This is a genomic window from Pseudomonas sp. PDM18 (assembly GCF_014852585.1).
GTDB lineage: Bacteria > Pseudomonadota > Gammaproteobacteria > Pseudomonadales > Pseudomonadaceae > Pseudomonas.
The window spans coordinates 1-55,991 of record NZ_JACVBX010000007.1; the positions used below are offsets into that span (position 1 = coordinate 1).

The window sequence follows — 55,991 nt, forward strand, 5'->3', positions numbered from 1 at the left end:
TGCTGATCGCCTTCTTGCTGCCGCTGTTCCTGGGGCTTGCTATAGCGCCTGATCCAGACATAGAGGCTATGCACCGACACACCCAAACGCTCCGCCACATCCGCTACACGCAGGCCGCGCTCGGTAATTTGTCTGACCGCTTCGATTTTGAATTCTTCGGGGTAACGCTGGTTGCTCATGGCACCTCCTGATGGGCCTCATTATGAGGCTTGGAGGTGTCTACGAAACTAGGGGCGATTCAGACATCACCATCGATATGCCGGCTGGGGCGACCCTCACTCGCTTCGAATTCGATGCCGGGACGGACTGGATTGTGATGGACAACCTGCGCCTGAAAATGACGACACTGGCTCCGCCCTCGCTGAATGTTGTGGCCGGTTCAAGCGCCTATTACGGCGATGCGTCGGACAATACCTTCACGCTGAAGGATGTCTCGGTGTTGAGTTCCGCCTCCATCGCCGTCCACGGCAATAGCGGCATCGACACCCTCAAACTGACGGGCGCCGGCCAGACCCTCGATGTCTCGACGTTGACCGCAGCGGGCAAGCTGAGTGGGGTAGAGGTGCTTGACATCACCGGCACCGGCAACAACACGCTCAAGCTGTCCCTGGGCGATGTGCTGGAGCTGGGCGGCAAGGATCTGTTCCGAACAAATAGCGATGTGCAGATGTAGGTGAAGGGCAATGCCGGCGATGTGGTCAAGCTGGACGACATTCTGCTCAACGGAATTGACCCGGGCAATTGGGCCAGTGCCGGCACTGTGAATATCAGTGGCGTAACGTACGTCAGCTATCAGTATTCGACGATGGACGCCGAGTTGCTGGTTCAGCAGGGCGTGACTGTCAACCTGGTCTGACGTTGACCGCTGCGATGGCCGGTGCGCCGGCCATCGCTGCGTTTCCCTTTCTCTTCTTTCTTAGCGCCCCTCTGTCGCCGAGGGGCCTGGCGATATCCCCCTCCATTCGGCGATCCGTAATACCCCCCGCATCCAGAGGTACCAGCTGTGCTTCTGGCCCTTTCAAACGGGCCGACGAAGGTGTTTCCCCTTTCCTCGGTGCCGGTCCCACTCTCTGTGTTCATGCGCCTGATGGCACTGCTAGGTTGTGGGCAGACGTCTGGCAGGTCGCATGTTGTTGTGCATAACGACGTGGAAGTTTTCTCTCCTTGCATGCACGCCCGGGCAACTTAGGCTAGAAGGAGATAAAAAGTCATGCCAAGAGAGAACCATGAGCAAGATTCTGATCGTCGATGAGCAACCCCTGACGCGGGAAGCGCTGCGCCTGTTATTGGAGAACGATCGACACGAGGTGGTGGGCGAGGCCGACAATGGTTTCGCGGCGCTCCAGCAAGTACGTCACTGCGAGCCAGACATCATGATCCTGGAGTTGTCCATCCCGCGCCTGGGTGGGCTGGAGGTTATCCAGCGCCTGGCCATACAGCGCTCCCCGGTCAAGACGCTGGTGCTCACCTCGCAGGATTCCGAATACTTTGCCAGCCGTTGCCTGGCCGCCGGGGCGACGGGCTTCGTCAGTAAGCAGGTCGATTCCGAGGAGGTGCTGCAGGCGGTGCGTGCCCTGGTCAAGGGCATGAGTTACTTCCCTTCTGGCCGGCTGGGGTCGGTCAATGCGGCGGAGCAGGTCCGGCTGGACAAGTTGTCGGTGCGCGAGCTCAGCGTGCTGCAATTGCTGGCCAAGGGAATGAGCAACATTGCCATCGCCGATCAGTTGGCGATCAGCGACAAGACCGTCAGTACCTACAAGACCCGCCTGATGGAGAAGATGCAGGCCAAGTCGTTGGTGGAACTGGTTGATATTGCGCGGCAGCATGGCTTGATCGAAGGAGAGAGCAGCAAGGCTGAAGCGGCACAGATCGAGTTCGACGAGGAGCAGCAGAAGGAGTTGGCGCAGCTCCGATCCATCATTGATGGCGTGCCTTATCCGATTCTCCTTCGTGCGCCCGATACTCGTATTCTCTTCTGTAATCAGGCCGCGCTGGATTTCGTAGCTTTGCCCATGGAGGAACTTGTCGGCAAGAAGATCGGGGAGTTGGGAGAGGTGCTGGACCCGCATGAGGCGGAGTTACTGAGGAATACTGTGATCGCAGCCATCCAGGGGGAGGAGCCGTACGAACTGGATTTGGAGGTGCGTTTGAAGCGTGGGCGGCGCGTGTTCCGCCACTGGGGCAAACCCTATCGGGACAAGAACGGTTTTTTGATTGGCGCGGTCTGCGGATCAATCGACATCACCGATCAAGATGACGCAGTGCGAAGTTTGCGCAGCACCAATGCGCGAATTGAAGTCATTAGCCGAGGCAAGACGGAATACCTGCGGGGCATCGCGGAGGAAATCCAGGGGCCGCTCCAGAGTATTCTTGCCATGATCAACTTGCAGGTGAGCCAGTCCGAGTCACCCACCAAGCCGTTGCTGGTGGCGCGCTCGGTAAGCGCGAACCTACTGCGCGTGCTGGAGGATGTGCAACTGCTGTGCCGCGTCAAGGAGGGCCGTGTTCAGCTCATCAAGCAGGAGGTGGATTTGCGGGAGTTGGTCGCCCAGCAATTGGAGGCCTTCGGCGAGCAGGCCCGATCGGAAGGGCTGGAGTTGAAATCCGACTTGAACCTGGCGCTCCAGCCGATAGTGTGGTGCGACCCGCTGCGTCTGCAGCAGGTACTGCAGATGCTGCTGGACAATGCGATCAAGTACACCGATGAAGGCTCGGTTCTGGTCCGGCTCAGTGCCATTGGGAAGGGCAAGGGGCTGGTGGGGGTGCAGTTCGAGGTGGCGGATACGGGCGTCGGCATAGCCGAGTCGGATCAACGCAATCTGTTCGAGCCCTTTGCCTATGACCTGGACGGCAGGCGCATCGGTGAAGGCAGGTCGAGTCTGGGGCTGGCCCTGTGTAAGAGCCTGGTGACGTTGATGGGGGGGACCGTCTCGGCAGACAGTGACTTGGGAGTTGGAACGGTCATTCGCGTGAACCTGGTCTTCCCGGATGCGGCATGCTGAGTCGGGGTCTTCTGCCTGCAGGGCATGGCCTGTGCGGTGTCACTCAAGACGGCTGGCGTCGGTGCCGCAGATCAATGGCGTGGTTTGTTGATAACAACAACGCCAACGCCCGATAGCGCAGGCGAAGCTGCATGGATTGCTGAGACGAAATGGCGTTCGGCAGGCACGGGGTTCATCGTTGGATCAGGATGGGTAAGGCGCCTTTTAATGGCATGGAAGCTGCTTTGCCAGTCCGAGTGCCGGTTTTTCGTCGCCGGCTCCGGAGACTTTGCATGCGCCAACTGATACTGATCCTTGCCTTCGCCGCCCTGGGCGGCTGCATGAGCCCCAACGACCTGGCCGACGGCACCGATTACTACCTGCGCGACGCGGGCTTCCTCGATCACAGCCAGACCCGCCGCACCTCGAACTGGCGCCTGCAGCAGGACTCCTTCATCTATATCGCCCAAGGGCCGTTCGTGCCGCCAGGCCATCCTTATGCACGGCCCAATGTGGTGGCGGAGGAAGCGTTCAAGGGCTTCGTCCAATACTTCCCGCTGGTGCGCCGAGCCAAGAGCCCGCTGGGACTTGAGGGCGCCATGCAGGAGGCGCGCGCGGCGGGCGCCAATTATCTGCTGTATACGCGCTTCGCCCGTGGGGAGGACAATACCGGGACCTACGAGCAGTACGAAGACACCGATAACGCTGTGGGCCGCGACCGCAGCGTGATCCAGGTGATGCTGATCGAGACCGACAACCGCTACCTGGTAGATAGCGCGACTATCCGCAGCCGCGGCGGTTTTCTGACATTCTATGACGCCAGCCCCGAGGACCTGATCGGGCGACCGCTGGAAGACTATGCCCGCAGCCTGCTGGGGGTGAAGACGCGAGAGGAGTACCAATGACAGATCCACAGACTCAATCGGACCGGGCCGGCAACCTGCTGGCGCAGATTCCCGCCAGCAAGGACAAGGGGCTGCCGCCGGTACATCTGTGGAACCCCGAATGCTGCGGCGATATCGACATGCGCATCGCCCGCGACGGCACCTGGTACTACCTGGGCACGCCGATCGGCCGCAAACCGATGGTGCGGCTGTTCTCCACCATCATCCGCCGCGATGGCGACGACTATTTCCTCGTCACTCCGGTGGAGAAGTGCGGGATCACCGTCGATGACGCGCCTTTCGTCGCGGTCACCCTGGCGGTTGAGGGGGAGGGCGAGCAGCAGGTGCTGCGCTTCACCACTAACGTCGAGGACGAAGTGGTAGCCGACGCGGCTCACCCGATCCGTGTCGAGCTGGATCCGCAGACTCAGGAGCCGTCGCCCTACGTGCTGGTGCGGGTGAACCTGGAAGCGCTGATCCACCGCAACGTGTTCTACCAGTTGGTGGAACTGGCTGTTCCCCGTGAGATCGACGGCGTTGATTGGCTGGGTGTCTGGAGTTGCGGGGAGTTCTTCCCCATTGCGCCGCAGCCGTGACCTGGTGGTCTGAACGCGGCCGGTAGTTAGATTCCAGCTTCGCTACAACTTTTTCGAACTTGCAAAAAAGGCTCCCGAGGGAGCCTTTTTCGTTACCGCCAACGCAATTACATGTTGGGGTAGTTCGGACCACCGGTGCCCTCGGGGGCAACCCAGGTGATGTTCTGGGCCGGGTCCTTGATATCGCAGGTCTTGCAGTGCACGCAGTTCTGGGCGTTGATCTGGAAGCGCTTGCTGCCGTCGTCGTTGCTCACCACTTCGTACACGCCGGCCGGGCAGTAACGCTGCGCAGGCTCGTCGTAGAGCGGCAGGTTCTTCGCGATCGGGGTGCTCGGGTCGGTCAGCTTCAGGTGGATCGGCTGGTCTTCCTCGTGGTTGGTGTTGGACAGGAACACCGAGGAGAGCTTGTCGAAGCTGAGTTTGCCGTCCGGCTTCGGATAGTCGATCTTCGGTGCTTCGCTGGCCTTCTTCAGGGTCGCGTAGTCCGGCGTCGTATCGTGCAGGGTGAACGGAAGCTTGCCGCCGAAGATGTTCTGGTCGATGAAGTTGAACGCACCGCCACCGATGGCGCCGAACTTGTGCATCGCCGCGCCGAAGTTACGGCTTCGGAACAGTTCGTCGTACAGCCAGCTGCCCTTGAAGGCATCGACGTAGTTGTTCAGCACGTCGCCGCCTTCGCGGCCGGCGAACAGGGCTTCGGCCACGGAGTCGGCGGCCAGCATGCCGGACTTCATGGCGGTGTGGCTGCCCTTGATCTTGGCGAAGTTCAGGGTGCCCAGGTCGCAACCGATCAGCGCGCCGCCCGGGAAGACCATCTTCGGCAGCGAGTTCAAGCCGCCCTTGCAGATGGCGCGAGCGCCGTAAGCCACGCGCTTGCCGCCTTCCAGGTACTGCTTGATCACCGGGTGGTGCTTGTAGCGCTGGAATTCGTCGAACGGCGACAGGTGCGGGTTGGTGTAGGACAGGTCGATGATCAGGCCGACTACCACCTGGTTGTTCTCCAGGTGATAAAGGAAGGAGCCGCCCGGGTTGTCGTCGTTCAGCGGCCAGCCGGCAGTGTGTACCACCAGGCCCTGCTCGTGCTTGGACGGGTCGATGTCCCAGATTTCCTTGATGCCGATGCCGTAGTGCTGGGCGTCGGCTTCGCTGTCGAGCTTGTACTTCTTGATCAGTTGTTTGCCGATGTGGCCACGGCAGCCTTCGGCGAACAGGGTGTATTTGGCGCGCAGTTCCATGCCCGGGGTGTAGTAACCCTCTTTCGGATTGCCTTCGCGGTCGACGCCCAGGTCACCGGTGACAATGCCGCGCACCACGCCATTTTCGTCGATCAGCGCTTCCTGGGCGGCGAAGCCCGGGTAGATCTCGACGCCCAGGCCTTCGGCCTGCTGGGCCAGCCAGCGGCACAGGTTGCCCAGGGAGATGATGTAGTTGCCTTCGTTGTGCATGGTCTTGGGCACGAAGAAGTTCGGCACCTTGGCCGCTGCTTCCGGGCTCTTCAGCACATAGATGTCGTCGCGCTTGACGGGGGTGTTGAGCGGCGCTTCGAGTTCTTTCCAGTTGGGGAACAGCTCGTTCAGCGCGCGGGGCTCGAACACGGCGCCCGAGAGGATGTGGGCGCCCACTTCGGAACCCTTCTCGACCACACAGACGCTGATTTCCTGACCGGCGTCGGCGGCCTTCTGTTTCAGTCGGCATGCGGCGGACAGACCGGCAGGGCCGGCGCCGACGATGACGACGTCGAATTCCATAAATTCGCGTTCCACTATCGATCTCTCCTGAATCAAGGCTCTGGGCATTTTGTAGGTATTGGGATGGGCGTGCCCCCACCCAGTAAGAGCGGGGCGCATTATAGCTAGACCTGTTGCTATATCTAAACCCTTTATCGAACGCAATACAAACGTTTGTTTGAATCGCGTGTAACCCTGGTAGAATCGGGGTCCGCGGCTTATGAAGGGGTATTTTCGTGTATTGACCCGCCCGGTCGATGCGGTCAAGATACCTGCGGTTTTGCGGTCGCGTTGCGCTGGATGTAGTCGCAGATGGCGTGCACTACCGGCCAGGCCTGTCTGGCGACATTCCTATTCACCGGAGAAAAACGAGGAATCCATGAAGGTTCTTGTAGCTGTCAAACGAGTGGTTGACTATAACGTCAAGGTCCGCGTCAAGGCGGACAACTCCGGCGTCGATCTCGCCAACGTCAAAATGTCCATGAACCCCTTCTGCGAAATCGCCGTGGAAGAGGCCGTTCGCCTGAAAGAGAAAGGCGTCGTCACCGAGATCGTTGCGGTCTCCGTCGGCCCGACCGCTGCCCAGGAGCAACTGCGTACCGCGCTGGCTCTGGGTGCTGATCGCGCCATCCTCGTTGAAACCAACGAAGAACTGAGCTCCCTGGCCATCGCCAAGTCGCTCAAAGCCCTCGTCGACAAAGAGCAGCCGCAGCTGGTCATCCTCGGCAAGCAGGCCATCGACAGCGACAACAACCAGACCGGCCAGATGCTGGCTGCGCTGACCGGCTACGCCCAGGGCACCTTCGCCTCCAAGGTCGAAGTCGCTGGCGACAAGGTCAACGTCACCCGTGAAATCGACGGCGGCCTGCAGACCGTTGCCCTGAACCTGCCGGCAATCGTCACCACCGACCTGCGCCTGAACGAGCCGCGCTATGCGTCGCTGCCGAACATCATGAAGGCGAAGAAGAAACCGCTGGACGTGGTGACCCCGGACGCCCTGGGCGTTTCCACCGCTTCCACCGTGAAGACCGTGAAAGTCGAAGCTCCGGCTGCCCGTAGCGCTGGCATCAAGGTCAAGTCCGTTGCCGAACTGGTCGAGAAACTGAAGAACGAGGCGAAAGTAATCTGATGGCTATCCTGGTAATCGCTGAGCACAACAACGGCGCACTGGGCGCTGCCACTCTGAACACTGTCGCTGCCGCGCAGAAGATCGGTGGTGACATCGCTGTCCTGGTCGCTGGCCAGAACGTCGGTGGCGTGGCCGAAGCCGCTGCCAAGATCGCCGGTGTTTCCAAGGTGCTGGTCGCCGACAACGCCGCCTACGCTCACCAGCTGCCGGAGAACGTCGCTCCGCTGATCGCTGAACTCGGCAAGGGTTACAGCCACGTGCTGGCCGCCGCCACCACCAACGGCAAGAACTTCTTGCCGCGCGTTGCCGCCCTGCTGGACGTCGACCAGATCTCCGAAATCATCGAAGTGGTCAGCGCCGATACCTTCAAGCGTCCGATCTATGCCGGTAACGCCATCGCTACCGTGCAGTCCTCGGCTGCCGTCAAGGTCATCACCGTGCGTGGCACCGGCTTCGATGCCGTCGCTGCCGAAGGTGGCTCCGCCGCTGTTGAAGCCGTTTCCGGCCCGGCCGATGCTGGCAAGTCCGCCTTCGTGGGCGAAGAACTGGCCAAGTCCGACCGTCCGGAACTGACCGCTGCCAAGATCGTCGTTTCCGGCGGCCGTGGCATGGGCAATGGCGACAACTTCAGCATCCTCTACTCCCTGGCCGACAAGCTGGGCGCTGCCGTCGGCGCTTCCCGCGCTGCCGTTGACGCCGGCTTCGTGCCGAACGACATGCAGGTCGGCCAGACCGGCAAGATCGTCGCTCCGCAGCTGTACGTGGCCGTCGGCATCTCCGGCGCCATCCAGCACCTGGCGGGCATGAAGGATTCGAAAGTGATCGTTGCGATCAACAAGGACGAAGAGGCGCCGATCTTCCAGGTTGCCGACTACGGCCTGGTCGCCGATCTGTTCGAAGCTGTACCGGAGCTGGAAAAGGCCGTCTGAGCCCGATCCGCTTGTTGAAGGAACCCGCCCTCGTGGCGGGTTCTTTCATTTCAGGTCCCTGAATTTCCTCGGGAAATGGCAACTTCTGTGCGCCCATGACCCATTGGTCACGAATCTTTGCCGAGAAGTCCACCGGCGAAGGTGTCTCATCTACAATGCGCGACGTCTCCAGTTCCTGAATGTGTTCAATCGACACCTGGCTACCGAGGTTTTCATGATCATCAAACCGCGCGTGCGTGGCTTCATCTGCGTCACTACCCACCCGACCGGCTGTGAAGCCAACGTCAAGGAACAGATCGAGTACGTCGAGGCGCACGGCCCCATCGCCAACGGTCCGAAGAAGGTCCTGGTCATCGGCTCCTCCACCGGCTACGGTCTGGCCGCGCGCATCAGTGCCGCCTTTGGCGCCGGCGCCGACACCCTGGGCGTGTTCTTCGAGCGCCCCGGCAGCGAGACCAAGGCGGGCACCGCCGGCTGGTACAACTCCGCTGCCTTCGAGAAGTTTGCCAAGGCCAAGGGCCTGTACGCGCGCAGCATCAACGGCGATGCCTTCTCCGATGAAGTGAAGAAAGTCACCATCGAAACCATCAAGCAGGACCTGGGCAAGGTCGACCTGGTGGTCTACAGCCTGGCCGCTCCGCGCCGTACCCACCCGAAGACCGGCGAGGTCTTCAACTCCGTGCTCAAGCCGGTCGGCAAGGCCGTCAACTTCCGTGGTCTGGACACCGACAAGGAAGTGATCAAGGAAAGCGTGATGGAGCCGGCGACGCCCGAGGAAATCGCCAACACCGTCGCGGTCATGGGCGGTGAAGACTGGCAGATGTGGATCGACGCCCTGCAGGACGCCGGTGTGCTGGCCGACGGCGCCAAGACCACCGCCTTCACCTACCTGGGCGAAGAGATCACCCACGACCTGTACTGGAACGGCTCCATCGGCGCCGCCAAGAAGGACCTGGACCAGAAGGTCCTGGGTATTCGCGAGAAGCTGGCTGCCACCGGTGGCGACGCTCGCGTTTCCGTGCTGAAGGCCGTGGTCACCCAGGCCAGCTCGGCCATCCCAATGATGCCGCTGTACCTGTCGCTGCTGTTCAAGGTGATGAAGGAGAAGGGCACCCACGAAGGTTGCATCGAGCAGGTCGACGGCCTGTTCCGTGAAAGCCTGTACGGCGCCGAGCCGCACCTGGACGCCGATGGTCGCTTGCGCGCCGACTACAAGGAACTGCAGCCGGATGTGCAGGACACCGTGAAGGATCTGTGGAACAAGGTGACTAACGAGAACCTGTACCAGTTGACCGACTTCACCGGCTACAAGTCCGAGTTCCTGCGACTCTTCGGCTTCGAGATCGCTGGCGTGGACTACGAGCAGGACGTCAATCCGGACGTGCAGATTCCGAATCTGATCCAGCTCTGAGTTTGCCCCAACAGAAACGGCGCCTTCGGGCGCCGTTTCTGTTTTCCGGGCAGGTTCAGTTCGACGCGGTTACGGGGGCGTGATTGCGCTGGAGGAAGTCCAGGTAGAGACGGGCACTTTCCTCCGGGCGCTCGATCATTGGTACGTGGCCGCAATCGCGCAGGATGGCCACACTGGGCTTTTTCAGCAGCGGCTTCATCACGTCGATGCTGGAAACGTCCAGCACGCGGTCGCGGTCGCCCCACAGCAGCAGGGTCGGTGCGGTGATCTTCGGCAGCTCGGGCTCCAGCGGGATGTAGCGTTCACGTAGCTGCTGGAAGACCATGGCGTTGAACGCGCTGCGCTCCAGCGAGCGTTCCGCCAGGTAATCCCGCAGCCGTGACGGCAGCGGCGGCTTCTGCACGAAGACGAAGTCGAGCAGGGCCGGGAAGTCGTCCACCGAGCGCAGCACCAGCGGATTTTCTCCGGCCTTGAGGCGCTCGAACAGCTCGCTCGGGTGCGGCGCCGTAACTCCGGCATTGTCGAATAGGCCGACCGACAGCACTTCCTGCGGATGCCGCGCGGCGAGCAATGCGGCGATGTGCCCGCCCATGGAATTGCCGACCACATGGAAGCGGCCGATGCCCTGTTCGTGCATGAAATCCGCCAGGCGCTCGGCCTGAGTGCCGACGTCGTAGCTGACATTCTGCGGTTTGCTGCTGTCGCCGAAGCCCGGCAGGTCTACGGCGATGACGTGGTAATCCTTGGTCAGGAAGCGGGCGAAGCGCGGCCAGTTGCTCTTGTCGGCGCCGAAGCCGTGGATCAGCAGGATGGTCTGGGCCTTTTCCGGGCCGCCCTCGTAGTAGGTGATGTCGAGGTTGTCGACCTGCAGGCTGTTGGTGGACAGCCGGGCGCGGGCGCTTTCGACGTACTGCGCGGTCGCCAGCAAGGTGGAGGGGAAGGCGTAGAGCACGCCGGCGGCGACGGCTATCGCCAGGAGAAGGGCCAGAAGGGCTTTCTTCATGAGAAGTCCTTATTACCAAATCGGGTCGGTGTGCTTTACGCTAGCATTTTGCGGCTCTAAGCATGGCCGTTCTTTCTTCTGGTGAGCGAGACTACCGATGCCTGATTGCTCCACGCTGATCCGTGCGGCGCTGTTGCTGGTGACTTTCTCCATTCCCCTGGCCGGTTCTGCTGCCGGCAAGTGCGAGCGCCTGGTGGCCACCGGCAACCCGGAGTACCCGCCTTACCTGTGGCGCGACCAGGCGCAGCCGGAACGCCTGATCGGCGCCAATGCCGACCTGCTGGAGCAGATCGGCAAGGCAGTCGGGGTGAATATCCGGGTCATCTACACCGGTTCCTGGGCGCGCGCGCAAGAAGAGGCGCGGTTGGGTCGGGTCGACCTGATCGCCGGCGCCTTCCTCACACCGCCGCGCCTGGAGACCATGGACTACATCCATCCGGCCTTCCTCACCACCGACAACGTGGTGTGGATGCGCAAGGACGCCACCACGCACTACACCGGGCGCGACGACCTGCGTGGCCTGAAGGGCGGCACTCTGGTGAACAACAGCTTCGGCCCGGACTTCGACACCTTCGCCAAGCAGGAGCTGACCCTGGAAGAGGTGCCCAGCCTGACCCAGGCCTTCCAGAAACTCCTGCTCAAGCGCTCGGATTATGTGATCTACGAGCACTACCCCGGCCTGGCGGTCGCCGATACCCTCGGCATGGCCGACGACCTGCAGCCACTGGAACCGCCGATCTCCAGCGAAGGTCTTTACCTGACCGTGGCGCACAACTCGGCCTGCAACGACCCGTGGCTGCGCGGACAACTGGCGAAAAAAATGACAGAATTGACGGCCGCCGGAGTCCCGCAGCGCCTGCTGCAGGACAACCTGGCCCGCTGGAAGGCCCAGCAGCTTCAGCCTGCCAGCACTCCCACCGAGTAGGACAATAGATTTCGTGATTAATCGACGGATGATGGTCGCCGGCCTGGCTTTGTTTGCGTTGGCCGGCTGTGCGACGAACGACCCGGCACCCAACGAACAGATGCGCCTCACCGAGCAGGCGCTGGAACAGGCCAAGGCCGTGGGTGCGACCGATGACGTGGCCGAACTCAAGCTCGCCGAGGACAAGTACCAGGCCGCCAAGGGCGCCCTGGCAGTCGGTTCGAACAAGAAGGCGCGGCAACTCGCCGAGCAGGCCGAGCTCGACGCCCGCCTGGCCGAGGCCAAGGAGCTCACTCGCAAGAGCGCCGAGCAACTGGCTGAGCAAAGCAAAAGCATCAATCGTCTGCGCAAACAGTTGGGAGAAGTGCAATGACTCCCTCGCAACTGTTGCGTCGTGGCGTCTCGTGGGTGAGCGCAATGGGCGCCATAGCGCTGCTGGCCGGCTGCGCCAACAGCCAGCTCAGCGAGAAATCCCTGGAGCAGGCCCGCCTGCAGTTCCAGGCCGTTAAGGAAGACTCCTCGGTGCTGCGCAGTGCGCCCAAGGACGTGATCCGCGCCGGCGAGTCGCTGGCCCGTGCCGAGCGCCTGTCCAACTACTGGGGCAGCAATGACGACGTACTGCAGTACTCCTACCTCAGTCAGCGCTACAGCGAGATTGCTCGCGAGCACAGCAACCTGGCGCTGAATCAGGAGCGCCTGGCCAAGCAGCAGATGGAGCGTGAACGTCTGCAACTGGCTATGCGCGAAGCGCGCCTGCTCAACGTGCAGGAGCAGAGCAAGTGGCTGGAGCAGCAGATGGTCAGCCTCGCCACCAACGAAACCGAACGCGGCCTGGTGCTGACACTCGGCGACGTGCTGTTCGACAGCGGCGAAGCGGACCTCAAGCCCGCCGCCAATCGCACCGTGCTCAAGCTGGTGCAGTTCCTCCAGCTCAATCCGCGTCGGGTGGTCCGCATCGAGGGCTACACCGACGGTGAAGGCGACCGCGAGCAGAATCTGCAGTTGTCCAAGGACCGTGCGCAGGCCGTAGCTGACGCGCTGACCGACCTGGGTGTGGACGAGAAGCGCGTGCAGGTGCAGGGCTATGGCGAGGCCTATCCGATCTCGGACAACGCCTCGTCACTGGGGCGTGCGCAGAACCGTCGGGTGGAGATCGTCTTCTCCGATGAGAAGGGCCAACTCGGCGCCGAGCGCTGATCCCTTCGCAATATCCCGTCACAGGAAAACCCCGGAAGCCTCGGCTCCGGGGTTTTTTGTCAGGGGGATCTCGAAATCTTTCGAGTGGCAGCTTGGCGAAAATAGCCGAGTGCGACTAATCCCCTCAGGGGAGCTTTAGACGAGAGAACGAGATGTCATCGGAAAAGAAGCTTTTCAACGTAATCGTGGCGGACCCGCAACCGATGATCGGTTGGGGCCTGGAGCGCTATCTGCTGGAGCGCGAACTGGCGCAGGTGAAAGCCTTCGTCAGCGATACCGACAGCTTGCTAGATGTGCTCAATGCCCATCCCGAGGTCGACCTGGCCATCGTCGAGTTGGCGCTGCCCGGCGCCCGTGGGCGTGACGGCGTGCACCTGATCGAGTGGCTGCAGCGCCACCATCCGGAAGTGCCTGTATTGGTCTACTCGGTCATGGGCGCGCCGCTGTTGGCGACCGCGGCGGTCAAGTGCGGCGCCGTAGGCTATGTCTGCAAGCGCAACCCGTTGAGCCTGCTGGACGACGCCATCACCCGCATCCGCAAGGGCGAAACCTACATCGACCCGATGCTGCGGCCGCCGCGCCACACCGGCAAGCCGCTGAGCCCGACCGAGATCGATATCATCCGTCGCCTGGCCCATGGCGCCACGGTGGGTGAGATCGCCGAGCGGACCAACCGCAGCGTCTCCACTATCAGCACCCACAAGCGAAACGCCATGCAGAAGCTCGGCCTGACCACCGACGCGCAACTGGTGGTGGCGGGCCTGCTGGACTGGCTCGGGGAGATCTGAGCGGGCAGGGCGGTGCAACTGTATCGGACGGAATGCTTTCGACTGTTCTGGAACAGTTTGCACTTTTTGGCTACTGTTTCGGTTCAATGACCGAGGGATGGCCGTCATGTCCAATCTGCTGCTGTACCAGCGCATCGCCCAGCAACTGGCGGAAGACATCCGTCGTGGTGTCTACCAGCCGGGTGAGCGCGTTCCGTCCGTGCGCAAGTTGAGTACCCAGCTCAATGTCAGCCACGCCACGGTGCTCCAGGCCTATGCCACCCTCGAAGACCAGGGGCTGATCCGCGCGCGCCCGCAGTCCGGCTTCTACGTGCACCGCACGCCGGCGCTGACCGCATCCACACCGGATATCGCCCGAGTCGAGCGGCCCGGCCTGGTCACCCGCAGCAGCATCATCAACCAGGTGCTCGCCGAGGCGCGCCGCGAAGGCGTGTTCCCGCTGGGCGCTGCCGTGCCGCACGTGGATTACCTCCCGGTTCGCGCGCTGCACCAGCAATTGGCCAAGGTCACGCGCTTTTCCAGCCCGCGCGCCTTCAGCTACATGTTCAGCCCCGGCTACGAGCCGCTGCGCCGCCAGGTGGCGATCCGCATGCGCGATGCTGGCGTGGTGGTCGACCCGACCCAGGTGACCATCACCCATGGCTGCGTGGACGCCATCCATATGGCCTTGCGCGTGATGACCCGTCCGGGCGATCTGATCGCCACCGAGTCGCCTAGCTACTACGGGCTGCTGCAGTTGGCCGACATCCTCGGCCTCAAGGTCATCGAGATCCCCAGCGACCCGCTCACCGGCATCAGCCTGGAGGCCCTGCAACTGGCGGCCAACCAATGGCCGATCAAGGCGCTGGTGCTGACCGCGCGTCTGAGCAACCCGTTGGGCGGCACTATTCCGGAAGACCGCCAGAAGGCGCTGCTCAAGCTCACCGCCGAACACAACATCGGCGTGATCGAGGACGACATCTATGGCGAGCTGATGTTCGACCAGGGCCAGACCAAGGCGCTCAAGGCACACGATCGTGATGGTCGGGTGGTGTACTGCTCGAGCTTTTCCAAGACCATTTCTCCGGGCGTGCGCATCGGCTGGATCATCACCGAGCGCTATCAGGAGGAAATCCGCCGTCTGCAAACCTTCACCACGCACTCGGCGTGCACCGTCACCCAGATGGGCGTGGCGGCGTACCTGGAGAACGGTGGCTACGACCGGCACCTGCGCTACATCCGCCAGGAGTACCGCAAGAACATGACCGCGTACCAACTCGCGGTGCAGCAGTACTTCCCCGAAGGTACGCAGATGACCCGGCCCAAGGGTGGCTTCATCCTCTGGGTCAGTCTGCCGGCCAAGGTGAACACCAAGGAGCTGCACGTGCGAGCGCTGGAGCAGGGCATCAGCATCGCGCCGGGACTGATCTTCAGTAATACCGAGCAATTCAACAACTGCCTGCGCCTGACCTGCGGCATCCCGTGGGACCGCGAGGCGGAGCGGGCGATCATGACCCTCGGCATGCTGGCCTGCCAGCTCTGCCAGGAAGAGCTGATCGCCGCGTAATTGCCTGGATTGCGTAGGTGCGGAGTCCGTCCGCGATAGGTCCGCAGCGCGCCGTATCCCATCGGGGCGGAGTCCACTCCTACCGGAATGCTTATCGACGGTTAACCCGTTTATCTGCGCCGTCCCGTCCAAGGAAGATGATCCTTCGACGGGGCCGCCACCGTGCCGCTTGCCACGCCAAACCTTCTGCCCGATAGCCTCGGCGCTACACCGGGTACCGCGCCATCGGCGCTACTCGGCCGTTGGCGAGACGCCAGCCAAAACCTGCCCTGTTACGGATCGAGAGAGTTGAAGATATCCCCCAAGGACGAAAGTGACGCGGCACTGCTGCGACGCTACCGACAAGGCGACGCCGAGGCCTTCGCCGAGCTCTACGCTCGCCATCGCCTCGGCCTGTTCCGCTTCCTCTGCGGCCTTTGTGGCGATCACGGCCAGGCTGAGGAAGTGTTCCAGGAAACCTGGATGAGCCTGATCCGTAGCGACAGCCAGCCGCTGGGCGCGGCCAGCTTCAAGACCTGGCTGTACCAGATCGGTCGCAACCGCCTGATCGACCATTGGCGCAAGCTGGGCCGTCACCAAGGCCGCCAGGAAAGCTTCGACGAGCAACTGCACGGCGACGCACTGGCCGGCGAAAGCATCGATCCCGAGCGCGAGCTAAGCCTGAGCCGCGACCAACGGCGCCTGCAGGGAGCGCTGGAGTCGCTGCCGGAGGAACAGCGCGAAGTATTCCTGCTGCGCACCCATGGCGACCTTGAGCTGAACGAAATTGCCGAACTGACGAAAACTCCGGCCGAAACGGTGAAGAGCCGGCTTCGCTATGCCATGCAGAAATTGCGTCGGTTGCTGTCCGACCCGTCGGTGACCGAGGAGGTGAACCCATGAACCGCGATCCGCACGAGCAGGACATGCTCGAGCACTACCGCCGGCACAGCGATGAACAGCCGTCGGCACAGCTGGACGCGCGCATTCTGGCCGCCGCTCGAGCTGCCGTTCAGGAGAAAAAGCCGAGTCTCGGCCAGCGCCTGCACCACTGGCTGTTGGGCTCCGGCAGCCGGCAGCGCTGGAGCGTCGCCGTTGCGGGACTGGCGACGCTGGGCATCGGCCTGAGCCTGACCTTGCGCACCTATGAGGAGTCGCCGAACCGCTACGACGCGCCGGTCGCGCCGGCAATGATGCGCGCGCCGGCTCCTGCTCCGGCCATGGCGCCGCCAGCGGCTCCGGCCGCTGCGCCCTATATGGCGGAGCCGAGCATGGCTGCGCCGCAGAGGGATAGCGTGGCTGCCGGTGCTTCTATGGACGCGCTCGCCAAGCCTGCGCCAATGAGTAAGAAAATGGCTGTGGACAGCGCGAAAGCGAAAGCTCAGGCAGAAGCTCGCGAACTGTCTGATGCCCAGGCGCGCCCAAGCGTGCAAGTAGAGGGAGGGTTGCAGACGCTCGCGGAGGAGGCCGACGAGCCGCGCAGTAGTCTGCTGCATCTGCGCGACTTGCAGGGCAAGGGGCAGAAGGAGGAGGCTGGTCGTGTGCGCGAAAGCTTGCGACAACGCTTTCCGGGCCTCGATATCGATCGAGCCCTGAAGGATTTGCCTGACAACCCTTGATCAATGACAGGCAGGGTTCAGACCACGTCTGTCAGACTGATCCTAGTAACGCTTTGTCTTGGTAAGGTTCTTGCTCTGCCTCGCAACTCGCGCCAGCATTGCGCGGTTTTTCTGACGGTCCGCTCCATGAAGAAGTCCCGAATTCTTATTTTCGCCAGTTTGTCCCTGCTCCTCGCTGCCTGTGGCGATGAGCACAAGGACAAGGCTGTCGCTCCGGTCCCAGCGCCTGCACCGGCCACTGCCCCTGCGGCCAACGCGCCCGTGCCTGCCCCCGAACCGGCCGCCGAGCAACCGCGGGAATCGGAAGCCAAGCCCGCCGCGGCCAAGGCTGTGGCCTCGCCCAAGGCGCCGGCGGTCGAAGCGGCTATCAAGCCCGAGGCCAAGGCGCCGTCAAAAACTCCTGCACAGGTGAAGAAGCCGGTCGACCCTGTCGTCAAGCATCCGCTGCCGCCGGTGAAGCTCGACCTACGCCTGCCCAAGGACATGATCCACGAGCTCGACCCCGACAAGCCGGTGGTCGAGTTGGAGGACAAGCCGCTACTACCGCAGATGTTCGGCGAGAAAACCGGGCAAAGCCCGTTCCAGGTGGGGGGCCGGCTGATCTCGCGTGAGCCGAATGAGCGCGAAACCAACGATGACAGTTGGCACTCGGATATCCGCGGCGCCGAGTTGCAGTTCAAGTTCCGCAACTGATTTCCTGGTTTCCCTATAGGAGCGAGCTTGCTCGCGAACATCGCCGCGCCTGGAGCTCCGGGCAAAGCTTCGCGAGCAAGAACTGGGGGTTCCCTCGGTCCTACCAAGAACCGCTTAGAAGCGGTGCACGCCGCTGCGAATCGCTTCGAACATCGCCCCATCCAGCGCGCGGTAGGCCGCCTCGCCAGGTAGCCGCACGAACAGCGCCTCGGTCACGGCTGAAGGGTCGTAGGCGTTGCGCTTGAGGTCGGTCTTCTTGTACTTGAAGGTCCCGGTGGTCTCCACCTGGGCCAGCAGGCGCAAGAACAGCGGGACGGCATAGGCCGGCAGCTCACGGTCCAGGTGTGCCGCCAACTGAGCGGTGTCCAGGCTTGCGCCATCGGCCAGGCGCAGCGCGGCCATGCCGCAGCGGCCATTGGTACCGGGAATCTCCACGCCGTAGACCACCGCATCCTCCACGCCGGGGAAGGCGCCCAGGGCGTTTTCCACTTCGGTGGTGGAGACGTTCTCGCCCTTCCAGCGGAAGGTGTCGCCCAGGCGATCGACGAACTGCGTGTGCTTGAAACCGATGTCGCGCATCAGGTCGCCGGTATTGAACCAGGTATCGCCTTCCTTGAACACGTTGCGGTAGATCACTGCCTCGCTCTTGGCCGGGTCGGTGTAGCCGTCGAAGGGCCATTTGTCGCTGATCTCGCTGATCAGCAGGCCAGCTTCGCCCTTGTCGACCTTTTCCATGAACCCCTTGGCGCCGCGAACGGGCTGGTCGTTCTCCAGGTCATACCGCACGATCGCGTAGGTTGCCGGCGAGAAACCTACCGTATTGTCGAAGTTGAACACGTTGGTGAAGCCGATATTGCCCTCGCTGGAGGCATAGAACTCGGTGATCCGCTCAATGCCAAAGCGCTCCTTGAACTCGTTCCAGATCGACGGGCGCAGGCCGTTGCCGATCATGGAGGTCAGCGTGTTGCCGCGCTCTTCCGCGCACTGCGGCTGGTTGAGCAGGTAGCGGCAGAGTTCGCCGATGTAGCCGAAACAGGTTGCCTGGTAGGTCTGCACGTCCTTCCAGAAGGCGCTGGCGGAGAACTTGCGGCGCAGGGCGATGGCCGCGCCACCGGCGAGCACGGCGCTCCAGCACACGGTCACGGCGTTGTTGTGGTAGCAGGGCAGGGTCAGGTAGAGCACGTCGCTGTTAGTCAGCCCGAGCCCGGAGTGGCCGAAGCCGCCGTAGGCCTTGATCCACTTGCCGTGGCTCATGATCGAAGCCTTCGGTAGACCGGTGGTGCCGGAGGTGTAGATGTAGAAACAGGCGTCCTTCAGACGCACCCGCGCAGTCTCGGCAAGGTTGTTCGAATCCTGCTCCTGGGCCAGGCGCATCAGGCTCTGCCAGCCGGTCGGTGCCTGTGCCGCGTCTTCACCGTCGGCGATCCAGTAGCAGCGACCACCGCTGTTCTCCAGGGCCGGGCGGACGTCCTCGAAAGCCTCGCGCAGTTCTTCGCCGACCACGAAGTGGCTGGGCTTGACCAGGTTAAGGCTGTGGCTGAGCACCTGGCCGCGCTGGGTGGTATTCACCAGTGCGCCGATGGCGCCGAGCTTGGCCAGAGCGGCGAGCACCACCATGAGTTCGGCACGGTTCTCCAGCATCACCGCCACCACGCTGGCATGGCCCACACCCTCGGCCTGGAAGGCCCGCGCCAGGCGGTTGGCCCAGCCGTTGAAAAGGGCGTAGGACAGGCGCCGGCGTTCGTCGATCAGCGCCGGACTGTCCGGGTAGAGGCGCGCAGCGCGCTCCAACGCCCAGCCCAGGGAGAGGTTCTTCTCGCGGTTGCGGATGCCGGTGTAGTACAGCCCGCGCAGCATGCGTGGCACGCGGCCCAGGGTGGCCGGCAGATGGGCGAGGAAGCGAGTCGGGGTGATGATGTCGGCTTGGCTCATTGACGCGTGCCCTTATTGTCATTGTTGTCTGGCGTGCAGACGCTCCAGCGCGACTCTAGGTCGGCCCCTGGCGGGAGGCTATGGCCCAGGCGCGCGCGCGGCCGGGCAGATCGGCAAACCGGCCGGCAGAGCGTTCATCGCAGTCTAGGAGGGCATGGCTGGACGGCCAGGGCGGGTTTGTGTCGATTGGTAAACGCCACGGGGCGGACTGTTTGACGGCTATTGGGTGAAGAGGACGTATTGGGTTATCCACCGTTGGCCGCGGTGCGATGGACGGCGGATAACGCGTGCCGCGTTATGCGCCCTACGGGGGCAGTGCGTGGGGGGCGTAGGGCGAATAACCGCTTGCGGTTATCCGCCGTTGGCCGTGTTGCGACGGAAGGCAGATATGGCGCGGCGGTCAGTCGAGGAACAGGTCGGGTACCAGGCTGCCGCCGTTCGGGTCGAAGCGGTACTGCTCGAAGTCGCTCTGGCCCTGTTCGCGGAGGATGTCCTCGTCGATCAGCAGGCGTCCACTGATGGCGCGTTCGCTGCTGGAGAGGATGGCGTAGGCGGCGTCGGCCATGATCGCTGGGGTACGCGCGCGCTTGAAGGCGTCGCGACTGCCCAGTTCGAACTCGATGGCGGCGGTAGCGATCATGGTCTTCGGCCACAGGGCGTTGACGCTGATGCCGTACTTCTTGAACTCCTCGTGCATCCCCAGGGTGAGCATGCTCATGCCGTATTTGGTGACGGTGTAGGGACCGTGCTGGGCGAACCACTTGCCGGCCAGGTTGATCGGCGGCGACAGGCTGAGGATGTGGCCCTTGCTCTGCTTGAGGTAGGGCAGCGCGGCCTGGCTGCAAACCATCACGGCGCGGGTGTTGATCTGGTACATCAGGTCGAAGCGCTTAGGCTCCAGGCGCTCCACGCCGACCAGCTTGATGGCACCGGCGTTGTTCACCACCGCGTCGATCCCGCCGAAGTGTTCGGCGGCCTTGGCCATGGCGTCGCGCACGGCATTCTCGTCGCGCACGTCCAGTTGCAGGGCCAGCGCCTTGCCGCCGGCGGCCTCGACTTCCTCGGCGACGCTGAAGATGGTGCCTTCGAGTTTCGGGTGGGGCTCGGCGCTCTTGGCGGCGATGACGATGTTGGCGCCATCGCGGGCGGCGCGCAGGGCGATCTCGCGGCCGATGCCACGGCTGGCGCCGGTGATGAAGAGGGTTTTGCCGGAAAGGGACATTTGGGTGCTCCGTGTTCTTGTTGTCTTGTTCTGACGGAAAGGGTGATCGCTCCTACGAAAAGCGGTTCAGGCAGACTCCAGCGCCTCGACCTCCACCAGCAATTGCCGGGATTTCACCTGTTCGCCCTTGATCACCTGCACGCGGCGGATCACGCCGTCGACGCCGGCCTTGAGCGGGTGCTCCATCTTCATCGCTTCGAGCACCAGCAGCAGTTGGCCCTTGCTGACCCGCGTGCCCTCGGCCACCAGCACGTCGACGATGGCGCCATCCATCGGCGCCTTCACTGTGCCGGAGCCCGCGCCTGCGGAAGCGCCGGCTGGTTCATGGGTGACGTCCTGCAGTTCCAGGTTGCCGTCCGCGCCATACAGCCACAGGCGTGCCCCATCGCGGTGGAAAGGCAGGAGGCGGCGCACGCCGTCGGCTTCAAGTATGGCGTCGCCGTTCTCTTCGCCGAGCAGGCGCAGGTTGATCTCGCTGTCACCGATGCGCGCCAGCAGCGTCGGCTGGGGACCGTGCTCGCGCACCTCCAGCTCGACGACGAATTTTTCCTCGCCATGCTTGAGCGCAAAGCGCCACGGCGCGCTGCCCGCACTGCGCCAGCCGGAAAGGCCGGGCTGGTGCGCGCGATCGCTGGCCGAGGCCTGGTAGAGCAGGGCGGCGGCGCAGGCCAGTTCCAGTACCTGCGGCTGGCGCGGGGCCAGGCTCGGATCGCCGGCAAACTGCTCGCCGATGAACGCGGTGGTGGCCTTGCCGGCGGCGAACTCCGGGTGCTTGAGCAGGTTGGCGAGGAAGCGCTGGTTGCCGGTCACGCCCAGCAGCACGCAATCCTCGACGGCGCGCACCAACTTGCGCCGGGCCTCGTCTCGGGTGGCGCCGTGGGCGATGACCTTGGCCAGCATCGGGTCATAGAACGGCGTCACTGGCTGGCCTTCGCGCAGGCCGTGGTCGATGCGGATGCCGCCCAGCTGCGGCGGCGTCCAGCGCAGTATCTGGCCGGTCTGCGGGAGGAAACCGTGGCCAGCGTCTTCGGCATACAGACGCACTTCGATGGCGTGGCCCTTGAGCTGGATCTGCTCCTGCGTCAGCGGCAGCGGATGGCCTTCGGCGACGCGGATCTGCCAGGCCACCAGGTCCTGGCCGGTGACCAACTCGGTGACCGGGTGCTCCACCTGCAGGCGGGTGTTCATTTCCAGGAAGTAGAAGGCGCCGCTGGGGTCCAGCAGGAACTCCACGGTGCCGGCGCCCAGATAGTTGACCGACGCGGCGGCCTTTACCGCGGCCTCGCCCATGGCCGCGCGCAGTTCCTCGCTGAGTACGGGGCAGGGCGCTTCCTCGATGACTTTCTGGTGGCGGCGCTGCACCGAGCAGTCGCGCTCGCCCAGATAAACGATGTGGCCGTGGCTGTCGCCGAATACCTGGATTTCCACGTGGCGCGGCTGCACCACAGCCTTTTCCAGGATCAGCTCGCCGCTACCGAAGGCGTTCTGCGCTTCCGAGCGCGCGGTGCGCAGCTGTTCGGCGAGGTCTTCGCTGCGGGTCACCAGACGCATGCCGCGTCCGCCACCGCCGGCGCTGGCCTTGATCATCAGCGGGTAACCGATGCGCTGCGCTTCGCGGGTGAGGGTGGCGTCGTCCTGTTCCGCGCCTTCGTAGCCGGGGATGCAGGGCACGCCGGCTTCGAGCATGGCGATCTTCGACAGGCGCTTGCTGCCCATCAGGTGGATGGCTTCCACGCCAGGGCCGATGAAGACGATGCCAGCGGCCTCGCAGGCGCGGGCGAAGTCGGCGTTCTCCGAGAGGAAGCCGTAGCCGGGGTGGACGGCGCCGGCGCCGGTGCGCTGCGCCGCGTCGAGAATCGCTTCCGGCTTCAGGTAGGACTGGCCCACGGGCGCCGGGCCGATGCACACGGCTTCGTCGGCCAGTTGCACATGGCGGGCGTTGGCGTCGGCCTCGCTGTACACGGCCACGGTGCGGTAGCCCAGGTCGTGGGCGGTGCGGATCACCCGGCAGGCGATCTCGCCACGGTTGGCGATGAGGATCTTGTCGAAGCTGGGCATGACGGTTTCCTCGGGGCTACTGCGCCCAGTTCGGTTTGCGTTTCTGCACGAAGGCCAGGGTGCCTTCGGCGCCTTCCGCACCGGTCACCGCAGCGGCGAACTGGCGGGCGGCATCGTCCAGCAGCGGGCCGAGGGCCTGGGTCTCGGTGGCCAGCAGCAGCGCCTTGGTGGCGGCGTTGGCACCGGGGGCACAGCGGCGGATCTGGTCGAGCGTCTGGGCAAGCTGTTCGCCGAGGCTTTCGGCGCTGTCCGCGCAGGCATGCACCAGGCCCAGGCGCAGCGCCTCGCGGCCGTCGAAGCGGGCGGCGGTGAGCGCCAGGCGGCGCGCCTGGGTCAAGCCGATGCGCTTCACCACGAAGGGCGCGATCTGCGCCGGCAGGATGCCGAGGCTGGTTTCCGGCAGGCCGAACTGCGCGTCCGCCGCCGCCAGGGCGATGTCCGAGACGCAGGCGAGGCCGAAGCCGCCGCCGAGCACCGCGCCTTCCAGCACCGCGACCAGCACCTGGGGTTGCGCCTGGGCTTCCTCCAGCAGGCCGCCGAAGGCACGGTTCAGTGCTGCATAGGCGTCTGGCCCGGCAGCGCGGGCGCCAGCCATGTCCTTGATGTCGCCACCGGCGCAGAAGTGCCCGCCAGCGCCGCGCAGGACGATGGCGCGCATCGCGCGGTCGTCGCGCACGGCGGCGAGCACCGCGCGCAGTTCGCTGACCATCGCCAGGCTCATGGCGTTGCGGCTGTCCGGGCGATTCAGGGTGACGTGCAGCACGCCGCCGTCACGTTCCAGCAGCAGGGTTTCGCAGTTCGGCAGGGTCATGGCGTCAGCCCTTCTTCTTGCCCGGAAGGGTGCCCATCATCTTGCAGATGATGCCCAGCATGATTTCGTCCGCGCCGCCGCCAATGGATACCAGGCGGGTGTCGCGGTAGGCGCGGGAGACGGGGTTTTCCCACATGAAGCCCTGGCCGCCCCAGTACTGCAGGCAGGCGTCGGTGACTTCGCGGGCCAGGCGGCCGACCTTGAGCTTGGCCATGGAGGCCAGGCGGGTCACATCCTTGCCGCGGATGTACTGTTCGGTGGCCTGGTAGGTGAGGGCGCGCAGGCACTCGATCTCGGTCATCAGCTCGGCCATGCGGAAGTGGATGACCTGGTTGTCGATCAGCGCCTGGCCGAAGGTCTTGCGCTCCTTGCAGTAGTCGATGGTTGCGTTGACGCAGTACTCCAGTCCCTTGATCCCGCTGGCGGCGCCGAACAGGCGTTCCTCCTGGAACTGCAGCATCTGCATCATGAAGCCCGCGCCCTCGGCGCCGATGCGGTTGCGCTGCGGCACGCGCACGTCGTCGAAGAACACCTGGGCGGTCTCCGAGCTGCGCATGCCGAGTTTGTCCAGGTGCGGGCTGACGCTGATGCCCTTGGACTTCATCGGCACCATGATCAGCGACTTGTTGACGTGGGGCTTGTCGTCGGAGGTGTTGGCCAGCAGGCAGATGAAGTCGGCCGATGGCGAGTTGGTGATCCACATTTTGCTGCCGTTGATGACATAGTCGTCGCCATCCTTGCGCGCGGTGGTCTTCAGGCCTGCCACGTCGGAGCCGGCGCCGACTTCCGAGACGCCGATGCAGCCGACCATCTCGCCGGCGATTGCCGGGCGCAGGAATTCCTCGCGCAGCTCGTCCGAGCCGAAGCGCGCCAACGCCGGTGTGCACATGTCAGTCTGCACGCCCAGGGCCATCGGCACGCCGCCGCAATGGATGGTGCCGAACTCTTCGGCGGCGACCACCGAGTAGCTGTAGTCCAGGCCCATGCCGCCGAATTTCTCCGGCTTGGAGATACCCAGCAGGCCCAGGTCGCCGGCCTTCTTGAAGACTTCATGGATCGGGAAGCGTCCGGCCTTTTCCCACTCGTCGACGTAGGGGTTGATCTCGCGCTCGACGAAGTTGCGGACGGTGCGGCGGAGTTCTTCGTGTTCCTGGGTGAAGATCATTTCTTGTTCTCCGTGGGATCTTTCAAGTCAGGTAGGGCGAATAAAGCGGAACGCTTTATCCGCCGGCATGGCGGATGACGCCGGCGGCGTCATGCGCCCTACGGTCAAAATCGTGCGACGCCGAAACGGTTGTTCTTCAGCGGCCGTACTGCCGCCTCCGCGCAGATGTCCAGCAGGTAGCCGAGCAACGCGCGGGTGTCGCGCGGGTCGATCAGCCCGTCGTCCCACAGGCTCGCCGTGCCGTAGAGCGCGGTGGACTGGGCGTCGAGCTTTTGCGCGGTCATCTGTTCGAGCATGTCGAGCATCTTCGGGTCGGGCTCCTTGCCCTCCTTGGTGTGCTTTTCCTCGGTGACGATGCGCAGCACCTTGCCGGCCTGGGCGCCGCCCATCACGGCGGTGCGGCTGTTGGGCCAGGCGAAGATGAAGCGCGGGTCCAGCCCGCGGCCGCACATGGCGTAGTTGCCGGCGCCGTAGGAACCTCCGACGACCAGCGTGAGCTTGGGCACCGTGGCGTTGGCCACCGCCTGGATCATCTTCGAGCCGTGCTTGATCACGCCCAGGCGCTCGGACTCGGTGCCGACCATGAAGCCGGTGGTGTTGTGCAGGAACAGGATCGGCGTGTTGCTCTGCTCGCACAGCTGAATGAACTGCGCCGCCTTGGCCGCGCCCTGCGGGGTGATCGGGCCGTTGTTGCCGATCAGGCCGCAGGCGTGACCTTCGATGTGCAGGTGGCCGCAGACGGTCTGGCTGTCGAACTCGTTCTTGAAGTCGAGGAAGCGCGAGCCGTCGGCGATGCGCGCAATGATCTCGCGCACGTCATAGGGCTTCTTGGCGTCCGCCGGGACCACGCCGAGCAGTTCCTCGGCTGGATACAACGGCGCGTTCCACTCCTGTTTCGGGCGCGCCGGCAACTGCGCATTCCACGGCAATGCGGCGAGGATTTCGCGGGCCAGGCGCACGCCGTCGGCGTCGTTCTCCGCCAGGTATTCGGCGGTGCCGGCGACCTGGGCGTGCAGTTCCGCGCCCCCCAGTTCCTCATCAGTGGCGATCTCACCGGTGGCGGCCTTGAGCAGTGGCGGCCCGGCGAGGAACATCTTGGCCTTGCCGCGCACCACCACAACGTAGTCTGACAGTCCCGGCTGGTACGCGCCGCCGGCGGTGGACGAGCCGTGGACCACGGTGATTTGCGGAATGCCCATCGCCGACATGCGTGCCTGGTTGGCGAAACCGCGCGCACCCTCTACGAAGATGTCCGCCGCGTAGTTCAGGTTGGCGCCGCCGCTCTCGGTCAGCGCCACCACTGGCAGCTTGTTCTCGAAGGCGATCTGCTGCAGGCGCAGGGTCTTCTTCAGCCCGGTGGGGGAGATGGTGCCGCCCTTGATTGCGCTGTTGCTGGCGGTCACCAGGCAGCGCACCCCGGCGATGTAGCCGATGCCGGAGATGATGCCGCCGCCGGCCTGGGTGCCGTCCTTGTCGTCATGCAGCTTGTAGCCTGCCAGCGAGGAGATTTCGAGGAACGGCGCGCCAGGGTCCAGCAGCAGGTTCAGGCGTTCGCGGGGCAGCAATTGGCCGCGCTTGTCGAACTTGGGCTTGGCCTCGGCGGCCTTGTCCAGCACCTTCTGTTCGACCTCGCGGAAGCTCGCCACGGCGGCCAGCATGGCCTCGCGGTTGCGGGCGAATTCTTCGCCCTGAGGGTCGAGTTCGGATTGGATGACGGGCATCGCTTACTCCTGATCCTTCAGCACGTCGGGCAGGTAGGCGCGGTGGAAACCGTTGTAGGAACGGCTCTGCCCCGGCTTGCCCTTCGCCAACGGGAAGGCGCGGCTGCCCTGGCTGGCGGCGCCGTCGATGCGAATGGTGTTGCCGCTGATGAAGGCGGCGCCGGGAGAGAGCAGGAAGACGATGGCGGCGGAGACTTCCGACTCGGTACCGATGCGCTTGAGCGGCACGTGCTCGCGCAGGGTCGGGATCACCGCCTTGAACGCTCCCTCGTAGGTGTCCATGCCGCTGGAAGCGACCCAACCGGGCGCCACGGCGTTGACCCGCACCCCGGCGTGGCCCCACTCGATGGCAGCGGTCTTGGTGAAGTTCTCCATGCCGGCGCGGGCGGCGCCGGAGTGGCCCATGCCAGGCATGCCGCCCCACATGTCGGCGAGCATGTTGACGATGCTGCCGCCAGTCTTGCTCAGGCTCTGGTTGAACACTTCGCGGGCCATCAGGAAGCCGCCCACCAGGTTGGTGCGCACCACGGCCTCGAAGCCCTTCAGGTTGATCGAGGCCAGCGGCGCGGGGTACTGGCCGCCGGCGTTGTTGACCAGGTGATGGATCGGCCCGCGCTCGGCGAGGACCTGCGCCACCAGCGCCTTCACCGCTTCTTCGTCGCGGATGTCGCAGCTGTGCCAGCTGGCGCTGCCGCCGTCCTCGATGATTTCACCAGCGGTCTTCTCCAGCTTCTCGGCTTTGCGTCCGACCAGCACCACGTGGGCGCCGAGGGCCGCCAGCTCATGGGCGGTGCAACGGCCGATGCCGCTGCCGCCGCCGGTGACGATGATGGTCTGGCCGTCGAACAGGCCGGGCTTGAAGATCGAGTCGTAGCTCATTGTTGTTCTGACTCCGAGGTATCCCGTAGGGCGAATGAAGCGGCACGCTTCATTCGCCGTTGGTGATTGGCGGATAACGCTGGTGGCGTTATCCGCCCTACGTTCATTTCATTGGCGCGCGTTCACTTCATCGGCGATGTGCTGCGGCACCGCCACCGGGAATTCCAGCAACTGCTGGGCGAAAGCCTTGCCCTGCGGGTCGATGCGCAGGCTCGCGACGCCGCCGCCGCCCAGGGCGTTCTCCAGCAGGAAGTTCAGGCTGTGGGTGCCGGGCAGGTGCCAGCGGCTGACGCGGCCAAGCTGCGGGTCGAGCACGTGCTGCATCCACTCGGCCACGGCGCCTTCGCTCAGCGCCTCGGCGATCCACGGCAGGTATTCGGCCTTGCGGGCCATGACGCCGATATTGCTGTGGTTGCCCTTGTCGCCGGAGCGCGCCACGGCCAGCTTCACCAGCGGTACGCTGGCCTGGGCCGGGCCGCTGGCGGCCGGTACGGGAAAGTCGTCGGCCAGTGCGGCGGGGTCGAAGGTGCCGAGGGCGGCCGGGGCGGCGCCGTGGCGCTCACCGTCGATGTCCACAGCCAGCTCGCAGCGGTCCTTGTCGATCAGGAAGGAGAACAGGCGGATCACCGGGTACACGGTCGGTCGGCCGCCGACGATGCCGGTCAGGCCCGGCGCCATGCCGGTGGCGGCCTGGGCGATCTCGCGGGAGAACAGCACCAGCGCTTCCTTGCGGCTGTGCCGCACGGCAAGCTTCACGACGATCTCGCGGTTGTCGCTGCGGCGCCCGTGCGGGCCGTAGGTGGCTTCGCTGCCGAGCAGTTCCACGCTGACCTCGCGGTAAGGACCCCAACCGCGTTCCATGAGGATTTCCTCAGTCTTGGTGATGATCGCCTGGCTGACTCGCTCGGCCTTCTTCACCGCGTCGATGCCGGCGATCAGGCAGCTGGCGGTGCAGCGGAATCCGTCCGGATAGGTGGCGCTGACCTTGTATTGCCCGGTCGGCGGCAGACCGCGTGCGCCGCTGACGGCCACGCGGTTGTCACCCACTTGGGCGAGTTCGACCTGGGTGAAATCGCAGACCACGTCGGGCAGCAGGTAGGCGCGCGGGTCGCCGATCTCGTAGAGCATCTGCTCGCCCACCGACAGCGGCGTCACCAGCCCGCCGGTGCCTTGCGGCTTGGTCACCACGAAGTCGCCGCTGGCCTGTACTTCGACGAGCGGGAAGCCAATGTGCTCGTAGTCCGGCACGCTTTCCCAGTCGGTGAAGTTGCCGCCGGTGCACTGCGCGCCGCATTCGATGATGTGCCCGGCCAGCGCGGCCTGGGCCAGCTTGTCGTAGTCGTTCCAGGCCCAGCCGAATTCGTGTACCAGGGCGGCGCTGACTACTGCGCTGTCCACCACGCGGCCGGTGATGACGATATCGGCGCCGGCCTTCAGCGCTTCGACGATGCCGGGGGCGCCAAGGTAGGCGTTGACCGAGACGCACATCGGCGGCATCGGTGCGCCCGAGAACATCTCGCGGATACCGGCCTTGGCCAGCTCGCCCAGGCGCGGCTGCAGGTTGTCGCCGTGCACCACGGCGATCTTCAGCGCCACGCCAGCCTTTTCGCAGGCGGCGGCGAGGGCGCTGGCGCAGGCCGAGGGATTCACCCCGCCAGCGTTGCTGATCACGCGCACCTGTTTCGCCGCGATGTCACCCAGCAGGGGTGTCATCACTTCGACGAAGTCGGTGGCGTAGCCTGCCTCGGGATTCTTCAGGCGGGCGCCGGCCATGATCGACATGGTGATTTCGGCGAGGTAGTCGAATACCAGGTAATCCATTTCCGCGCCGCGCACCAATTGTGCAGCGGCAGTGGAGGTGTCGCCCCAGAAGGCGGAGGCGCAGCCGATACGTACGGTTCTAGTCATTGTTCTGCCCGTGACGCTGAGTGATGGATCGACATTACCAAGCAAGCGCTTGGTTGAAAAGCCCCGAAAGTACGACAACCCCAACCAATGGATGGCCAAGCGCTTGCTTGGTTGGGCTTCGGGGGCTTACATTTCGTCAGACAACACAAGCACTTGCAGGGCGTTTCGATGAATCGCCCTGAGCAGATCGGCCGATGGGCCTCATGGGGAGAGAACAGCGTGGATGACCGCAAAGCCCGCGAAGTCATGCTGGAGCTGGTCAAGACCGGGCAGATCACCGACCCGGAGAGCGCCCGCGGCAAGCTGTTGCACACCGCCGCGCACCTGTTCCGCAGCAAGGGCTACGAACGCACCACGGTGCGCGATCTGGCCGGCGCCGTGGGCATCCAGTCCGGCAGCATCTTCCATCACTTCAAGAGCAAGGACGAAATCCTCCGCTCGGTGATGGAGGAAACCATCCTCTACAACACCGCCCTGATGCGTGCCGCGCTGGCCGATGCGACGACCTTGCGCGAGCGCTTGCTGGCGCTGATCCGCTGCGAGCTGCAGTCGATCACCGGCGGCACCGGCGAGGCGATGGCGGTGTTGGTCTACGAATGGCGCTCGCTGTCGGAAGAGGGCCAAACGTACATCCTAAGCCTTCGCGACATCTACGAGCAGATGTGGCTGGAAGTGCTGGAAGAGGCGCGCGCGGCCGGCTTCAGCCAGGGCGACCCGTTCATCCTGCGGCGCTTCCTTACTGGGGCTCTATCCTGGTCCATCACCTGGTTCCGCCCCGAAGGCAGCCTGACCCTTGACGAGCTGGCCGAGCAGGCGCTGCTATTGGTGATGCGCGATTAATTTCCAGCGCTTGGCGCAGGGCTCTTCGCAGGACCTAGGGGGCGCCTGGCCCTTGCTCGCGAATGGCCCCGCCGCGGAGCTGGTTCGCGAGCAAGCTCGCTCACAGAAAAGCGGCTTGGCTCAGATAATCCGCAACGGATAACTGAACAGCAGCAGGTGCAGGCAGTTCACTGCCGCGTGCAGCAGTACCGGTACCGCCAGGCGCCCGCTGAAGTGGAAGGCCAGGCCGTAGCCCAGGCCGGCGATGCCTGCGACCACGGCGAACAGCGGATTGATCGGCCAGTGCACCATGCCGAACAGCACGCTGGCGACCGCCACCCCGGCGACGGCGCCCAAGCGGCGCACCAACTCAGTCTGCAGCAGACCGCGGAAGAAGGCTTCCTCGGTCAGCGAGATTACGCAGACATTGACCAGCATCCATAGCCAGAAGCCGGGCGGCCATTTCGGGTTCCATACCACCAGGCCACCAGCGACGGCCACCAGCGGCACGGCGAAAAGAGTGGTGACGATAACGATGGCGGCGAAGTCCGGCGAGCGCTTCTCCGTCGGCACGGAGTCGCGGCACAGCCACCAGGCGAGCAGGGTCGCGCCGACCAGCGCCTTGTCCCAGGACAGGTGCAGCGCGTAGACAGGAGCGTCCGGGCTGAGCTGGCGCACCGGCCAGAGGGTCCAGGAGGTAGTGCCCGGCAGCAGGTGTGCGGCCAGGGCAATGCTGAGCACGAGGCACACCAGCCACCAGATCAGGCGCGGCAAGCGATGCTCGCCATAGAGGGTCCAGGCGACGTAAACGGCGCCGATCAGCAACCCCACCGACTGGACGAAACCCAGCGTGACTCCGCAGAGCAACAACACGATTGGCAGCAGCGGCAGGAGTTTCCTGAGCATTCTTTCCTCCATCCAGGGAGGCGCAGTCTAGGCAATTTCGATTGCCGCTGGCCATCGCCATGGCCAGTTTTTAACTGAAACGTCAGTCAGTTAGGCGACTCTCACCGCTTGTCGTCGGCTTCCTTGGCATCCATCTCGGCGTTGCGCTCGTGAATGCGCTTGAGCTGTTCCTCGGTGAGCGGGAGCTTCTTCGCGGTGTCGCGGAGCATCATCAGCGCGCCGACGATTGAGCCCAAGGCTAGGGCGATGATCAACCAGGCATACCAGGGCATGGTCCCGTCTCCGACAGTATTAATAGAAGGTCACGATACGCTGTGATTCAGACCTTGTCAGGCGTGGACCGGTTCAGACCAATTGCTTCGGAGCCCGCCAGCGTCAGGTAAGAGCGACCACAAAGAAGAACCCCGGCGGTTGCCGGGGTTCTTCACTTTCGCGGAGCTATCAGGCGCCGGTGAGCATGGCGTCCGCCGGGGCGCTGGCGCGATGGGCGGCGGTGAGCTGGAAGTAGACGAAGCCGGCCGCCATGAAGGCCAGGAATATTCCGGCGATCTGCAGGTTGAACCAGATCATCGCCACCAGGCACAGCACGGCCAGCGCCAGGGCGATGCCCGGCACCACGGGGAAGCCCGGCGCGCGGAAGCTGCGCTCGAGGTCCGGTTCGCTGCGGCGCAGCTTGAACAGGCTGAGCATGCTCATGATGTACATGACGATGGCGCCGAACACGCTCATGGTGATCATCGCGGCGGTCAGGCTCATGCCCTGCAGGGCGATCAGGCCGTCGCTGTAGATCGCCGCGATGCCTACCAGGCCGCCGGCGATGATCGCCCGGTGCGGCGTCTGGAAGCGCGACAGCTTGGCCAGGCTGCGCGGCAGGTAGCCGGCGCGGGCCAGCGCAAAGAACTGCCGCGAGTAGCCCAGGATGATGCCGTGGAAGCTGGCGACCAGGCCGAACAGGCCGATCCACACCAGCATGTGCAGCCAGCCGGAGTTCTCGCCGACCACCATCTTCATGGCCTGCGGCAGTGGGTCGTTGATTCCCGAGAGGGCCTTCCAGTCGCCCGCGCCGCCGGCGAACAGCATCACCCCGAGGGCCAGCACCACCAGGGTCAGGATGCCGCTGACGTAGGCCTTGGGAATGGTGCGTTTCGGGTCTTTGGCTTCCTCGGCCGCCATGGCCGCGCCTTCGATGGCGAGGAAGAACCAGATGGCGAAGGGGATCGCCGCGAAGATCCCGCCAATCGCTGCGCCGCCGAAGCTGTCGGAGCCGGCCCAGCCATTGAGCACGAAGTTGCTGAAGCTGAAGCCCGGCGCCACCACGCCCATGAACACCAGCAACTCGGCCACTGCGAGGATCGTGACGATCAGCTCGAAGGTGGCGGCGATGCTGACGCCGAGGATGTTCAGGGTCATGAAGATCAGGTACGCGCCGACTGCCGCGTGCTTCGGATCCAGCGACGGAAACTGCACGTTGAGGTAGGCGCCAATGGCCATGGCAATGGCCGGCGGGGCGAAGACGAACTCGATCAGCGTGGCGAGCCCGGCCACCAGCCCGCCTTTCTCGCCGAAGGCGCGGCGGCTGTAGGCGAAGGGACCGCCGGCATGGGGGATGGCGGTGGTCAGCTCGGTGAAGCTGAAGATAAAGCAGGTGTACATGGTCGCCACCAGCAGGGTGGTGACCAGGAAGCCGAGGGTGCCGGCCACGCCCCAGCCATAGCTCCAGCCGAAATATTCACCGGAAATCACCAGGCCCACGGCAATGCCCCACAGGTGCAGGGTGCCGAGGGTGGGTTTGAGTTGCGTGCTCATGCGAGGTCTCCAGGACAGAGGATGAAAGACACGACCCGTGCGTTCGTGCAGTGGCCGTGCCATTCCCCGGAGCCCGGTCGCAAACTGCCTGATCGCGTCGTTTCGTGAACATTCGCCACCTGTTCGCCTGCTTCGAAGCGGTGCGGAGGTGTTTCGCGCGTCCCGTTCGGGTGCGCCGCAGCGGCGCTTGTTGCAGGGCGATGACCGCGCCGTGAAGCTTCCCGAGCACGCGACGGCTGTCACAGGATGGCAATCTGCCGCTGGTCTACTGGCGCCCATCCCAGCGACCGGAGATTCGCCGATGACCACCCGCGCCCTGCACGAGCTGTTGCGCCAGGTAGCGCCCTTAGCCCCGGAACTGAGCATCAGCGACGTGGCTGAGCGCTTCCTCGACGCCGAGCACCGTTCCTTCCTTTCGCTGCCGGTGGTGAATGCCGCCGGAATGCCGCTGGGGCTGGTCAGCCGCAACGGCCTGCAGGACATCTTCATGCAGCGCTTCGGCCGCGACCTCTGGGGGCGCCGCCCGGCCAGCGACGTGATGAACGCGCAGCCGCTGAAGGTGCGCGCCGACCTGAGCCTCGAGGAGGCCTCGCAGCAGGTCACCGCGCAACTGAGCTACCCGATTACCGAGGACTTCGTGCTGATCGACGAGCAGGGCCGCTACCTCGGCCTCGGCACGGTGCTCGACCTGCTCAAGGCCATGGAGCAGCGCGTCGCCCAGCGCAATCGCGTGCTCAACAAGACCCTGCAGGACCTGCGCGAATCCCAGGCGCAGCTGGTGCAGTCGGAAAAGATGGCCTCCCTCGGGCAGATGGTCGCCGGCGTCGCCCACGAACTGAACACCCCGTTGGGCTACGTGAAGAACAACGTCGCGATGCTGCGCGAACTGCTGATCCCGCTGCTCGGCCTGACCGAGGCGCAAACGCTCCTCAATGAGTGCCTGGACGATGCGGCCTGCGAGCCCGAGCAACTGGCCCGCGCCCGCGCTGCCTTCGAGCAGGCCCGTGACGAGGCGGCGCTGGAGCAGTTGGTGGGCGATCTCGACCAGCTGTTCGGCGATACCGATTTCGGCCTGGCGCAGATCGGCGAACTGGTCGGCGGGCTGAAGGATTTCGCCCGCCTGGACCGCGCCCGCAGCGAGGAAGTCGACCTCAACGACTGCGTGCGCAGCGCGCTGCTGATCGCGCGCAATAGCATCAAGGACAAGGCCGAGGTCGCTACCCAGTTGGGCGCGCTGCCCAAGGTTGCCTGCGCCGCCAGCCCGATCAACCAGGTGCTGCTCAACCTGCTGACCAACGCCGCCCAGGCCATGGAGAAATTCGGCCTGATCCAGGTGAAGTCCTGGGCGGACGAAACCCATGTGCACCTCTCGGTGCAGGACAACGGCAAGGGCATGAACGAGGAGGTGCGCGCGCGCATCTTCGACCCCTTCTTCACCACCAAGCCGGTGGGGCAGGGCACGGGCCTGGGCCTGTCGATCAGCTACAAGATCGTCCAGGACCACGGCGGTCGTATCCGCGTGGCGTCCGAACCCGGACGCGGCACGCGATTCCTCATCAGCCTGCCGATCCAGCAGGCCAGCGAACTGAAACGGAGCGCCTGAACATGAGCCAGCAGCCTGTCCGCATCCTCTTCGTTGACGACGAGGAACGCATCCTGCGCAGCCTCGCGATGCAGTTCCGCCGTCACTACGACGTGCGGGTGGAGACCGACCCGCACAAGGCCCTGCAGCGCCTGCGCGAGGAGCGCATCGACATCCTCGTCAGCGACCAGCGCATGCCGCAGATGACCGGCGCCGAGCTGCTGGCCCAGGCCCAGGAGATAGCTCCGGATACCCTGCGCATTCTGCTGACCGGTTACTCCGACCCCGACGCGGCGGTGGATGCACTCAACAGCGGCGGCATCTTCCGCTACCTGACCAAGCCCTGGGATCCCCAGGAAATGGCCTTCACCCTGCGCCAGGCGGCGGAAATCGCCCAGCGCCAGGCGCCGGCCGAACCTATCGACACCAAGGCCATCAGCCGTGTGGTCGCGCCGCTCAATGTGCTGCTGCTGGACGAGGACCCCGAAACCCTGGCCTGCGTCGGCGAGTTCTGCAGCGCCGGAACCCACCGGCTGCACCGCGCGCGCAACCTGGCCGAGGCCATCCTGCGGCTGAACAGCGAGCCGATCGATATCCTCGTCAGCGACCTGAAGCTCGCCGGCGAAGACACCGCGCCGCTACTCAAGTCCCTGGCCCAGGCCCACCCACGCCTGCTGAGCATCGTCGTCACGCCGTTCCGCGACACCCAGGACCTGCTGGCGCTGATCAACCAGGCGCAGATTTTTCGCTACCTGCCCAAGCCGATCCGTCGCGGGCTGTTCGAGAAGGGCCTGAAGGCCGCCGCCGAGCAGGCGCTGCTGTGGCGCGCGCAGCCAGAGCAGAAGGTCGCCCGCATCGCCGAGGTGCCGCGCGAGGAGCGCGAGCGCGAGAAGGTCGGCAGCCTGCTGGGCATGCTCGGCCGCCTGCGCGAGCGGCTGAGTGCCTGATCGCCGTCGGCGACGCAGCATTCCTGCCGGGCGGGCTACGGAAGTCGGCGCGTTTCTGCGACAATGCGCGCCGATTTTTTCGATACCCGCGAGAGAGCCCATGTCCGCCTGCCAGACCCCGATCATCGTCGCCCTGGATTTCCCCACCCGCGAAGCCGCGCTGGCGCTGGCCGACCAGCTGGACCCGAAACTGTGCCGGGTGAAAGTGGGCAAGGAGCTGTTCACCAGCTGCGCCGCCGGTATCGTCGAGACCCTGAACAACCGCGGCTTCGAAGTCTTCCTGGACCTGAAATTCCACGATATCCCCAACACCACCGCGATGGCCGTGCGCGCCGCCGCCGAGATGGGCGTGTGGATGGTCAATGTGCACTGCTCCGGCGGCCTGCGCATGATGAGCGCCTGCCGTGAGACCCTGGACGCCTTCAATGGCCCGTCGCCACTGCTGATCGGCGTGACCGTGCTGACCAGCATGGAGCGCGAGGACCTGGCCGGCATCGGCCTGGACGTCGAGCCCCAGGAGCAGGTGCTGCGGCTTGCTAGTCTCGCCCAAAAGGCTGGCATGGACGGCCTGGTGTGCTCCGCCCAGGAAGCGCCCGCGCTGAAGGCCGCGCACCCGGCGCTGCAACTGGTCACCCCCGGCATCCGTCCGGCCGGCAGCGCCCAGGACGACCAGCGCCGCATCCTCACCCCGCGCCAGGCGCTGGACAACGGCTCCGACTACCTGGTGATCGGCCGCCCGATCAGCCAGGCCGCCGACCCAGCCAAGGCCCTGGCCGAGATCGCTGCCAGCCTCGCCTGACGCTTTTTTCGGACAACAAAAAGCCCGCATCGCTGCGGGCTTTTTGTTGTGTCTCTTCGTAGGAGCGAGCAAGCTCGCTCCTACGAAGAGACAAGTGTTAGCCGTGTGCTTCAGCGGTCGCTTGAGCCCGACCAACCCAGCGCTCGCGCAGCACGTCGTATACCCAGTTGAACACCAGCGCGTAGGGCAGGAAGAACAGCACCAGGCCGATGTCGAGGATGAACGCCTCCAGCAGGCTCACCGACAGCCACCAGGCGGCCAGTGGCACCAGCAGGATGATCAGGCCCAGCTCGAACAGCGAGGCATGCAGCACGCGCACGGCCAGGGTGCGGCTGAAGCCCATGCGGTGCTGCGCGCGGTCGAAGGCGGCGTTGAACAGCATGTTCCATACGGTGGCGATGGCCGAGAACATCAGGGTCATGGCGCCCATGTGGCCCAGCGGTTTATCCATCAGCCAGGCCAGGGTCGGTGCGCAGATCACCACCGCCAGCAGTTCGAAAAGGCCGGCGTGGAACATCCGCTCTTTCAGGGTTTTAGTGGGAGTCATGGGGTATCTCCAGGCATCAAGCTCTCAATTCACGAGAAGGCCGACTCCGTCGGTCCGGCGCCATTATCATCGGTCGACCGGCTGGATCTAAGTTGGATACCATCGGCTTAACCGATGGAAGAGGCTGCCACCATGCAATACTCCCCCGAATCCCTGCAGGCCTTCGCCGAGGCCGCCTGCCTGGGCTCGTTCAGCGCCGCCGCGCGCAAGCTGGGCAAGAGCCAGTCCACCGTCAGCGAGGCCATCGCCCGCCTGGAGATCGACCTCGGCCTGACCCTGTTCGACCGCAGCAGTCGCCAGCCGCAGCTGACCGAGGCCGGCCACGCGCTGCTCGGGCGGGTGGAGGAAGTGCTGATGGCCAACGACCGCCTCGGCCAGCTCGCCCATCAGCTCGTCGGAGGACTGGAGTCGCGGGTGACCCTGGCGATGTCGGACACCTACCAGTCGGCCGAATTCGAGGCCCGGCTGGCGGAGATCGATGCGCGTTATCCGGACCTGGAGTTCGAATGGCTGATCGCCGAGGACAGCGACGTGCTCGACCTGGTCGTCCAGGGCCGCGCCAGCCTTGGTTTGCTGGCGGCACAGAAGGATTACCCACCGGACGTCAGCTCGGCGACGCTGAGCGAACAGGCCGAGTTCGGCCTCTTCGTCAGCCGCGATCATCCGCTGGCCGGCCGCGCCCAGGTAGAGCGCGAGGACCTGCTGGCGTACCGGGCGCTGCGCCTGAACACCTACCTGGATGACGCCGCACCGATGCTCGGTGGCCGTTGCTGGAGCGCGCCAAACTACCTGCTGTTGCTGGACATGGCGGTACTGGGCTTTGGCTGGATCGAATTGCCCAGTTGGATGGTAGGACGTTTCGCCAGCGGGCGTATGCAGGAACTGAAGGTTGCCGGCTGGCCGCGCCGGGTGGCGGTGGACGTGATCTGGTCGCGGCAGCGTCGGCTGGGGCCTGCCGCGAGTTGGCTGGCGGAGCGCCTGCTGGGGCGCTAGGCGCTCTGGATCATGGCTCTAGATCACAGATTGCGGACTAAATGTGTCGGAGCCTTTGATGCTCCGTCGTGGATCAGTAGGATCGGAGTTTTCCGCGTAAGGAAGGGACGGGATGCACGCCAAGCTGGAGAATTGTCTGAAGGCAGTCGATCAGGTGCTGCTGGGCAAGGAAGTGCAGGTAAGACTGGCGCTGACCTGCCTGCTGGCGCGTGGGCATCTGCTCATCGAAGACCTGCCCGGCATGGGCAAGACCACCCTTAGTCATGCGCTGGCGCGGGTGCTCGGGCTGAGCTTCCAGCGCATCCAGTTCACCTCCGACCTGTTGCCCGGCGATGTGCTGGGCACCTCGGTGTTCGACAAGGACACCGGGCAATTCGTCTTCCACGCCGGGCCGATCTTCTCCGAGCTGGTGCTGGCCGACGAGATCAACCGTGCCACGCCCAAGAGCCAGAGCGCCCTGCTCGAGGCGATGGAGGAGGGGCAGGTGACCATCGAGGGCGCGACCCGTCCGCTGCCCGAGCTCTTCTTCGTCATCGCCACGCAGAACCCGGTGACCCAGGGTGGCACCTTCGCGCTACCCGAGTCCCAGCTCGACCGTTTCCTCATGCGCCTGTCCCTGGGCTACCCCGGCCGCGCCGCCGAGAAGGCGCTGCTGCTCGGCGAGGCGCGCCGAGACCTGCTGCCGCGCATGGAGCCGATGCTCGATCCGCAGGAACTGCAAGCGCTGCAGGGCGAGGTACTGGCGGTGCGCGCCAGCGATGCCCTGGTGGATTACGTGCTGCGCCTGGTGGAGGCCACTCGCACCCAGCCGGCCTTCGCCCTTGGCCTGTCGCCGCGCGGCAGCCTGGCGTTGCTGGCGGCGGCCCGTGCCTGGGCGCTGCTGGGCGGGCGCGACTATGTGATCCCTGAAGACGTGCAGGCCGTTCTGCCCTCGGTGGCAGGCCACCGCCTGCGTGACCAGGCGGACCCGGCGGGTCATGGTGGCGGCGCACTGGTGCAGTGGTTGCTGCGCGAAGTCCCGGCGCTCTGAGGGGCTTGCCATGCTCGTCAGGGTCAGGCCGCTGTGGCAGAGCTGGATAGCCCGGCGCATACCGCCTGCGCCGTCGCTGCAGCTCAACCAGCGACGCATCTTCATCATCCCTACGCGGCAGGGCATGGCGTTCGGCGTCGCCCTGCTGCTGATGCTGCTCACGGCAATCAATTACCAGAACAGCCTGGCGTACGGCCTGACCTTCCTGCTGTTGTCGCTGTTCATCGTCGCCATCCTGCACACCTACCGGAACCTCGGCGGCCTGCGTCTGACGGCGCTCGGCGCGCAGCCGGTGTTCGTTGGCGAACAGGCAGCTTTCCGCGTGCGCCTAGAGGGCGAGGGGCGGGCCCGACAGGCCATCGGCCTGGGCTGGGAAACCGAGCGCATGCAGTTCGCCGATGTCACGGCAGAGCAGGCCGGAGAAATGCTGCTCACGATAACGGCGCAGCGGCGCGGCTGGTTGCGGCCCGGCCGCCTTCGCGTGGAAAGCCGTTTCCCGCTGGGGCTGCTGGTGGCCTGGAGCTGGGTGGACCTGGATCAGTCGGTGCTGGTCTACCCGCACCCGCAGCCCGGCGACCTGCCGCTCGAAGGCGGCCCGGCGGAGAATGACGAAGAGGGCGTGCGCCCCAGTGGACGCGGCGTCGACGATTACCAGGGACTGCGGCCCTACCAGCCGGGCGACTCGCGCCGGCGCCTGCACTGGAAGGCCTATTCCCGCGGCCAGGGCCTGCTGGTGAAGGACTTCTCTGCGCTGGCAGGGCGCAACGTCTGGCTGGCATTCAACAGCCTGGGCGGCGATACCGAGGGACGCCTGTCACGCCTGTGCTTCTGGGTCCTGCAGTTGTCGCTGCGCCAGGAGCCCTTCGGTCTGCGCCTTCCTGACCAGGAAGTGCCCGTGGGTATCGGAGACGGGCACTGCGAGGCCTGCCTGCGCGCTCTGGCGCTGCATGGGGGGAGTCCGTGAGCAAAGCCACCGCGACATCCGCGCAACCGATTCCGCGCGTTGCGCTGACCTGGCTACTGGTGGCGCAGGCGGTGGTGATCCTGCCGCACCTGGAGCACCTGCCGGTCTGGATCGTCGGGCTCTGGCTAGGGTGCGCGTTCTGGCGCATCCAGGTGTTCCGCATGCGTGCCAACTATCCCAATGCGCTGGCCCGATTGGCTTTGGTGGTGGTGGCCGGCATCGGCGTGTGGTTCTCCCGTGGCTCGCTGATCGGCCTGGAAGCCGGCGTGGTCCTGATGATCGCCGCTTTCGTGATCAAGCTGGTGGAGCTGCGCACGCGACGCGATGCCTGGGTCCTGATCCTGCTCGGATTCTTTGCCGTCACCACCAGCTATCTGTTCCAGGACGACCTGATGGCTGCCGCTTTCAGTCTGCTGCCGGTCCTGGCGCTGCTGGCGGCGGCCATCGGGCTGCAGCAGAGCGGTTTCGCCGCGCGCCCGCTGTCGACCTTGAAGTTGGCCGGCGGCCTGCTGCTGCAGGCCTTGCCGCTGATGCTGCTGCTGTTCGTGCTGTTCCCGCGCATGGGGCCGCTGTGGTCGCTGCCGCTTCCCGGCGACAAGGCATTCACTGGCCTGAGCGATTCGATGATGCCCGGCGATATGGTGCAGCTCAGCCAGTCCCCGGCGCTGGCCTTTCGTGTCAGTTTTGACGGAACCGCGCCGCCGCGCTCGGAGCTTTATTGGCGCGCGATGACCCTGGAGCGCTTTGATGGCGAGCGCTGGACGATGGCCAGCAAGCGCGGTGAGGCACAGCCGCAGTGGCGTCGGCGGGGCGAGGCGCTGCAGTACCAGATAGTCATGGAGCCGACGGGGCGATCCTGGCTGTTCGGGCTGGATGTGGCCAACAGCGATCAGGGCAACGTCGAGATGACCGGCGACTTCCATCTCGAGCGACGCACCTCGGTGCACCAGAGCCTGCTTTATGGCGTAACCTCTTGGCCGCGCGCGCTGCTGGAGCCTGACGATGGTCGCCGCGCTCAGCGCCTGAATCTCGGTCTTCCGGCCGCCGGCAACGACCGCGCGCGGGCCTGGGCACAGCAATTGCGCGAGCAGCATCCGCGGGCCCCGGATCTGGTGATGGCGATATTGCGTCACTTCCGTGAGCAACCGTTTCGCTACACGCTTCGGCCGCCAGCGACCGGCGAGCAGCGGATCGACGGCTTCCTGTTCGATACGCGGGCGGGGTTCTGCGAGCACTATGCGGGGGCCACGGCCTTCGTCCTGCGGGCTGCCGGAATTCCCGCGCGGGTGGTGGCCGGGTATCAGGGTGGGGAGCTCAACTCCGCCGGCAACTACCTGTTGGTCCATCAGTTCGATGCCCATGCCTGGGTCGAATACTGGCAGGCCGGTACTGGCTGGACACGTATTGACCCCACCGCGGCCGTGTCGCCGGAACGTATCGAGGAGGGGTTGGAGCAGGCTATGAGCGGCGAAGGCAGCTTCTTGGAAGGCGACCTGTTCTCCCCGCTGCGCTATCGCAGTCTCCCGCTGGTCAACGAATTGCGACTGGCCTGGGACAACATCAATTACGGCTGGCAACGCTGGGTGCTCGGCTACCAGTCCGATCAGCAGGGCGATTTGCTGCGCCGCTGGTTTGGCGGCCTGGATATACGCTGGGTAGCCATAGTTCTGGTAGGGGGTGGTGCGCTGTTGATGGGCTTGCTGGCATTGCTGCTTTTCAAACCCTGGCGGCGCCCTGGTGATCCCCAGCTGCGCAGCTTCCAGCGCTTCGAGCGGATGCTCGCGCCGCTGGGCATACGCCGCGAACCGGGCGAGGGCGCGCGGGATTTCTGTCGCCGCGCCATCAAGGTCTTGCCGGCCCACGCACAGGCAATCCGCAGCTACCTGGATGCCTTCGAGAAGCAGCGTTACGGCGGCGCGGCTGCGTCGCCAGCCGAGCTGCGCGGGCACCTGGCATGCCTGCGCCGCGAGCTGCCCTGGCGCCTGCGGCTGTCCCGCGGAAAAGGAACGTGACACTGCGCCCCTTGCCGCTGCGTCGGCCGGGGCTAACCTGATATTTCATCCTCTGAGTGGAGCCCGCCGTGACCTCCTTCTGCGATTACCTGGTAAGTCACCTGATCGAGCAGGAGGTTGCGCTGTTCTCCGCGTCTTCCCGCCTGAAGGCCGGGTTAGACCCGGAAGCGCTTCACGACCTGCGCATTGCCGTCCGCCGGTTGCGCAGCCTGCTGCACCCGGTGCGTGGCATGCCCGGTATCGACGAACTGGAACAGGCGCTGGGCGATATGGGCCGGCTCAGTGGGCCGCTGCGCGATCTGGAGGTGTTGCTGCCGGTGCTGGAGGCCGAAGGCTACGAACGTGCCGCCGCGCTGCGCCGGCCTGCGTTGATCTCTGGCTACGCCACGCTGCTCGCCAGCCCGCAGTGGGAGCGCCTGATGATGCGCCTGGACGGCTGGCCGCAGCTGTGGCGCACCTCCCAGCGTCACGGCGTGCTCAAGGGCCTGCACCGCAAGGTGGAAAAACGCCTGGCCAAGGAATGGCAGAAGCTGCGTGATGCGCTGAAAGACCCGGCCCATGACCGCCATCGCCTGCGCCTGCTGATCAAGCGTGTGCGCTATTCACTGGAGGCCTATCCAGAGGAATCCGCCGTGCCGCAGCGCCTTCTGGCGCCGCTGAAGGAAGCGCAATCGGCATTGGGCGACTGGCATGACTACGAGCAGTGGCTGATCCGCAGCGAGCGCGAGCTGGACCTGATGCCGCTGCAACCGCACTGGAACGCCCGCCACGACCTCGCCGAGCGTCTTGCCGATGAGAGCCTGGGGGCCTTGGAGAAGGCCCTGCATAGAGGCCATTGATAACAGGGCATTTCCTGCAAGAGACAAGGCTTTGGATGGTTTGCCGTGGTTGCCGATGCCCCTAAGATCGCATCCAGCTTTTATTCTCCAGACGTCTCAGGGAAGTCCGACATGTCCTTCAGCGAAATGCTCCGGGCGGTGCGTACTGCGCCGTTGTCCATCGTCATTCCCGCAGCCTGGGCCCAGGGCCGCGCCAGTTTCGGCGGGTTGGTGGCGGCGCTGGCCTACGAGTCCATGGCATCGGTGGCCGAGGCCGGGCGGCCGGTGCGTTCGCTGGCGATCACCTTCGTCGGCCCCATCGAGGTGGAAGTGCCGGTGAGCTTCGAGGCCGAAGTGCTGCGCGAGGGCAAGTCGGTCAGCCAGGTATTCTGCCGCGCCGTGCAGAACGGCCAGGTGGTGCTGCTGGCTCAGGGCAGCTTCGGTGTGGCGCGCGAATCCAGCGTGCAGATGGAGGGCCTGCCGCCGCCGGCGTTCAAGGCCATCGAGGACTGCCAGGAGCTGCCCTACATCCGCAAGATCATGCCGGCCTTCACCCAGAACATCGCCATGCGCTGGGCCGTCGGGCACATGCCGTTCTCGGCCAGTCGCGAGCGCGAGATGGGCGGCTGGATGCGTTTCCGTGGTGATGACGTGGGTGACGAACCGATGGAGATCAGCCACCTGCTGGCGCTGATCGACGCCTGGCCGCCGGCCAACCTGCCGCACTTGAAATCGCCGGCGCCCTCCAGTTCGCTGACCTGGACCGTGGAGTTCGTCCAGCCGCTGCCGTCGATGCCGGCCAATGGTTGGTGCCAGTACCTGGCGACGATCGAGCATGCCCGCGATGGCTACGGCCATATCGCGGCGCAGACCTGGTCGGCGGATGGCCAGCTCCTGGCAATCGGCCGGCAGACGGTGACCATCTTCGGCTAGAAGCCTTTCAGCTAGAGCTCTCGCAACTAGAAGCCGGGCGCGGTCTCCGTACGATTGCGCCCGCCGGCCTTGGCCCGGTACAGGGCGCGGTCGGCGCGGGCCAGCAGGTCTTCCAGGCGCAGTTCACCTTCGCGTCGCTCGGCCACGCCGATGCTCAGGGTCAGGCGCACGCGGTTGCCGTCCGCGCTGGTGAAGGACAGCGCCTGCACGCTGTTGCGTACTCGCTCGGCGACTTGCAGCGCCTGCTGCAGGTCGGTTTCCGGGAGGATCGCGGCGAACTCCTCGCCACCCAGGCGGCCGAGCAGGTCGACTTCGCGCAACCCTTGCGTCAGCTCCTTGGCTACGGCCTGCAGCACCGCATCACCGAAGGCGTGGCCGTGGCTGTCGTTGATCGGCTTGAAGAAGTCGATGTCCAGCATCAGCGCCGCGCACTGGCGGTCATAGCGCTGCGCGCTCTTGAGCAGGGCGACGCCGCGTTTGACGAAGGCATGGCGGTTCTGCAGGCCGGTCAGCGGGTCGGTGGTGGCGAGCAGGCGCAGCTCCTGTTCCATGGCCTTGCGCTGGTTGATGTCGAAGCTCCACACCAGCGAGGCGGGACGGCCCTCTACTTCCATCTTGCGCGCCCAGACGATCGCCCAGTAAGCGGGGTTGCCCGCCAGCCGGGTTTCCCAGCTGTCCAACTGGCCATTGTCGGCCAGCGACTGGCGGAAGCGCGCTTCCTCGTCCGGGTCATCGAACAGGCGGTGCAGGGTGAAGGGTTCGTCCGGGTGGATCCCGGTGCGCTGCAGCAGGCGGGGGCTGACATAGTGCGCGCGGGAGTCTTCGTCACTGAGCAGCGCCACATCGCTGGGGCTGGTGTCGAGGATGTAGCGCAGCAGTGCCTTGCGCTCGCTCAGCTCCTGGGTGCGCTGTTCGACGCGTTGCTCAAGCGACTGGTTGAGGTCGTGCAGGCGCTGGGTGAGCTGCAGCTTGCGCCGCGAGTTGGCGATCACCCGCAGGGCCAGCAGCACGCTGCACAGGCCGAGGCCGAAGAGCACCCAGGCCAGCAGGTTGAAGGCGCGCTGCAGGTCGAGTCGTTCGGCGTCCATGTAGTTGGTCAGCGCGATGTTGGTGACCACCATCAGTTCATGAGTGGGTTCGAGCAGGGGCGGCAGTTCGCGCAGCATCTCGCCGGCCAGCACCTTCGCCGCAGCCGGCTGGCCCCAGGGGGCGCGCTGGAGCCAGGCCTCGCTCAGCTGCTGGATCGTCTCCAGCGTTGCCTGTACTTCCGGACGCGGCACGACGAGGTAGTTGTAGACGGGGGTGGTGCGCAGCGGCGGCAGGAGGCTGGCGAGCACTTCGACGCGGATTGCCAGGGCATCGCTGTCACTCTTTCCGGCGAGCACCTGGCGGGCGCTGTTCAACGAGCGTTCCAGTTCGGCGCGCAACTGGTAAGCCTGCCACAGCTCGCTGTGGGCGTCGGGATGGGCCAACTGGCGGACGTGCTGGTGCACCATCAGCAACGCCGCGCCGGCGCCGGCGGTCAGCGCGCCGATCAGGCCGCTGAGTATGATGACGGTCAGGCGGCGATAGCGCCGCCTGGATGGCTGCGGGGGCACGGCGATCACTCCAGGGTAATGCGGCTAACCTGCCAGACGGTGCGGTTGAAGTAGACCTGGGTCCGCAACTCCGGGTGATCGACCATCGGATAGATGACGAACAGCGGGCCGCGCTCGGCGATGCCGATGGCTTGGCCGTCGCGACGGTAGGCGAGGATGGGGTCAAAGTCGTCGAGGTCGCTCAGAGGAATCAGTGCGGAATAGTCGTTCAATGCCTCGACTCGCAGGCGCTGGACATCGGCACGTCCGAAGCTGGCGAGCAGGGTGCTCAGGCGCACGCCCTGCCAGCCGTAGACCTGGGTTTCTTCAGGAAGCGTGGAGCGCCGCTCGGTCTGCGGCAGCGCTTCGAGGTCGCGCAGGCTGTAATGGCGCTGGAGCTGCGGCTGGTCCTTCACTGCGATAGTCAGCACGGTGCGCCCTGCCGCCGGTTCAGGGGCCGAGTGCGCATGCATGACAATAAACAGGCAGACTAGAATGCCAATAAAATGACGAAAAGCCGACATCTCAACAGCTCGTGACGAAATCTCGACGATTATATCGGCGAACCTGGCAGGTACTTGAATGGCCGAAATGCCGCGCCCTGCTGTTATGGCCGGCTCAGTGGTCGCGATTGCGCCAGGCGCGCCACCATTTGCCGCTCAGGACGAAGCGCGGGAAGGTGACGAACTGCTCGACCAATAGCCGACCGATGGCGTCCGTGCGGTCGCTGAAGGGCTCGGGCGCCTGCTCCTCGAGCTTGTGCCCGCGGCCCTGGATGGCCAGCGAGGCGACCATGCCGATCACGCCCAGCAGTATCGCCGTCAGGCTCAGGCCGAACAGCCCGCTGAGCAGCGTCAGGGCGCCGAGGATGAACAGCGGCACGGCGATGATGTGCAGCGCGAGGTTGGTCGGGTTGCGGTGGTTGGCGGCGTAGCCCTGCCACTGCCAGGCGAGGAGGTTGGGGTGACGTTTGCCCATGGTGCTGCTCCCGAGACTGAGAAGCCCGCCTGTGCGCAGGCGGGCGGAATGCCAGCAGTCTAGGTGCTGCCCCGGAGCCTGCGCCAATGGGCGCAGGCTATGCGGGCGATAGGGATTACAGGCGCAACTGGCGGATGGCGCGACTGAGTTCGCCGGCGAGGTCCGCCAGTTGGTGGCTGGTACCGGCCGAATCGACGGTTTGCTGCACGGTATGCTCAGTGACGTCGCGGATGCCCACGACCGAGCGGGTCATTTCCTCGGCCACCTGGCTCTGTTGCTCGGCGGCCACGGCGATCTGCGTGTTGCTCTCGCGCATCAGCGCCACGGCCGAGGCGATAGCCGCCAGCGCTTCGCCGGCCTCACGGGCCTCCTCGACGCAACCGTCGGCCTTGATCGAACTTTCCTGCATGAACTCCACGGCGTCGCGGGTGCCGGACTGCAGCGCGTTGATCATCTGGGTGATCTCGTCGGTGGAGTCCTGCACGCGTTTGGCGAGGTTGCGCACTTCATCGGCGACCACGGCGAAGCCACGGCCCATCTCGCCGGCGCGGGCGGCCTCGATGGCGGCGTTGAGGGCGAGCAGGTTGGTCTGTTCGGCGATGCCGTGGATGACGCTGACCACGCTGCTGATCTTGTGGCTGTCCTGGGCCAGTTGCTGAATCATCTCGGCGGTCTGCTGCACGCCCTGGGACAAGCCGGCAATGGACTGGCCAACGCGGCCGACGACTTGCTGGCCGTTGCCGGCGAGGCGGTCCGCTTCCTGCGACTGGTCGCGAGTATCGGCGGCGTGCTGGGCAATGTGGTGGACCGTGGTGGACATCTCGTTGATGGCGGTCGCGGCCTGGTCGGTCTCGCTCTGCTGGCCAAGCATGCCCTGGCGCACCTGGCCCATGCTGCTGGCGAGGCTGCGCGCACCTTCGTCGAGGCGCCCGGCGGCCTGGGCGACGGTGCCGACCACGCGCTGGTAGCCGGCCTGCATGGCGTTGAAGGCCGTGGCCATCTGGCCGACTTCGTCGCGGCTTTCCAGCGGCACGCGGGCGGACAGGTCGCCGCTCTTCTCGACATGGAGCATCACATCGCGCAGGGTCAGCAGGTGGGTGAGGATGAAGCGGATCAGCAACTGGGAGGCGGCCAGCAGGGCCAGCATCAACACCAGCACGGCGCCGGCGAAGGGCAGGGCGCGATCCTCGAAGACGCTCCAGAAGTCGGCGCCGGGTGCGAGCACCGCGACGCGCTGGCCGTTGCCGATGTCCTGCACGTAGGCGCCTGCCAGGGTGCCATTGCGGGTCTGCGCCCCCTGCAGGTCAACCCACCCATTGGCACGGGCGAGGGCGGAGCTGTCGATGCCAGCGATCTGCGGCGCGCTGCCGCTGGCAAAGGCGACGAGGTTCGGCGAGGTCGGCAGTGCCGAGCCTGCCGGCCAGTTCTTCAGCAACTGGGCCTGGGCTTCGGCACCCTGGCGTGCCTGCTGGTTGCGTCCATCGAGCTCCTGGTGCATGGCGAACATGACCAGAAGCAAAGTGGTGACGAAGGCGACCGCGTTGACGGCCCAGAACTTGTACTTGAGGGAAATATCGCGGATCCAGGCGGCCATAAATCTCTTCTTGTCGGTCGAATAGTGGCGAGGCGCCATTATTGTCGTGAAAAGGATGAAAGTGGCTATTGATGGGAATCAAGCCACCTTTCGCTCCCGACTTATCGGCCGACGAAGGGCAATCTTGAGAGCCGGTTCAAATCTCCGGCAGGTCAAAGAAGCGCCGTGCGCACTCGGTCGTATGGGCCGCAACCCGCTCTGCGCTCTCGCCCCGGTGCTCGGCCACGCAGGTCAGCACTTCGGGCAGGTAGGCCGGCTGGTTGCGGCCATTTTTTGGCTTCGGCCGCAGGGTGCGCGGCAATAGATAAGGCGCGTCGCTTTCCAGCATCAGCCTGCCTTCGGGAATTTCCCGCACCAATTCCTGTAGGTGGGTTCCCCGGCGTTCGTCGCAGATCCAGCCGGTGATGCCGATGTGCAGGTCGAGGTCGAGGTACGAGTAAAGTGTGCGGCGCTCGCCGGTGAAGCAATGCACCACGGCAGCCGGCAGCTTGTCGCGGAAGTCCTTGAGGATCGCCAGCAGGCGTTCGCCGGCGTCGCGCTCGTGGATGAACACCGGCAACTGCAGCTCCACGGCGAGGCCCAACTGTTCTTCGAAAGCTTTCTCCTGCTGCGGGCGCGGCGAAAAGTCGCGATTGAAGTCCAGCCCGCATTCGCCGACCGCCTTGACCCGGTACTCGGCGAGCAGGCCGCGAAGATCCTTGGCGCTGCCGCTGTCCCAGTGGCTGGCTTCGTGTGGGTGGACACCGGCAGTGCAGTAAAGACGCTGTTCTTTGTCCAGTTGCCGGCACAGCTCCAGGGCCTGTTCGCTGTCGTCCAGGCTGGTTCCGGTCAGCACCATCTGCACGACGCCCGCTTCCACCGCACGGGCGAGGACCGCTTCACGTTCCGGGGTGAAGCTAGGGTGGGTGAGGTTGACGCCGATGTCGATCAGTTGCATTTTTGTTCCCTTTGTTCGGAAGCGGAGCATAGCAAAAGCCGCTTTTTTGACGAAAATTCTTCAAAAACAACAGGTTGAGGAGTATTCCGAAGATCTATCGGAAGTTTCGGGTTGGTGTTTATCCCCTCCTGTGAGAGTCTTGCGCGCCCTTGGCGACCGGGAACTACCGGTCGAAACCGCACTCAAATCGGCCCACCGCCGAGTGCGAGCCCCCGGAGAGCTGGATGACCCGACTGTTGCTGCTACTGCTGTGCCTCGTGGCCCTGACGCCACTGCCGGCGGCCGCGCGCCTGACGGCCCAGCCGGAAAACTGGGAGCAGGAAAGCAGCGACGCCCGCGACCTGGCCACCATCCGCTCCGGCGGCACCCTGCGGGTTCTGGTCAACCAGAGTCGCAACAGCTCCGGCGAAATCAAGGGCGAACCCATCGGCATCGAGTACCGCCGCCTGCGCGCCTTCGAGCAGTACCTGAACGACAGCGCCCCGGGGCGCAAGCCGCTCACCATCAAATTCATTCCCAAGGCCAAGGATCAATTGCTCGGCGCGCTGCAGCGCGGCGAAGGCGATCTGGTCGCGCCTGGGGAAGTCCTGCTGGCCCGTGACGGCCAGAACGTCAGTCCCAGCCTCCCGTGGAAGGCCGACGTACCGCTGGTGCTGGTAACCAAGCAGGGCAACCGCAAGTTCGTGCGCCTGGAGCAGCTCGCCGGCCGCACCATCACCCTCCCGGCGGGCAGCGCCGCTGGCGAGGCCGTGCGCAAGGTCAACGAGCGCCTGGCACAGAAGCGGATGGCGCCGCTGGTGCTGGAGTGGACCGATTCGTCCCTGGCCGTGGAAGATGTGCTGGAGATGGTCCAGGCCGGTATCTTCAACTACACCGTGGTCGAGCAACCCATCGCCGAGCGCTGGAGCAAGGTCTTCACCAAGCTGCGCGTCGACCGTCATCTGGTGCTGGACAACAGCGAGCCGATGGCCTGGTACGTGCGCCGCGACGCGCCGATGCTGCGTGCCAGCGTCAACCGCTTCCTCAAGGACTACCGCGCGCCGGCGGACCAGGACGTGGCCTTCCAGCGCCTCTATCGTCGTGCCTACCAAGTGCGTAATCCACTGCAGGTGCCTGACCGCAAGCGCCTCGAAGCGGTGCGCCCGACCCTGCAGCGCTATGGCGAGCAGAGCAAGGTCGACTGGCTGGCGCTGGCTGCCGTGGGCTTCAAGGAATCCAATCTCAATGCCAGCGCGCGCGGCGCTGGCGGCGCCACCGGGCTGATGCAGATCACCCCGGCAGCGGCCCGCGCCGTGGGCGTGGATACCGTGCACCAGAAGGACAGCAATGTGCAGGCCGCCAGCCGTTACATGGCAATGCTGCGCAAGCGCTTCTTCTCCAGCCCGCGCATCAATGAACGGGACCGCATGGCCTTCGTTCTTGCTGCCTACAACGCCGGTCCGGAGCGGGTGCAAAGCCTGCGAGCGGAGGCCAAGCGCCAGGGCCTGAACCCCAATCAGTGGTTCTTCCAAGTCGAGCGGGTGGCCGCCGAGCAACTGGGCATGGGCGTTGTGAATTACGTCAGTAGCGTCAACAAGTACTATCTTGCATATCAGCGGGAACGTGATGGCCTCGAGCCACGTGAAAGCGTGGCGGCAATCAAGAAGTAATCGGTTTATTCGATAGTTGTTAGCGCGATTTTGCGCTTTTGATATCGGAAAAACTGGATATATTGGTCGCCAAGCAACCACGGTTGTCACCAACTTCCTACGCAACCCTTCGCTCCCACTCGAGCTTCCATAAGGACGCACCATGAACTCGCTGATCAAATCCATCCTGACCACCAACGCCGGCGCCGGCATCGCTGTACTGCGTATCACCACCGGCCTGACCTTCATGGCGCACGGCTCGCAGAAACTCTTCGGTGCCTTTGGTGGCCCGGGTCTGCAAGGCATGGCGGGCTGGCTGGAATCCCTCGGCGTGACCCCTGGCTACCTGATGGCCGCGCTGGCCGGCAGCGCCGAGTTCTTTGGCGGCCTGGCCCTCGTCCTTGGCCTGCTGGTGCGCCTGGCGAGCATCCCGCTGATCGTTGCCATGCTGGTTGCCGTGTTCAGCGTGCACCTGGCCAACGGCTTCTTCATCACCGCCAACGGCTTCGAATACGCCTTCACCCTGATCATGATCAGCGTCGCGCTGCTGATCAGCGGCGCCGGCCCGTTCTCCCTGGACCGCAAGCTGTCCAGCTGATCGCCAAGGCCTGGCAGAAAGCCGGTAACGAAAAAGGGCGGACACCCAAGGTGTCCGCCCTTTTTGTTTGTCCCTGAATCAGTTGAGCGCGATTCAGTGGAAGAGAAATTGCACGCCGCCATTGATCAGACCACCGCCCACCAGCAGGAAGACGAACAGCCCGGCGCCCAGCAGCAGCGGCTTGGGGCCTTCCTTGCGCAGGTCGCCGAGGCGGGTGGCCAGACCCAGGGCGGCCATTGCCATGCCGAGCATCACGTCGTCCAGCTGCTGCAACGGCGCCAGCCAGCTTTCCGGCACCCAGCCCAGCGAGCGCAGGCCGGTCACCAGCAGGAAGAACACGGCGAAGCCCGGAATGTGCAGCTTGCGGCGCGTGCCTGGCTCGGCGGCTTCGGCGCAGCCCACACGTCCGAGGATCAACAGGGCTGGAGCCAGCAGCAGGACGCGCAGCATCTTGCTGATCAGCGCGGCGTCGGCGGCGGTCGGGTCCATTGCCCGGCCGGCGGCAACTACTTGGGCGACTTCGTGGATGGTCGAGCCGGTGAACACGCCGAAGGCCTGCTCACTGCCGAACAGGTTGGGCAGCGCAGCGTAGATCAGTGGGTGCAGCAGCATCGCCAGGGTGCCGAACAGGACAACGGTGGCCACCGCGACGGCGGTGTGCTCGGCGCGCGCTTTAAGCACCGGGCTGCTCGCCATCACCGCCGCCGCGCCGCAGATGGCGCTGCCGGCGCCGATCAGCAGGGCGCTTTCACGCGGCAGCTTGAGCCAGCGTTCGCCAATCCACCAAGCGACGGTCAGGGTGCTGGCGACCATCAGCACGTCGATGATCAGCGCGGCCGGGCCGAGGGCAGCGATGTCCTGGAAGGTCAGGCGCAGGCCGTAGAGCACCACACCCAGGCGCAGCAGTTGCTGGCGCGACAGGTCGATGCCGGGGCGGATGCTGCCGAAGCGGGCGAGGCCGAGGTTGCCGGCCAGCAGGCCGATGAGGATCGCCAGGGTCAGGCTGCCGAGCCCCAGGTGCTGCAGCACGGGGATCTCCATGAGCTGGCGGGAGCCGAAGGCGATGGCCAGGCAGAGCAGGGCGCCGGGGACGAAGTAGGGCAGGCGGCGAAGGGCGTTCATTACAGGCTCCTTGTGTAAGGTGAAGCCATGGTGCCGCCGCGTTGCTTAGTGTAAAAACGGATTGTTCTTATTAGGTTGACCGGTTTTATCGATATGGCCCCGCGCATCACCCTTCGCCAGTTGGCGACCTTCACTGCCATCGCCGAACTGGGCAACGTGACCCAGGCAGCCGCGCGCATCGCGCTGTCGCAGTCCGCCGCTAGCCAGGCGTTGCAGGAGCTGGAGCGCACCCTGGGCACACGTCTGTTCGACCGCAGCGGCAAGCGACTGGCGTTGAACGACAATGGCCGCGCCTTCTACCCCAAGGCCAGCGCATTGCTGGCGCAGAGCGCGGAGCTGGAGAGCCTGTTCCAATCTGCGCCAGTGCAGTTGAGCCTCGGCGCCAGTCGCAGCATCGGCGGCTACCTGCTGCCGCAGGTGATGGCCGGTTTTCTCGGCGAGCTGCCCGAAAGCCGCCTGGAACTGCAGGTTGCCAATAGCGGCGGGGTGATCGAGGCGCTGGCCGAGTTCAGGTTGGACGTGGCCTTCATCGAGGCGCCGATCCAGCATCCGCAGATCCAGCTCACGCCCTGGATGGCGGATGAACTGCTGCTGGTGGTGTCGCCGGACCATCCACTGACACTGGCCGAACGTGTCAGCCTGAAGGATCTGGCGGCGGCGCGCTGGGTGCTGCGCGAGGCGGGCTCGGGCACGCGGGTGACTTTCGAGGAGCAGGTGCTGCCGCGCCTGGGCAGTGTCAACGCGCCATTGGAGGTGAGCAACGCCGAGGCGATCAAGCATCTGGTGGGTAGCGGTTTCGGCATCGGCTGCCTGTCGCAGCGCGTGGTGCAGGCGGAGCTGGCGCGCGGCGAGCTGGTGCGCCTGGACAATCCGCTGGGGCCGCTGCGGCGCACCTTCTTCCGGGCGCTGCATATCGACAAGTACCCCACGGCGGGCCTGCGTCGTTTTCTCGATTACGCCCAGGACTGGGCGGCGCGATCAGATGCTGTCTAGCGGCCACTCGCCGATGGCGCGGTAGCGAACGCCGGCGGGGCTGTTCTCCGAGCTGAACAGCGTCACGGCCTGGGCTGGCAGCAGAAAGGAGGCTTGTACGATCGGCGTGTGGTGGGCATGGCGAGCGAGCGTGATATGCGGATGGAACGGGCGATGCTCGACCTCGAATCCACCTGCATGCAGCTCCTCGCGCAGGACGTGCACAAGTTCGTGCAAGGCAGCCGGTGCGTTGCTCGGCGCCAGGTGCAGAATGCCGTTGTTCCACCGCGCGATGTGGTCCAGTTCCAGGTTGAAGCCCTGGCGCGGCAGGCGTTCGCCGATGGCGCGCAATTCCGTCTTGCGACCGCGCGGCACGGAGCCGAGAAAGACCAGGGTCAGGTGCAGGTTGGCCTGGGCTACGGGCTGGCCGTCGTGCTGCAGGCTGTCACGCCAGGCGCAGATGCGCGCCGCCAGTTCCGCCGGGCAGGGCAGGGCGAAGAACAGCCGCATGGGGGGTGTGGTCATCGACTGAAGTCTCCTTGACAGCTTTGCCGGGGCTTCTCTAGGATGCCGCACAGCGCCGATTTAAGTAGCAACTTGCGGGGCGCGGATGCAGCGATGGCTGACATCGAAATACCGCTAAAGCGCTGGTTCGGTGTGCCTCTCGCCGCGTCCAGCAGGACCCCTGAGGCGGAGACGTGACACCATGACCTGTCCCAACCCGCATGTGCGCCTGGCCCCGATCACCACTGGCCTGCTGCGCCGCAATCCGAAGATTCTCCTGGGCGGCAATCACCAGCCCACACTCGTCCGTTACCTCGATGGCTGGCCCAAGCGCTGGAACGGCTCGCGCACCTTCCTGATCCAGTTCGCCGAAACCTTTGCCGATCTCGCGCGCTTCCCGTCCGACAGTTTCGACTTCGCGGTGGTGCAGTCGCCGGTGGCCGAGCAATTGGAATCGGCGGTTCACGAACTCACCCGCGTGGCTCGTCAGGGGCTGATTACCCGGCGCCCGCAGCCGCTTTGACGTTGTAGGAGCGAGCAAGCTCGCTCCTACAGGGGAAAATCTGGCGTTCAGGGATACTCGATTTCCACCACGAACCACATCTTCTCACCCGATGGGCTGCGCACCATCACCTCGGCGTCGAGCTCCTTGCCCACGAGGGCTCGGGCCAGGGGTGAGTCGATGCTGATGTGGTTGTTGCGCAGGTCCAGCTCGTCCGGGCCGACGATGCGGTAGCGGGCCTGTTCGCCATCCTCGTCTTCCAGGGTGACCCAGGCGCCGAAGTAGACCTTGTTCGGATCCGCTGGGCGCTCGCTGACCACTTTGCAGTTCTCCAGGCGCTTGCGCAGGAAGCGCACGCGGCTGTCTATCTCGCGCAGCATCTTCTTGCCGTAGGTGTATTCGGCGTTCTCCGAGCGGTCGCCTTGCGCGGCGGCCTCGCTGACTGACTGGGTCACCTGTGGCCGACGCACGTTCCACAGTTCATGCAGTTCGGCGCGCAGGCGCGCTTCGCCTTCGGGAGTGATCAGCGGGGTACCGGCAGGGCGGGGCGGACGATAGCGGCTCATGACATCCAGTGCGGCGAGAGTGATCGGGGGAGTCTACCCGATCAGCTCTCGCGCAGCAGGCGTAATGGGCTCACGTTGAGCGCGCGACGGGTACCGAGCAGACCGGCGCCTCCCACCAGCAGCGCACCCAGCACCGGCAACCCCAGCAGCCAGGGATGCGGACTCCACGGCAGGTCGAACACCAGCCGGTAGAGCAGGTAGCTGATCAGCTCGCAGCCCAGCGCCGCCAGCAGGCCGCTGACCGCGCCGAGGAGGGCGAATTCGCTGCGCCGCGTGCGCATCAGCAGGCCGCGTTCGGCACCCAGGACGCGCAGCAGTGCGCCCTGGCGCAGGCGTTCGTCGAGGGTCGCCTGCAGGCCGGCGAACAACACCACGAAGCCGGCGGCGAGGACGAACACAAGCACGTACTCCACAGCCAGCGTCACCTGGTCGAGGATGCTGCGAAGCTGCGCCAGCAGTGCGTCCACCGGCAGCAGGGTGACGGTGGGGTAGGCGCGGGCCAGTTCGATCAGCTGGCGCTCCTGGCTCACCGGCAGGTAGAAGCTGGTCAGGTAGGTTACCGGCAGGTCGGTCAGAGTCCCGGGCTCGAAGACCATGAAGAAGTTGGGCTGGAAGTTGTCCCATTTCACTGAGCGCAGGCTGCGGATCTGCGCTTCGCGAGTCTGCCCGGCGACGGTGAAGCTCAGGTGGTCGCCGACCTTCAGGCCGAGGTTGCCGGCGAGCTTCTCTTCCACCGAGACGCCTGGCATTTCGCTGTTCTCGCCAGTCTTCCACCATTCCCCGGCAACAATCTGGTTGCCCGCCGGCAGGCGTTCTGACCAGGTGAGACCGAGGTCGCGGTGCAGGGCGCGTTCGCTGCGCACGTCTTCCTTCAATGTCTGGACGGGCTTGCCGTTCACCGCCACCAGCCGGCCCGGCACCATTGGATAGAGGTCTTCGGCGTTGGGCGACAGGACCTTCACCCGTTGCTCGAAACCGTCTTTCTCGGCCGGCAGGATGTTCAGTGCGAAGTGGTTCGGCGCATTGGGCGGCAACTGGGAATGCCAGGTGTCCAGCAATTCGCCGCGCAGCAGGGCGATCAGCGCCATGGCCAGCAGGATCAGGCCGAAGGCGAGACTCTGTCCGGCGGCGGCCAGCGGGTAGCGCAGCAGCTGGCCCAGGCCTAGGCGCCACGGCAGGCTCGCGCCCTGGAGGGCGCGGCGCAGGCCACGCAAGGCTAGCAGCAGGATGAAACCGAGGATCACTGCGGCGATGGCTCCGCCGCCGAGGAGGGCGAGGGTGAGTTTCAGGTCCAGGCTCAGGCGCCACATGATCAGGCCGAGGGCGAGCAGCGCGCAGCCATAGGCGGCCCAGGTGCGCATCGGTACGGGCAGCAGGTCACTGCGCAGCACTCGCAGTGGCGGTACGCGGCCGAGGGCGGCGAGCGGCGGCAGGGCGAAGCCGGCGAGCGCGACCAGGCCGGTCGCCATGCCCGCCAGTGCGGGAACAATGCCGGCCTCGGGGATTTCCGGCGGCAGCAGGTTGCCTAACAAGTGCATCAGGCCGAGTTGCGCGAGCCAGCCGAGGAAGGCGCCGCAAACACTGGCGGCCAGTCCCAGCGTGAGCAGTTGGCTGCCATACAGCAGAAGGGCTTCGCGGCGCGACAGACCCAAACAGCGCAGCAGTGCGCTGGCGTCGAAGCGGCGGGTGGCGAAGCGGTTGGCCGACAGCGCCACGGCCACGCCAGCAAGCAGTACAGCGGCGAGGCTGGCGAG

At 65.1% G+C, this 55,991-nt stretch carries 53 protein-coding genes and 2 pseudogenes (1 of these 55 running past the window's edge); 31 read left to right on the top strand and 24 right to left on the bottom strand.

Annotated features, from left to right (window positions below; all coding sequences use genetic code 11):
• The coding region (locus IB274_RS15360; RefSeq protein ID WP_192432801.1) for a transposase at nt 1–179 on the bottom strand (179 nt) is incomplete at its 3' end.
• Nucleotides 180–190: 11 nt separating this feature from the next.
• Between IB274_RS15360 and IB274_RS15365 the strand changes: the two genes are divergently transcribed.
• The 6 genes and pseudogenes from IB274_RS15365 (at nt 191) to IB274_RS15385 (ending at nt 4,461) form a co-directional block, all read left to right on the top strand.
• Nucleotides 191–673: a hypothetical protein gene (locus tag IB274_RS15365; protein ID WP_192432802.1), complete on the top strand. Its 483-nt coding sequence runs from the start codon at nt 191–193 to the stop codon at nt 671–673.
• Complete coding sequence (locus tag IB274_RS15370) at nt 674–856, top strand: hypothetical protein (protein ID WP_192432803.1); 183 nt, start codon at nt 674–676, stop codon at nt 854–856. It begins immediately after the preceding gene.
• A gap of 370 nt (nt 857–1,226) precedes the next feature.
• Nucleotides 1,227–1,835, top strand: a pseudogene (locus tag IB274_RS29970) (response regulator); the annotation flags it as partial.
• A gap of 69 nt (nt 1,836–1,904) precedes the next feature.
• Nucleotides 1,905–3,002, top strand: a pseudogene (locus IB274_RS29975) (ATP-binding protein); the annotation flags it as partial.
• Between the two features lie 272 nt (nt 3,003–3,274).
• Entirely contained in the window at nt 3,275–3,886 is a 612-nt protein-coding gene (locus IB274_RS15380) for a DUF4823 domain-containing protein (protein ID WP_192432805.1), read from the top strand.
• Nucleotides 3,883–4,461, top strand: a complete 579-nt coding sequence (locus IB274_RS15385) for a DUF1285 domain-containing protein (protein ID WP_192432806.1) — start codon at nt 3,883–3,885, stop codon at nt 4,459–4,461. Before IB274_RS15380 ends, IB274_RS15385 begins: the two co-directional genes overlap by 4 nt.
• Nucleotides 4,462–4,568: 107 nt before the next feature.
• Here the strand turns inward: IB274_RS15385 and IB274_RS15390 are convergent, their stop codons facing one another.
• Nucleotides 4,569–6,257: an electron transfer flavoprotein-ubiquinone oxidoreductase gene (locus IB274_RS15390; RefSeq protein ID WP_192432807.1), complete on the bottom strand. Its 1,689-nt coding sequence runs from the start codon at nt 6,255–6,257 to the stop codon at nt 4,569–4,571.
• Between the two features lie 310 nt (nt 6,258–6,567).
• Here IB274_RS15390 and IB274_RS15395 point away from each other — a divergent pair, with 310 nt between their 5' ends.
• From IB274_RS15395 to fabV, 3 genes are all read left to right on the top strand, one after another.
• Nucleotides 6,568–7,317, top strand: a complete 750-nt coding sequence (locus tag IB274_RS15395; protein WP_026078867.1) for an electron transfer flavoprotein subunit beta/FixA family protein — start codon at nt 6,568–6,570, stop codon at nt 7,315–7,317.
• A complete protein-coding gene (locus IB274_RS15400) occupies nt 7,317–8,246 on the top strand; it encodes an electron transfer flavoprotein subunit alpha/FixB family protein (RefSeq protein ID WP_192432808.1) in 930 nt (309 codons plus the stop codon). The genes IB274_RS15395 and IB274_RS15400 overlap by 1 nt, the downstream gene beginning before the upstream one ends.
• A 214-nt stretch (nt 8,247–8,460) precedes the next feature.
• Complete coding sequence (fabV, locus tag IB274_RS15405) at nt 8,461–9,657, top strand: enoyl-ACP reductase FabV (protein ID WP_192432809.1); 1,197 nt, start codon at nt 8,461–8,463, stop codon at nt 9,655–9,657.
• A gap of 55 nt (nt 9,658–9,712) precedes the next feature.
• Here the strand turns inward: fabV and IB274_RS15410 are convergent, their stop codons facing one another.
• Nucleotides 9,713–10,660, bottom strand: coding sequence for an alpha/beta fold hydrolase (locus tag IB274_RS15410; RefSeq protein ID WP_192432810.1), 948 nt, complete (start codon nt 10,658–10,660; stop codon nt 9,713–9,715).
• Nucleotides 10,661–10,757: 97 nt separating this feature from the next.
• On the opposite strand from IB274_RS15410, the gene IB274_RS15415 reads away from it, so the two are divergent.
• The 8 genes from IB274_RS15415 to IB274_RS15450 all read left to right on the top strand — a co-directional run bounded on the left by IB274_RS15415 (nt 10,758) and on the right by IB274_RS15450 (nt 17,407).
• Nucleotides 10,758–11,585, top strand: coding sequence for a substrate-binding periplasmic protein (locus IB274_RS15415; RefSeq protein ID WP_192432811.1), 828 nt, complete (start codon nt 10,758–10,760; stop codon nt 11,583–11,585).
• A gap of 28 nt (nt 11,586–11,613) precedes the next feature.
• Nucleotides 11,614–11,958, top strand: a complete 345-nt coding sequence (locus IB274_RS15420; protein WP_138214905.1) for a DUF4398 domain-containing protein — start codon at nt 11,614–11,616, stop codon at nt 11,956–11,958.
• Nucleotides 11,959–12,002: 44 nt separating this feature from the next.
• Entirely contained in the window at nt 12,003–12,782 is a 780-nt protein-coding gene (locus IB274_RS15425) for an OmpA family protein (RefSeq protein WP_412548430.1), read from the top strand.
• 152 nt (nt 12,783–12,934) lie between these two features.
• On the top strand, nt 12,935–13,570 hold the full coding sequence (locus IB274_RS15430) for a response regulator transcription factor (protein ID WP_192432813.1): 636 nt from the start codon (nt 12,935–12,937) through the stop codon (nt 13,568–13,570).
• A gap of 106 nt (nt 13,571–13,676) precedes the next feature.
• Nucleotides 13,677–15,116 carry a PLP-dependent aminotransferase family protein gene (locus IB274_RS15435; protein WP_045212506.1) on the top strand — a complete coding sequence of 480 codons (1,440 nt, stop codon included), beginning with the start codon at nt 13,677–13,679 and terminating at the stop codon, nt 15,114–15,116.
• A gap of 288 nt (nt 15,117–15,404) precedes the next feature.
• A complete protein-coding gene (locus tag IB274_RS15440) occupies nt 15,405–15,998 on the top strand; it encodes an RNA polymerase sigma factor (RefSeq protein ID WP_192432814.1) in 594 nt (197 codons plus the stop codon).
• A complete protein-coding gene (locus IB274_RS15445; protein WP_192432815.1) occupies nt 15,995–16,714 on the top strand; it encodes a hypothetical protein in 720 nt (239 codons plus the stop codon). Before IB274_RS15440 ends, IB274_RS15445 begins: the two co-directional genes overlap by 4 nt.
• Nucleotides 16,715–16,840: 126 nt before the next feature.
• Nucleotides 16,841–17,407 (top strand): translation initiation factor 2, encoded by a 567-nt coding sequence (locus IB274_RS15450; RefSeq protein WP_192432816.1) that lies wholly within the window; start codon nt 16,841–16,843, stop codon nt 17,405–17,407.
• A gap of 114 nt (nt 17,408–17,521) precedes the next feature.
• Here the strand turns inward: IB274_RS15450 and IB274_RS15455 are convergent, their stop codons facing one another.
• From IB274_RS15455 to IB274_RS15490, 8 genes are all read right to left on the bottom strand, one after another.
• Entirely contained in the window at nt 17,522–19,339 is a 1,818-nt protein-coding gene (locus IB274_RS15455; RefSeq protein ID WP_192432817.1) for a long-chain-acyl-CoA synthetase, read from the bottom strand.
• 400 nt (nt 19,340–19,739) lie between these two features.
• Complete coding sequence (locus tag IB274_RS15460; protein ID WP_192432818.1) at nt 19,740–20,561, bottom strand: SDR family oxidoreductase; 822 nt, start codon at nt 20,559–20,561, stop codon at nt 19,740–19,742.
• A 66-nt stretch (nt 20,562–20,627) separates the two neighbouring features.
• Complete coding sequence (gene atuF / locus IB274_RS15465; protein ID WP_192432819.1) at nt 20,628–22,619, bottom strand: geranyl-CoA carboxylase subunit apha; 1,992 nt, start codon at nt 22,617–22,619, stop codon at nt 20,628–20,630.
• Between the two features lie 16 nt (nt 22,620–22,635).
• Complete coding sequence (gene atuE, locus IB274_RS15470; RefSeq protein ID WP_192432820.1) at nt 22,636–23,430, bottom strand: isohexenylglutaconyl-CoA hydratase; 795 nt, start codon at nt 23,428–23,430, stop codon at nt 22,636–22,638.
• A 4-nt stretch (nt 23,431–23,434) separates the two neighbouring features.
• Nucleotides 23,435–24,595 carry a citronellyl-CoA dehydrogenase gene (gene atuD, locus IB274_RS15475; RefSeq protein WP_192432821.1) on the bottom strand — a complete coding sequence of 387 codons (1,161 nt, stop codon included), beginning with the start codon at nt 24,593–24,595 and terminating at the stop codon, nt 23,435–23,437.
• 104 nt (nt 24,596–24,699) lie between these two features.
• Nucleotides 24,700–26,316 (bottom strand): geranyl-CoA carboxylase subunit beta, encoded by a 1,617-nt coding sequence (gene atuC / locus IB274_RS15480; RefSeq protein ID WP_192432822.1) that lies wholly within the window; start codon nt 26,314–26,316, stop codon nt 24,700–24,702.
• Nucleotides 26,317–26,319: 3 nt separating this feature from the next.
• Nucleotides 26,320–27,195, bottom strand: coding sequence for an SDR family oxidoreductase (locus IB274_RS15485; RefSeq protein ID WP_192432823.1), 876 nt, complete (start codon nt 27,193–27,195; stop codon nt 26,320–26,322).
• 108 nt (nt 27,196–27,303) lie between these two features.
• Nucleotides 27,304–29,103, bottom strand: a complete 1,800-nt coding sequence (locus tag IB274_RS15490) for an acyclic terpene utilization AtuA family protein (protein ID WP_192432824.1) — start codon at nt 29,101–29,103, stop codon at nt 27,304–27,306.
• Nucleotides 29,104–29,322: 219 nt separating this feature from the next.
• On the opposite strand from IB274_RS15490, the gene IB274_RS15495 reads away from it, so the two are divergent.
• Nucleotides 29,323–29,943, top strand: a complete 621-nt coding sequence (locus IB274_RS15495; protein WP_192432825.1) for a TetR/AcrR family transcriptional regulator — start codon at nt 29,323–29,325, stop codon at nt 29,941–29,943.
• 120 nt (nt 29,944–30,063) lie between these two features.
• Here IB274_RS15495 and IB274_RS15500 read toward each other — a convergent pair whose 3' ends face one another.
• The 3 genes from IB274_RS15500 to eat form a co-directional block, all read right to left on the bottom strand.
• Nucleotides 30,064–30,828 carry a CPBP family intramembrane glutamic endopeptidase gene (locus IB274_RS15500; protein WP_192432826.1) on the bottom strand — a complete coding sequence of 255 codons (765 nt, stop codon included), beginning with the start codon at nt 30,826–30,828 and terminating at the stop codon, nt 30,064–30,066.
• 101 nt (nt 30,829–30,929) lie between these two features.
• Nucleotides 30,930–31,100 carry a DUF2897 family protein gene (locus IB274_RS15505; RefSeq protein ID WP_081518671.1) on the bottom strand — a complete coding sequence of 57 codons (171 nt, stop codon included), beginning with the start codon at nt 31,098–31,100 and terminating at the stop codon, nt 30,930–30,932.
• Nucleotides 31,101–31,269: 169 nt separating this feature from the next.
• The gene (gene eat / locus IB274_RS15510; RefSeq protein WP_192432827.1) at nt 31,270–32,634 is read right to left on the bottom strand and encodes an ethanolamine permease; all 1,365 of its coding nucleotides are present in this window, start codon (nt 32,632–32,634) and stop codon (nt 31,270–31,272) included.
• A 301-nt stretch (nt 32,635–32,935) separates the two neighbouring features.
• On the opposite strand from eat, the gene IB274_RS15515 reads away from it, so the two are divergent.
• The 3 genes from IB274_RS15515 to pyrF all read left to right on the top strand — a co-directional run bounded on the left by IB274_RS15515 (nt 32,936) and on the right by pyrF (nt 35,962).
• Nucleotides 32,936–34,237, top strand: a complete 1,302-nt coding sequence (locus IB274_RS15515) for a sensor histidine kinase (protein ID WP_192432828.1) — start codon at nt 32,936–32,938, stop codon at nt 34,235–34,237.
• Between the two features lie 2 nt (nt 34,238–34,239).
• On the top strand, nt 34,240–35,163 hold the full coding sequence (locus tag IB274_RS15520) for a response regulator (protein ID WP_192432829.1): 924 nt from the start codon (nt 34,240–34,242) through the stop codon (nt 35,161–35,163).
• A gap of 100 nt (nt 35,164–35,263) precedes the next feature.
• Nucleotides 35,264–35,962: an orotidine-5'-phosphate decarboxylase gene (gene pyrF, locus IB274_RS15525; protein WP_192432830.1), complete on the top strand. Its 699-nt coding sequence runs from the start codon at nt 35,264–35,266 to the stop codon at nt 35,960–35,962.
• A gap of 97 nt (nt 35,963–36,059) precedes the next feature.
• On the opposite strand, the gene IB274_RS15530 is transcribed toward pyrF, so the two are convergent.
• A complete protein-coding gene (locus IB274_RS15530; protein ID WP_192432831.1) occupies nt 36,060–36,509 on the bottom strand; it encodes a multidrug/biocide efflux PACE transporter in 450 nt (149 codons plus the stop codon).
• A 132-nt stretch (nt 36,510–36,641) separates the two neighbouring features.
• Between IB274_RS15530 and IB274_RS15535 the strand changes: the two genes are divergently transcribed.
• From IB274_RS15535 to IB274_RS15560, 6 genes are all read left to right on the top strand, one after another.
• Nucleotides 36,642–37,502 carry a LysR family transcriptional regulator gene (locus IB274_RS15535; RefSeq protein ID WP_192432832.1) on the top strand — a complete coding sequence of 287 codons (861 nt, stop codon included), beginning with the start codon at nt 36,642–36,644 and terminating at the stop codon, nt 37,500–37,502.
• A gap of 112 nt (nt 37,503–37,614) precedes the next feature.
• On the top strand, nt 37,615–38,532 hold the full coding sequence (locus tag IB274_RS15540) for an AAA family ATPase (protein WP_192432833.1): 918 nt from the start codon (nt 37,615–37,617) through the stop codon (nt 38,530–38,532).
• A gap of 10 nt (nt 38,533–38,542) precedes the next feature.
• The gene (locus tag IB274_RS15545) at nt 38,543–39,496 is read left to right on the top strand and encodes a DUF58 domain-containing protein (RefSeq protein WP_192432834.1); all 954 of its coding nucleotides are present in this window, start codon (nt 38,543–38,545) and stop codon (nt 39,494–39,496) included.
• Nucleotides 39,493–41,508, top strand: a complete 2,016-nt coding sequence (locus tag IB274_RS15550; RefSeq protein WP_192432835.1) for a DUF3488 and DUF4129 domain-containing transglutaminase family protein — start codon at nt 39,493–39,495, stop codon at nt 41,506–41,508. The genes IB274_RS15545 and IB274_RS15550 overlap by 4 nt, the downstream gene beginning before the upstream one ends.
• 68 nt (nt 41,509–41,576) lie before the next feature.
• On the top strand, nt 41,577–42,347 hold the full coding sequence (locus IB274_RS15555; RefSeq protein WP_192432836.1) for a CHAD domain-containing protein: 771 nt from the start codon (nt 41,577–41,579) through the stop codon (nt 42,345–42,347).
• A gap of 111 nt (nt 42,348–42,458) precedes the next feature.
• Nucleotides 42,459–43,259 carry an acyl-CoA thioesterase gene (locus IB274_RS15560; protein ID WP_192432837.1) on the top strand — a complete coding sequence of 267 codons (801 nt, stop codon included), beginning with the start codon at nt 42,459–42,461 and terminating at the stop codon, nt 43,257–43,259.
• Between the two features lie 26 nt (nt 43,260–43,285).
• Here the strand turns inward: IB274_RS15560 and IB274_RS15565 are convergent, their stop codons facing one another.
• From IB274_RS15565 to IB274_RS15585, 5 genes are all read right to left on the bottom strand, one after another.
• A complete protein-coding gene (locus tag IB274_RS15565) occupies nt 43,286–44,863 on the bottom strand; it encodes a diguanylate cyclase (RefSeq protein WP_412548431.1) in 1,578 nt (525 codons plus the stop codon).
• Nucleotides 44,863–45,267 (bottom strand): molybdopterin-dependent oxidoreductase, encoded by a 405-nt coding sequence (locus IB274_RS15570; RefSeq protein WP_318652882.1) that lies wholly within the window; start codon nt 45,265–45,267, stop codon nt 44,863–44,865. The genes IB274_RS15565 and IB274_RS15570 overlap by 1 nt, the downstream gene beginning before the upstream one ends.
• 187 nt (nt 45,268–45,454) lie before the next feature.
• Nucleotides 45,455–45,814, bottom strand: coding sequence for an Mpo1-like protein (locus tag IB274_RS15575; RefSeq protein ID WP_192432840.1), 360 nt, complete (start codon nt 45,812–45,814; stop codon nt 45,455–45,457).
• Between the two features lie 115 nt (nt 45,815–45,929).
• Nucleotides 45,930–47,408, bottom strand: coding sequence for a methyl-accepting chemotaxis protein (locus tag IB274_RS15580; RefSeq protein WP_192432841.1), 1,479 nt, complete (start codon nt 47,406–47,408; stop codon nt 45,930–45,932).
• Nucleotides 47,409–47,544: 136 nt separating this feature from the next.
• Entirely contained in the window at nt 47,545–48,345 is an 801-nt protein-coding gene (locus tag IB274_RS15585) for a TatD family hydrolase (protein WP_192432842.1), read from the bottom strand.
• Between the two features lie 224 nt (nt 48,346–48,569).
• Here IB274_RS15585 and IB274_RS15590 point away from each other — a divergent pair, with 224 nt between their 5' ends.
• Both IB274_RS15590 and IB274_RS15595 read left to right on the top strand, forming a co-directional pair.
• Nucleotides 48,570–49,994, top strand: a complete 1,425-nt coding sequence (locus tag IB274_RS15590; protein WP_192432843.1) for a transglycosylase SLT domain-containing protein — start codon at nt 48,570–48,572, stop codon at nt 49,992–49,994.
• 142 nt (nt 49,995–50,136) lie between these two features.
• Nucleotides 50,137–50,571 (top strand): DoxX family protein, encoded by a 435-nt coding sequence (locus IB274_RS15595; protein ID WP_017517576.1) that lies wholly within the window; start codon nt 50,137–50,139, stop codon nt 50,569–50,571.
• 93 nt (nt 50,572–50,664) lie between these two features.
• Here IB274_RS15595 and IB274_RS15600 read toward each other — a convergent pair whose 3' ends face one another.
• Nucleotides 50,665–51,693 carry a YeiH family protein gene (locus tag IB274_RS15600; protein ID WP_192432844.1) on the bottom strand — a complete coding sequence of 343 codons (1,029 nt, stop codon included), beginning with the start codon at nt 51,691–51,693 and terminating at the stop codon, nt 50,665–50,667.
• A 93-nt stretch (nt 51,694–51,786) separates the two neighbouring features.
• On the opposite strand from IB274_RS15600, the gene IB274_RS15605 reads away from it, so the two are divergent.
• Nucleotides 51,787–52,686: a LysR family transcriptional regulator gene (locus IB274_RS15605; RefSeq protein WP_192432845.1), complete on the top strand. Its 900-nt coding sequence runs from the start codon at nt 51,787–51,789 to the stop codon at nt 52,684–52,686.
• Here IB274_RS15605 and thpR read toward each other — a convergent pair.
• Nucleotides 52,672–53,190, bottom strand: coding sequence for an RNA 2',3'-cyclic phosphodiesterase (thpR, locus tag IB274_RS15610; protein ID WP_192432846.1), 519 nt, complete (start codon nt 53,188–53,190; stop codon nt 52,672–52,674). The two genes, IB274_RS15605 and thpR, sit on opposite strands and share 15 nt — an antisense overlap.
• Before the next feature lie 181 nt (nt 53,191–53,371).
• Between thpR and IB274_RS15615 the strand changes: the two genes are divergently transcribed.
• Nucleotides 53,372–53,692, top strand: a complete 321-nt coding sequence (locus tag IB274_RS15615; RefSeq protein ID WP_192432847.1) for a hypothetical protein — start codon at nt 53,372–53,374, stop codon at nt 53,690–53,692.
• A gap of 47 nt (nt 53,693–53,739) precedes the next feature.
• On the opposite strand, the gene greB is transcribed toward IB274_RS15615, so the two are convergent.
• Nucleotides 53,740–54,237 (bottom strand): transcription elongation factor GreB, encoded by a 498-nt coding sequence (gene greB / locus IB274_RS15620; RefSeq protein WP_017517009.1) that lies wholly within the window; start codon nt 54,235–54,237, stop codon nt 53,740–53,742.
• A 41-nt stretch (nt 54,238–54,278) separates the two neighbouring features.
• On the bottom strand, nt 54,279–55,991 hold the 3' portion of the coding sequence (locus IB274_RS15625; protein ID WP_192432848.1) for an ABC transporter permease. The gene runs 789 nt beyond the window's last position; 1,713 of the gene's 2,502 nt are visible here — the last part of the coding sequence; its start codon lies off the right edge, out of view — the gene reads right to left on this strand; the stop codon is at nt 54,279–54,281.

Excerpts from the sequence above, each read along its gene's own strand:
- IB274_RS15365 (WP_192432802.1), top strand. The coding sequence starts at position 191 with ATGGGCCTCATTATGAGGCTTGGAGGTGTCTACGAAACTAGGGGCGAT.
- IB274_RS15380 (WP_192432805.1), top strand. The coding sequence starts at position 3,275 with ATGCGCCAACTGATACTGATCCTTGCCTTCGCCGCCCTGGGCGGCTGC.
- IB274_RS15385 (WP_192432806.1), top strand. The coding sequence starts at position 3,883 with ATGACAGATCCACAGACTCAATCGGACCGGGCCGGCAACCTGCTGGCG.
- IB274_RS15390 (WP_192432807.1), bottom strand. The coding sequence starts at position 6,257 with ATGCCCAGAGCCTTGATTCAGGAGAGATCGATAGTGGAACGCGAATTT.
- IB274_RS15395 (WP_026078867.1), top strand. The coding sequence starts at position 6,568 with ATGAAGGTTCTTGTAGCTGTCAAACGAGTGGTTGACTATAACGTCAAG.
- IB274_RS15400 (WP_192432808.1), top strand. The coding sequence starts at position 7,317 with ATGGCTATCCTGGTAATCGCTGAGCACAACAACGGCGCACTGGGCGCT.
- fabV (WP_192432809.1), top strand. The coding sequence starts at position 8,461 with ATGATCATCAAACCGCGCGTGCGTGGCTTCATCTGCGTCACTACCCAC.
- IB274_RS15410 (WP_192432810.1), bottom strand. The coding sequence starts at position 10,660 with ATGAAGAAAGCCCTTCTGGCCCTTCTCCTGGCGATAGCCGTCGCCGCC.
- IB274_RS15415 (WP_192432811.1), top strand. The coding sequence starts at position 10,758 with ATGCCTGATTGCTCCACGCTGATCCGTGCGGCGCTGTTGCTGGTGACT.
- IB274_RS15420 (WP_138214905.1), top strand. The coding sequence starts at position 11,614 with ATGATGGTCGCCGGCCTGGCTTTGTTTGCGTTGGCCGGCTGTGCGACG.
- IB274_RS15425 (WP_412548430.1), top strand. The coding sequence starts at position 12,003 with ATGGGCGCCATAGCGCTGCTGGCCGGCTGCGCCAACAGCCAGCTCAGC.
- IB274_RS15430 (WP_192432813.1), top strand. The coding sequence starts at position 12,935 with ATGTCATCGGAAAAGAAGCTTTTCAACGTAATCGTGGCGGACCCGCAA.
- IB274_RS15435 (WP_045212506.1), top strand. The coding sequence starts at position 13,677 with ATGTCCAATCTGCTGCTGTACCAGCGCATCGCCCAGCAACTGGCGGAA.
- IB274_RS15445 (WP_192432815.1), top strand. The coding sequence starts at position 15,995 with ATGAACCGCGATCCGCACGAGCAGGACATGCTCGAGCACTACCGCCGG.
- IB274_RS15450 (WP_192432816.1), top strand. The coding sequence starts at position 16,841 with ATGAAGAAGTCCCGAATTCTTATTTTCGCCAGTTTGTCCCTGCTCCTC.
- IB274_RS15455 (WP_192432817.1), bottom strand. The coding sequence starts at position 19,339 with ATGAGCCAAGCCGACATCATCACCCCGACTCGCTTCCTCGCCCATCTG.
- IB274_RS15460 (WP_192432818.1), bottom strand. The coding sequence starts at position 20,561 with ATGTCCCTTTCCGGCAAAACCCTCTTCATCACCGGCGCCAGCCGTGGC.
- atuF (WP_192432819.1), bottom strand. The coding sequence starts at position 22,619 with ATGCCCAGCTTCGACAAGATCCTCATCGCCAACCGTGGCGAGATCGCC.
- atuE (WP_192432820.1), bottom strand. The coding sequence starts at position 23,430 with ATGACCCTGCCGAACTGCGAAACCCTGCTGCTGGAACGTGACGGCGGC.
- atuD (WP_192432821.1), bottom strand. The coding sequence starts at position 24,595 with ATGATCTTCACCCAGGAACACGAAGAACTCCGCCGCACCGTCCGCAAC.
- atuC (WP_192432822.1), bottom strand. The coding sequence starts at position 26,316 with ATGCCCGTCATCCAATCCGAACTCGACCCTCAGGGCGAAGAATTCGCC.
- IB274_RS15485 (WP_192432823.1), bottom strand. The coding sequence starts at position 27,195 with ATGAGCTACGACTCGATCTTCAAGCCCGGCCTGTTCGACGGCCAGACC.
- IB274_RS15490 (WP_192432824.1), bottom strand. The coding sequence starts at position 29,103 with ATGACTAGAACCGTACGTATCGGCTGCGCCTCCGCCTTCTGGGGCGAC.
- IB274_RS15500 (WP_192432826.1), bottom strand. The coding sequence starts at position 30,828 with ATGCTCAGGAAACTCCTGCCGCTGCTGCCAATCGTGTTGTTGCTCTGC.
- IB274_RS15505 (WP_081518671.1), bottom strand. The coding sequence starts at position 31,100 with ATGCCCTGGTATGCCTGGTTGATCATCGCCCTAGCCTTGGGCTCAATC.
- eat (WP_192432827.1), bottom strand. The coding sequence starts at position 32,634 with ATGAGCACGCAACTCAAACCCACCCTCGGCACCCTGCACCTGTGGGGC.
- IB274_RS15515 (WP_192432828.1), top strand. The coding sequence starts at position 32,936 with ATGACCACCCGCGCCCTGCACGAGCTGTTGCGCCAGGTAGCGCCCTTA.
- IB274_RS15520 (WP_192432829.1), top strand. The coding sequence starts at position 34,240 with ATGAGCCAGCAGCCTGTCCGCATCCTCTTCGTTGACGACGAGGAACGC.
- pyrF (WP_192432830.1), top strand. The coding sequence starts at position 35,264 with ATGTCCGCCTGCCAGACCCCGATCATCGTCGCCCTGGATTTCCCCACC.
- IB274_RS15530 (WP_192432831.1), bottom strand. The coding sequence starts at position 36,509 with ATGACTCCCACTAAAACCCTGAAAGAGCGGATGTTCCACGCCGGCCTT.
- IB274_RS15535 (WP_192432832.1), top strand. The coding sequence starts at position 36,642 with ATGCAATACTCCCCCGAATCCCTGCAGGCCTTCGCCGAGGCCGCCTGC.
- IB274_RS15540 (WP_192432833.1), top strand. The coding sequence starts at position 37,615 with ATGCACGCCAAGCTGGAGAATTGTCTGAAGGCAGTCGATCAGGTGCTG.
- IB274_RS15545 (WP_192432834.1), top strand. The coding sequence starts at position 38,543 with ATGCTCGTCAGGGTCAGGCCGCTGTGGCAGAGCTGGATAGCCCGGCGC.
- IB274_RS15560 (WP_192432837.1), top strand. The coding sequence starts at position 42,459 with ATGTCCTTCAGCGAAATGCTCCGGGCGGTGCGTACTGCGCCGTTGTCC.
- IB274_RS15575 (WP_192432840.1), bottom strand. The coding sequence starts at position 45,814 with ATGGGCAAACGTCACCCCAACCTCCTCGCCTGGCAGTGGCAGGGCTAC.
- IB274_RS15580 (WP_192432841.1), bottom strand. The coding sequence starts at position 47,408 with ATGGCCGCCTGGATCCGCGATATTTCCCTCAAGTACAAGTTCTGGGCC.
- IB274_RS15585 (WP_192432842.1), bottom strand. The coding sequence starts at position 48,345 with ATGCAACTGATCGACATCGGCGTCAACCTCACCCACCCTAGCTTCACC.
- IB274_RS15590 (WP_192432843.1), top strand. The coding sequence starts at position 48,570 with ATGACCCGACTGTTGCTGCTACTGCTGTGCCTCGTGGCCCTGACGCCA.
- IB274_RS15595 (WP_017517576.1), top strand. The coding sequence starts at position 50,137 with ATGAACTCGCTGATCAAATCCATCCTGACCACCAACGCCGGCGCCGGC.
- IB274_RS15600 (WP_192432844.1), bottom strand. The coding sequence starts at position 51,693 with ATGAACGCCCTTCGCCGCCTGCCCTACTTCGTCCCCGGCGCCCTGCTC.
- IB274_RS15605 (WP_192432845.1), top strand. The coding sequence starts at position 51,787 with ATGGCCCCGCGCATCACCCTTCGCCAGTTGGCGACCTTCACTGCCATC.
- thpR (WP_192432846.1), bottom strand. The coding sequence starts at position 53,190 with ATGACCACACCCCCCATGCGGCTGTTCTTCGCCCTGCCCTGCCCGGCG.
- IB274_RS15615 (WP_192432847.1), top strand. The coding sequence starts at position 53,372 with ATGACCTGTCCCAACCCGCATGTGCGCCTGGCCCCGATCACCACTGGC.
- greB (WP_017517009.1), bottom strand. The coding sequence starts at position 54,237 with ATGAGCCGCTATCGTCCGCCCCGCCCTGCCGGTACCCCGCTGATCACT.